General features: G+C 57.0%; 70 protein-coding genes, 2 tRNA genes and 1 other RNA gene (2 of these 73 cut by a window edge). 59 read left to right on the top strand and 14 right to left on the bottom strand.

Annotation, left to right across the window (positions count from 1 at the left end):
* The 13 genes in view from rplC to rplE are tightly spaced (at most 55 nt apart) and all read left to right on the top strand, a layout consistent with a single transcriptional unit that may run on beyond the window.
* Positions 1–256, top strand: the 3' end of a protein-coding gene (gene rplC, locus JNK62_01400) for a 50S ribosomal protein L3 (GenBank protein ID MBL8158173.1). It extends 353 nt beyond the left edge of the window; 256 of the gene's 609 nt are visible here — the last part of the coding sequence; its start codon lies beyond the left edge, outside the window; it ends in the stop codon at positions 254–256.
* Positions 257–263: 7 nt separating this feature from the next.
* Complete coding sequence (gene rplD, locus JNK62_01395) at positions 264–935, top strand: 50S ribosomal protein L4 (GenBank protein MBL8158172.1); 672 nt, start codon at positions 264–266, stop codon at positions 933–935.
* Positions 936–940: 5 nt separating this feature from the next.
* Entirely contained in the window at positions 941–1,318 is a 378-nt protein-coding gene (locus JNK62_01390) for a 50S ribosomal protein L23 (protein MBL8158171.1), read from the top strand.
* A gap of 5 nt (positions 1,319–1,323) precedes the next feature.
* On the top strand, positions 1,324–2,172 hold the full coding sequence (rplB, locus tag JNK62_01385; GenBank protein ID MBL8158170.1) for a 50S ribosomal protein L2: 849 nt from the start codon (positions 1,324–1,326) through the stop codon (positions 2,170–2,172).
* 55 nt (positions 2,173–2,227) lie between these two features.
* Complete coding sequence (rpsS, locus tag JNK62_01380) at positions 2,228–2,569, top strand: 30S ribosomal protein S19 (GenBank protein ID MBL8158169.1); 342 nt, start codon at positions 2,228–2,230, stop codon at positions 2,567–2,569.
* Entirely contained in the window at positions 2,566–3,012 is a 447-nt protein-coding gene (rplV, locus tag JNK62_01375) for a 50S ribosomal protein L22 (GenBank protein MBL8158168.1), read from the top strand. Before rpsS ends, rplV begins: the two co-directional genes overlap by 4 nt.
* 5 nt (positions 3,013–3,017) lie before the next feature.
* Entirely contained in the window at positions 3,018–3,695 is a 678-nt protein-coding gene (gene rpsC / locus JNK62_01370; GenBank protein MBL8158167.1) for a 30S ribosomal protein S3, read from the top strand.
* 10 nt (positions 3,696–3,705) lie between these two features.
* Entirely contained in the window at positions 3,706–4,128 is a 423-nt protein-coding gene (gene rplP / locus JNK62_01365) for a 50S ribosomal protein L16 (GenBank protein ID MBL8158166.1), read from the top strand.
* A 7-nt stretch (positions 4,129–4,135) separates the two neighbouring features.
* The gene (gene rpmC, locus JNK62_01360) at positions 4,136–4,339 is read left to right on the top strand and encodes a 50S ribosomal protein L29 (GenBank protein MBL8158165.1); all 204 of its coding nucleotides are present in this window, start codon (positions 4,136–4,138) and stop codon (positions 4,337–4,339) included.
* A gap of 19 nt (positions 4,340–4,358) precedes the next feature.
* Positions 4,359–4,601, top strand: coding sequence for a 30S ribosomal protein S17 (rpsQ, locus tag JNK62_01355; GenBank protein MBL8158164.1), 243 nt, complete (start codon positions 4,359–4,361; stop codon positions 4,599–4,601).
* A gap of 7 nt (positions 4,602–4,608) precedes the next feature.
* Positions 4,609–4,989: a 50S ribosomal protein L14 gene (rplN, locus tag JNK62_01350; GenBank protein MBL8158163.1), complete on the top strand. Its 381-nt coding sequence runs from the start codon at positions 4,609–4,611 to the stop codon at positions 4,987–4,989.
* 4 nt (positions 4,990–4,993) lie between these two features.
* On the top strand, positions 4,994–5,302 hold the full coding sequence (rplX, locus tag JNK62_01345; protein MBL8158162.1) for a 50S ribosomal protein L24: 309 nt from the start codon (positions 4,994–4,996) through the stop codon (positions 5,300–5,302).
* 4 nt (positions 5,303–5,306) lie between these two features.
* The gene (gene rplE / locus JNK62_01340) at positions 5,307–5,849 is read left to right on the top strand and encodes a 50S ribosomal protein L5 (protein ID MBL8158161.1); all 543 of its coding nucleotides are present in this window, start codon (positions 5,307–5,309) and stop codon (positions 5,847–5,849) included.
* Between the two features lie 40 nt (positions 5,850–5,889).
* Here the strand turns inward: rplE and JNK62_01335 are convergent, their stop codons facing one another.
* A complete protein-coding gene (locus JNK62_01335; GenBank protein ID MBL8158160.1) occupies positions 5,890–6,261 on the bottom strand; it encodes a retropepsin-like domain-containing protein in 372 nt (123 codons plus the stop codon).
* Positions 6,258–6,500 (bottom strand): hypothetical protein, encoded by a 243-nt coding sequence (locus tag JNK62_01330; protein MBL8158159.1) that lies wholly within the window; start codon positions 6,498–6,500, stop codon positions 6,258–6,260. Before JNK62_01330 ends, JNK62_01335 begins: the two co-directional genes overlap by 4 nt.
* A 154-nt stretch (positions 6,501–6,654) precedes the next feature.
* On the opposite strand from JNK62_01330, the gene JNK62_01325 reads away from it, so the two are divergent.
* The 18 genes from JNK62_01325 (at position 6,655) to JNK62_01240 (ending at position 20,342) form a co-directional block, all read left to right on the top strand.
* Positions 6,655–7,047: a hypothetical protein gene (locus JNK62_01325; protein ID MBL8158158.1), complete on the top strand. Its 393-nt coding sequence runs from the start codon at positions 6,655–6,657 to the stop codon at positions 7,045–7,047.
* A 239-nt stretch (positions 7,048–7,286) separates the two neighbouring features.
* Positions 7,287–7,472 (top strand): type Z 30S ribosomal protein S14, encoded by a 186-nt coding sequence (locus JNK62_01320; protein ID MBL8158157.1) that lies wholly within the window; start codon positions 7,287–7,289, stop codon positions 7,470–7,472.
* A gap of 6 nt (positions 7,473–7,478) precedes the next feature.
* Positions 7,479–7,874 carry a 30S ribosomal protein S8 gene (gene rpsH, locus JNK62_01315; protein ID MBL8158156.1) on the top strand — a complete coding sequence of 132 codons (396 nt, stop codon included), beginning with the start codon at positions 7,479–7,481 and terminating at the stop codon, positions 7,872–7,874.
* A gap of 6 nt (positions 7,875–7,880) precedes the next feature.
* The gene (rplF, locus tag JNK62_01310; GenBank protein MBL8158155.1) at positions 7,881–8,423 is read left to right on the top strand and encodes a 50S ribosomal protein L6; all 543 of its coding nucleotides are present in this window, start codon (positions 7,881–7,883) and stop codon (positions 8,421–8,423) included.
* 5 nt (positions 8,424–8,428) lie between these two features.
* Positions 8,429–8,776, top strand: a complete 348-nt coding sequence (locus JNK62_01305; protein MBL8158154.1) for a 50S ribosomal protein L18 — start codon at positions 8,429–8,431, stop codon at positions 8,774–8,776.
* Positions 8,745–9,377 carry a 30S ribosomal protein S5 gene (locus JNK62_01300; GenBank protein MBL8158153.1) on the top strand — a complete coding sequence of 211 codons (633 nt, stop codon included), beginning with the start codon at positions 8,745–8,747 and terminating at the stop codon, positions 9,375–9,377. Before JNK62_01305 ends, JNK62_01300 begins: the two co-directional genes overlap by 32 nt.
* A 1-nt stretch (position 9,378) precedes the next feature.
* Positions 9,379–9,828, top strand: a complete 450-nt coding sequence (locus tag JNK62_01295; protein MBL8158152.1) for an uL15 family ribosomal protein — start codon at positions 9,379–9,381, stop codon at positions 9,826–9,828.
* A 30-nt stretch (positions 9,829–9,858) separates the two neighbouring features.
* Positions 9,859–11,118 carry a preprotein translocase subunit SecY gene (gene secY / locus JNK62_01290; GenBank protein ID MBL8158151.1) on the top strand — a complete coding sequence of 420 codons (1,260 nt, stop codon included), beginning with the start codon at positions 9,859–9,861 and terminating at the stop codon, positions 11,116–11,118.
* Positions 11,119–11,196: 78 nt separating this feature from the next.
* Positions 11,197–11,406 carry a hypothetical protein gene (locus JNK62_01285; protein MBL8158150.1) on the top strand — a complete coding sequence of 70 codons (210 nt, stop codon included), beginning with the start codon at positions 11,197–11,199 and terminating at the stop codon, positions 11,404–11,406.
* An 82-nt stretch (positions 11,407–11,488) separates the two neighbouring features.
* The gene (locus JNK62_01280; GenBank protein MBL8158149.1) at positions 11,489–11,737 is read left to right on the top strand and encodes a hypothetical protein; all 249 of its coding nucleotides are present in this window, start codon (positions 11,489–11,491) and stop codon (positions 11,735–11,737) included.
* A gap of 456 nt (positions 11,738–12,193) precedes the next feature.
* Positions 12,194–12,775, top strand: a complete 582-nt coding sequence (locus JNK62_01275; protein MBL8158148.1) for a hypothetical protein — start codon at positions 12,194–12,196, stop codon at positions 12,773–12,775.
* Entirely contained in the window at positions 12,772–13,392 is a 621-nt protein-coding gene (locus JNK62_01270; GenBank protein MBL8158147.1) for a nucleoside monophosphate kinase, read from the top strand. The genes JNK62_01275 and JNK62_01270 overlap by 4 nt, the downstream gene beginning before the upstream one ends.
* On the top strand, positions 13,389–14,156 hold the full coding sequence (gene map, locus JNK62_01265) for a type I methionyl aminopeptidase (protein ID MBL8158146.1): 768 nt from the start codon (positions 13,389–13,391) through the stop codon (positions 14,154–14,156). Before JNK62_01270 ends, map begins: the two co-directional genes overlap by 4 nt.
* Positions 14,157–14,177: 21 nt before the next feature.
* A complete protein-coding gene (locus tag JNK62_01260) occupies positions 14,178–16,952 on the top strand; it encodes an ATP-binding protein (protein ID MBL8158145.1) in 2,775 nt (924 codons plus the stop codon).
* 66 nt (positions 16,953–17,018) lie between these two features.
* Positions 17,019–17,624 (top strand): nucleoside-diphosphate kinase, encoded by a 606-nt coding sequence (locus JNK62_01255; GenBank protein MBL8158144.1) that lies wholly within the window; start codon positions 17,019–17,021, stop codon positions 17,622–17,624.
* 316 nt (positions 17,625–17,940) lie between these two features.
* Positions 17,941–18,330 (top strand): hypothetical protein, encoded by a 390-nt coding sequence (locus tag JNK62_01250; GenBank protein MBL8158143.1) that lies wholly within the window; start codon positions 17,941–17,943, stop codon positions 18,328–18,330.
* Entirely contained in the window at positions 18,317–19,000 is a 684-nt protein-coding gene (locus JNK62_01245) for a hypothetical protein (protein ID MBL8158142.1), read from the top strand. Before JNK62_01250 ends, JNK62_01245 begins: the two co-directional genes overlap by 14 nt.
* A 142-nt stretch (positions 19,001–19,142) precedes the next feature.
* On the top strand, positions 19,143–20,342 hold the full coding sequence (locus JNK62_01240) for a hypothetical protein (GenBank protein MBL8158141.1): 1,200 nt from the start codon (positions 19,143–19,145) through the stop codon (positions 20,340–20,342).
* A 107-nt stretch (positions 20,343–20,449) separates the two neighbouring features.
* Here JNK62_01240 and rplT read toward each other — a convergent pair whose 3' ends face one another.
* From rplT to JNK62_01215, 5 genes are all read right to left on the bottom strand, one after another.
* On the bottom strand, positions 20,450–20,794 hold the full coding sequence (rplT, locus tag JNK62_01235; GenBank protein ID MBL8158140.1) for a 50S ribosomal protein L20: 345 nt from the start codon (positions 20,792–20,794) through the stop codon (positions 20,450–20,452).
* 6 nt (positions 20,795–20,800) lie between these two features.
* Positions 20,801–20,983 carry a 50S ribosomal protein L35 gene (locus tag JNK62_01230; GenBank protein MBL8158139.1) on the bottom strand — a complete coding sequence of 61 codons (183 nt, stop codon included), beginning with the start codon at positions 20,981–20,983 and terminating at the stop codon, positions 20,801–20,803.
* Positions 20,984–20,988: 5 nt separating this feature from the next.
* On the bottom strand, positions 20,989–21,600 hold the full coding sequence (gene infC, locus JNK62_01225; protein MBL8158138.1) for a translation initiation factor IF-3: 612 nt from the start codon (positions 21,598–21,600) through the stop codon (positions 20,989–20,991).
* 56 nt (positions 21,601–21,656) lie between these two features.
* Entirely contained in the window at positions 21,657–22,940 is a 1,284-nt protein-coding gene (locus tag JNK62_01220; protein MBL8158137.1) for a hypothetical protein, read from the bottom strand.
* Positions 22,941–23,002: 62 nt separating this feature from the next.
* Positions 23,003–23,584, bottom strand: a complete 582-nt coding sequence (locus JNK62_01215; GenBank protein MBL8158136.1) for a GNAT family N-acetyltransferase — start codon at positions 23,582–23,584, stop codon at positions 23,003–23,005.
* A 92-nt stretch (positions 23,585–23,676) separates the two neighbouring features.
* Here JNK62_01215 and JNK62_01210 point away from each other — a divergent pair, with 92 nt between their 5' ends.
* Complete coding sequence (locus tag JNK62_01210; protein MBL8158135.1) at positions 23,677–24,666, top strand: phosphate acetyltransferase; 990 nt, start codon at positions 23,677–23,679, stop codon at positions 24,664–24,666.
* A 28-nt stretch (positions 24,667–24,694) separates the two neighbouring features.
* On the opposite strand, the gene JNK62_01205 is transcribed toward JNK62_01210, so the two are convergent.
* The gene (locus JNK62_01205) at positions 24,695–25,693 is read right to left on the bottom strand and encodes a phosphotransferase (protein MBL8158134.1); all 999 of its coding nucleotides are present in this window, start codon (positions 25,691–25,693) and stop codon (positions 24,695–24,697) included.
* 71 nt (positions 25,694–25,764) lie between these two features.
* On the opposite strand from JNK62_01205, the gene JNK62_01200 reads away from it, so the two are divergent.
* The 5 genes from JNK62_01200 to JNK62_01180 all read left to right on the top strand — a co-directional run bounded on the left by JNK62_01200 (position 25,765) and on the right by JNK62_01180 (position 29,649).
* Entirely contained in the window at positions 25,765–26,649 is an 885-nt protein-coding gene (locus JNK62_01200) for a hypothetical protein (GenBank protein MBL8158133.1), read from the top strand.
* Positions 26,650–26,719: 70 nt separating this feature from the next.
* Positions 26,720–27,013, top strand: coding sequence for a hypothetical protein (locus JNK62_01195; GenBank protein MBL8158132.1), 294 nt, complete (start codon positions 26,720–26,722; stop codon positions 27,011–27,013).
* Positions 27,014–27,092: 79 nt separating this feature from the next.
* Positions 27,093–27,713 carry a LexA family transcriptional regulator gene (locus JNK62_01190; GenBank protein MBL8158131.1) on the top strand — a complete coding sequence of 207 codons (621 nt, stop codon included), beginning with the start codon at positions 27,093–27,095 and terminating at the stop codon, positions 27,711–27,713.
* A gap of 19 nt (positions 27,714–27,732) precedes the next feature.
* On the top strand, positions 27,733–28,218 hold the full coding sequence (locus tag JNK62_01185; protein ID MBL8158130.1) for a type II toxin-antitoxin system PemK/MazF family toxin: 486 nt from the start codon (positions 27,733–27,735) through the stop codon (positions 28,216–28,218).
* A gap of 126 nt (positions 28,219–28,344) precedes the next feature.
* Positions 28,345–29,649: a DNA polymerase IV gene (locus JNK62_01180; GenBank protein MBL8158129.1), complete on the top strand. Its 1,305-nt coding sequence runs from the start codon at positions 28,345–28,347 to the stop codon at positions 29,647–29,649.
* Here the strand turns inward: JNK62_01180 and JNK62_01175 are convergent.
* The 3 genes from JNK62_01175 to smpB all read right to left on the bottom strand — a co-directional run bounded on the left by JNK62_01175 (position 29,603) and on the right by smpB (position 32,118).
* Positions 29,603–30,928 carry a trehalose synthase gene (locus JNK62_01175; protein ID MBL8158128.1) on the bottom strand — a complete coding sequence of 442 codons (1,326 nt, stop codon included), beginning with the start codon at positions 30,926–30,928 and terminating at the stop codon, positions 29,603–29,605. The two genes, JNK62_01180 and JNK62_01175, sit on opposite strands and share 47 nt — an antisense overlap.
* A gap of 239 nt (positions 30,929–31,167) precedes the next feature.
* Positions 31,168–31,554, bottom strand: a transfer-messenger RNA (tmRNA) gene (gene ssrA, locus JNK62_01170).
* 120 nt (positions 31,555–31,674) lie between these two features.
* Positions 31,675–32,118, bottom strand: a complete 444-nt coding sequence (gene smpB / locus JNK62_01165) for an SsrA-binding protein SmpB (protein ID MBL8158127.1) — start codon at positions 32,116–32,118, stop codon at positions 31,675–31,677.
* A gap of 75 nt (positions 32,119–32,193) precedes the next feature.
* Between smpB and ftsH the strand changes: the two genes are divergently transcribed.
* On the top strand, positions 32,194–34,122 hold the full coding sequence (ftsH, locus tag JNK62_01160; GenBank protein ID MBL8158126.1) for an ATP-dependent zinc metalloprotease FtsH: 1,929 nt from the start codon (positions 32,194–32,196) through the stop codon (positions 34,120–34,122).
* A gap of 56 nt (positions 34,123–34,178) precedes the next feature.
* Here ftsH and JNK62_01155 read toward each other — a convergent pair whose 3' ends face one another.
* Positions 34,179–35,405 carry a hypothetical protein gene (locus JNK62_01155; protein ID MBL8158125.1) on the bottom strand — a complete coding sequence of 409 codons (1,227 nt, stop codon included), beginning with the start codon at positions 35,403–35,405 and terminating at the stop codon, positions 34,179–34,181.
* A 95-nt stretch (positions 35,406–35,500) separates the two neighbouring features.
* Here JNK62_01155 and JNK62_01150 point away from each other — a divergent pair, with 95 nt between their 5' ends.
* The 6 genes from JNK62_01150 (at position 35,501) to JNK62_01125 (ending at position 39,711) form a co-directional block, all read left to right on the top strand.
* The gene (locus tag JNK62_01150; protein MBL8158124.1) at positions 35,501–36,640 is read left to right on the top strand and encodes an NADP-dependent malic enzyme; all 1,140 of its coding nucleotides are present in this window, start codon (positions 35,501–35,503) and stop codon (positions 36,638–36,640) included.
* A 35-nt stretch (positions 36,641–36,675) separates the two neighbouring features.
* Positions 36,676–36,752 (top strand) — tRNA-Ile (locus tag JNK62_01145).
* 169 nt (positions 36,753–36,921) lie between these two features.
* The gene (locus JNK62_01140) at positions 36,922–37,275 is read left to right on the top strand and encodes a riboflavin kinase (protein ID MBL8158123.1); all 354 of its coding nucleotides are present in this window, start codon (positions 36,922–36,924) and stop codon (positions 37,273–37,275) included.
* Positions 37,276–37,277: 2 nt separating this feature from the next.
* The gene (locus tag JNK62_01135; protein ID MBL8158122.1) at positions 37,278–37,859 is read left to right on the top strand and encodes a riboflavin synthase; all 582 of its coding nucleotides are present in this window, start codon (positions 37,278–37,280) and stop codon (positions 37,857–37,859) included.
* Positions 37,860–37,871: 12 nt separating this feature from the next.
* Positions 37,872–38,333, top strand: a complete 462-nt coding sequence (locus JNK62_01130; protein ID MBL8158121.1) for a 6,7-dimethyl-8-ribityllumazine synthase — start codon at positions 37,872–37,874, stop codon at positions 38,331–38,333.
* Between the two features lie 37 nt (positions 38,334–38,370).
* Positions 38,371–39,711, top strand: a complete 1,341-nt coding sequence (locus JNK62_01125; protein ID MBL8158120.1) for a PKD domain-containing protein — start codon at positions 38,371–38,373, stop codon at positions 39,709–39,711.
* Here JNK62_01125 and recG read toward each other — a convergent pair whose 3' ends face one another.
* Positions 39,712–41,871 carry an ATP-dependent DNA helicase RecG gene (gene recG, locus JNK62_01120; protein ID MBL8158119.1) on the bottom strand — a complete coding sequence of 720 codons (2,160 nt, stop codon included), beginning with the start codon at positions 41,869–41,871 and terminating at the stop codon, positions 39,712–39,714.
* Positions 41,872–42,225: 354 nt separating this feature from the next.
* Here recG and JNK62_01115 point away from each other — a divergent pair, with 354 nt between their 5' ends.
* The 3 genes from JNK62_01115 to JNK62_01105 all read left to right on the top strand — a co-directional run bounded on the left by JNK62_01115 (position 42,226) and on the right by JNK62_01105 (position 43,315).
* Positions 42,226–42,561, top strand: coding sequence for a phage holin family protein (locus JNK62_01115; GenBank protein ID MBL8158118.1), 336 nt, complete (start codon positions 42,226–42,228; stop codon positions 42,559–42,561).
* A 1-nt stretch (position 42,562) separates the two neighbouring features.
* Positions 42,563–43,192 carry a 2,3-bisphosphoglycerate-dependent phosphoglycerate mutase gene (locus JNK62_01110; GenBank protein MBL8158117.1) on the top strand — a complete coding sequence of 210 codons (630 nt, stop codon included), beginning with the start codon at positions 42,563–42,565 and terminating at the stop codon, positions 43,190–43,192.
* 34 nt (positions 43,193–43,226) lie between these two features.
* Positions 43,227–43,315, top strand: a tRNA-Ser gene (locus tag JNK62_01105).
* Positions 43,316–43,488: 173 nt separating this feature from the next.
* Here the strand turns inward: JNK62_01105 and JNK62_01100 are convergent.
* The gene (locus JNK62_01100; GenBank protein MBL8158116.1) at positions 43,489–44,154 is read right to left on the bottom strand and encodes a ComF family protein; all 666 of its coding nucleotides are present in this window, start codon (positions 44,152–44,154) and stop codon (positions 43,489–43,491) included.
* Positions 44,155–44,221: 67 nt separating this feature from the next.
* Between JNK62_01100 and JNK62_01095 the strand changes: the two genes are divergently transcribed.
* The 12 genes from JNK62_01095 to JNK62_01040 form a co-directional block, all read left to right on the top strand.
* Positions 44,222–44,593 (top strand): 4a-hydroxytetrahydrobiopterin dehydratase, encoded by a 372-nt coding sequence (locus tag JNK62_01095; GenBank protein ID MBL8158115.1) that lies wholly within the window; start codon positions 44,222–44,224, stop codon positions 44,591–44,593.
* A 22-nt stretch (positions 44,594–44,615) separates the two neighbouring features.
* The gene (gene pilM / locus JNK62_01090) at positions 44,616–45,767 is read left to right on the top strand and encodes a type IV pilus assembly protein PilM (GenBank protein ID MBL8158114.1); all 1,152 of its coding nucleotides are present in this window, start codon (positions 44,616–44,618) and stop codon (positions 45,765–45,767) included.
* A gap of 3 nt (positions 45,768–45,770) precedes the next feature.
* Entirely contained in the window at positions 45,771–46,505 is a 735-nt protein-coding gene (locus JNK62_01085) for a hypothetical protein (protein MBL8158113.1), read from the top strand.
* Positions 46,502–47,083, top strand: coding sequence for a type 4a pilus biogenesis protein PilO (gene pilO, locus JNK62_01080; GenBank protein MBL8158112.1), 582 nt, complete (start codon positions 46,502–46,504; stop codon positions 47,081–47,083). Before JNK62_01085 ends, pilO begins: the two co-directional genes overlap by 4 nt.
* A 3-nt stretch (positions 47,084–47,086) precedes the next feature.
* Positions 47,087–47,455 carry a hypothetical protein gene (locus JNK62_01075; GenBank protein ID MBL8158111.1) on the top strand — a complete coding sequence of 123 codons (369 nt, stop codon included), beginning with the start codon at positions 47,087–47,089 and terminating at the stop codon, positions 47,453–47,455.
* 3 nt (positions 47,456–47,458) lie between these two features.
* Positions 47,459–49,186: a type II/IV secretion system protein gene (locus JNK62_01070; GenBank protein ID MBL8158110.1), complete on the top strand. Its 1,728-nt coding sequence runs from the start codon at positions 47,459–47,461 to the stop codon at positions 49,184–49,186.
* Between the two features lie 8 nt (positions 49,187–49,194).
* Positions 49,195–49,581 (top strand): response regulator, encoded by a 387-nt coding sequence (locus JNK62_01065; GenBank protein MBL8158109.1) that lies wholly within the window; start codon positions 49,195–49,197, stop codon positions 49,579–49,581.
* A 61-nt stretch (positions 49,582–49,642) separates the two neighbouring features.
* On the top strand, positions 49,643–50,710 hold the full coding sequence (locus JNK62_01060) for a PilT/PilU family type 4a pilus ATPase (protein MBL8158108.1): 1,068 nt from the start codon (positions 49,643–49,645) through the stop codon (positions 50,708–50,710).
* 6 nt (positions 50,711–50,716) lie between these two features.
* A complete protein-coding gene (locus JNK62_01055) occupies positions 50,717–51,922 on the top strand; it encodes a type II secretion system F family protein (GenBank protein MBL8158107.1) in 1,206 nt (401 codons plus the stop codon).
* Positions 51,923–52,028: 106 nt separating this feature from the next.
* Positions 52,029–52,475 (top strand): type II secretion system protein, encoded by a 447-nt coding sequence (locus JNK62_01050; GenBank protein ID MBL8158106.1) that lies wholly within the window; start codon positions 52,029–52,031, stop codon positions 52,473–52,475.
* A 37-nt stretch (positions 52,476–52,512) separates the two neighbouring features.
* Positions 52,513–53,004, top strand: a complete 492-nt coding sequence (locus tag JNK62_01045) for a prepilin-type N-terminal cleavage/methylation domain-containing protein (protein MBL8158105.1) — start codon at positions 52,513–52,515, stop codon at positions 53,002–53,004.
* A gap of 61 nt (positions 53,005–53,065) precedes the next feature.
* Positions 53,066–53,294 carry the 5' portion of a prepilin peptidase gene (locus JNK62_01040; GenBank protein MBL8158104.1) on the top strand. Its footprint extends 623 nt past the window's final position, so only the first 229 of its 852 coding nucleotides appear in the window; its start codon is at positions 53,066–53,068; the stop codon falls past the right edge of the window.

Here is a 53,294-nt window from a genome sequence, read left to right as displayed (position 1 = left end):
TAAGCGCCATGGTTTCAAGGGAGGTCCTCGCTCGCACGGTCAGAAGAACAAGGAGCGCGCACCGGGCAGCATCGGTGGCGGTGGTCGTGCAGGTGGTCGCGTCGTGAAGGGTATGCGCATGGCGGGACGCATGGGCGGCGATCGCATCACGGTCAAGAACCTCAAGGTCCTCAAGATCGATGCCGCAAACAATACGCTTATGATCTCCGGTGCTATCCCAGGTCGCCCGGGTACGCTTGTCGAAATCCGTGGCTAAACATTTTATGAAAACCGACATCTACAACGCACAGGGTAAGAAGGCAGGTTCCGTCGAACTTCCGGAGAACATCTTCGGTGTCGAATGGAATGACTCGCTCATGCACCAGGTCGTCACCTCGATGCAGGACAACGCACGCACCAACGTGGCGCACACGAAGGGTCGCGGCGACGTCCGCGGTGGCGGTCGCAAGCCGTGGAAGCAGAAGGGTACCGGCCGCGCTCGTCACGGTTCGTCCCGTTCTCCGATCTGGAAGGGCGGCGGTGTGACCCACGGTCCTCGCAACGAGAAGATCTTTGCGCGTACCATCCCAGCGAAGATGCGCGCAAAGGCACTCTTCATGGCGCTCTCCAAGAAGCTCGCCGCAGGTGAGATCGTCTTCGTCGATTCCTTCGGAATCGAGAAGCCGTCCACTGCATCTGCAAAGAAGACCCTCGTCGCACTCTCGAAGGATTTCACCAAGCTCTCCGCAAAGAAGAAGAACGCCGCTCTCGTCGCATTCTCGGATGCGAAGGAGGCATCCTCGAAGAGCTTCCGTAACATCGGCAACGTCGTTTCGAGCTCCGTGAAGGATCTCAATCCGGTCGCGGTCCTCAAGCACACCTACATCGTCATCGAAAATCCGGATGCTGCTGTCGCGATCCTCGCGCACCGCGCTCCGAAGAAGGCATCTAACTAACGCATATGGCACTCTTTTCTCGTAACACCAAAGCAACCAAGAAGGCAGCTGCGCCGAAGGAAACCAAGGCGGTAGCAGCGGCTTCTGTCCCGGCAATGAAGAACACGTACGCACACGTGCTCATGAATCCGCGCATCACCGAGAAGGCGACCTTCGCATCCGCGAACAGCGTCTACGTCTTCGACGTCGCTACCTCGGCGAACAAGAAGCAGATCGCATCCGCGATCGAAGCTACCTACAAGGTGAAGCCTCGTCAGGTCCGCATCGTCACCATCCACCCGAAGACGGTCCGCAATATGCGCACCGGTAAGTACGGCACGAAGCAGGGTGGCAAGAAGGCGTACGTCTACCTCGCGAAGGGCACGACTATCACAATCTCGTAACGCGTATGTCTATCAAAACCTATCGTCCGATCACCAAGAGCTCCCGTGCAATGACGCGCATCAACTACCGCGCGGCACTCTCCGGCCACAAGCCGCACAAGGCACTCAAGGGCGGCGGCAAGCGCGGCTTCGGTCGCAACAACCAGGGCCGCATCACCATGCGCCATCGCGGCGGCGGTCACAAGCAGCTCTGGCGCGATGTCGATTTCAATTTCGACAAGAAGAACATCCCAGCGAAGATCACTACGATCGAGTACGATCCGAACCGCTCTGCGTTCATCGGTCTCGCAGTCTACGCAGATGGCGCGAAGCGCTACATCATCGTCCCGAAGAACGCGCAGGTAGGGGATAGCTTCCTCGTTTCCGAGACCGCGCCGGTCACCCGCGGTAACCGCCTCCCGCTCAAGAACATGCCGGTCGGTACCTTCGTCTACAACATCGAAGTGAAGCCGGGCAACGGCGGCAAGATCGCCCGCTCTGCAGGTAATTACGCAGAAGTCATCGCACAGGATGGTGGCTACACCCACCTCAAGATGCCGTCGACGGAAGTCCGCCGCATCATCGGTGGTGCATGGGCAACCGTCGGTGAAGCCTCGAACGATGAGCATCACCTCGTGAACATCGGTAAGGCAGGACGTAGCCGCTGGATGGGCAAGCGCCCGACGGTCCGCGGTACGGCTATGAACCCGGTTGATCACCCACACGGTGGAGGTGAAGGTAAGCAGGGTCGCGGTTTGCGCCGCGCAAAGACCCTCTGGGGTCGCCCGTCTGGCAAGGGTCAGAAGACTCGTCGCCCGAAGAAGTACTCGAACGTCTTCATCGTCAGCCGCCGCCGCGTCGGCAAGAGGAAATAATGCGAAAATATTTTGACTTATAGCCAAATTCCAGCTACAGTAGCCCCGCACAACTATGACACGCTCACTTAAGAAAGGTCCGTACATCGACGAGAAGTTGATGAAGAAGGTCTCGGCACGCAAGCCGGGCGCTGGCGGCATTAAGACGTGGGCGCGCTCATCTCAGATCGCTCCGGAATTCGTGGGCTTCACCTTCCTCGTGCACACCGGCAAGAACTTCGACGAAGTCTTCGTCACCGAAGACATGGTGGGTCACCGCCTCGGCGAATTCGCACCGACGACCAAGTTCGGCCGTCACGGCGGTAAGATGCAGAAGGAGATCGAACAGAAGGCAAAGGAGAGCGAGATCGCTGCTGCACAGGCTGCAAAGGGCGCCGCTGATGCCAAGAAGAAATAACTATGAAAGCACTTCTTACCAACTTCAAGCAGTCTCCGCGTAAGGTCCGCCTCGTCGCAGACATGATCCGTGGCAAGCGCGTCCTCATCGCGCGCGATCTTCTCGCGTTCACGCCCAAGAAATCTGCTCCTGAACTCGAGAAGCTTCTCGCGTCTGCTATCGCGAATGCGCGTCAGCAGGGGATGAACCCGGAAGACCTCGTCGTGAAGTCGATCTCCGTCGACAAGGGAGCAGTCCTCAAGCGCTTCATGCCGAAGGCTCGTGGCCGCGCAGGCCGCATCCTCCGCGTCATGTCGATCGTAAAGATCGAGCTCGGCGCTGCAGGTGCAGTTTCGAAGAAGGCTGCAAAGAAGGAGACAAAGGCTGAAGCTCCGGTTGCCGAAGCTGTTGAAAAGAAGCCGGCTGCTAAGAAAGCCGCTAAGAAGAAGGCCAAGGCCGAATAATTTATATGACACACACAGTACATCCATACGCACATCGCCTCGGCGTCATCCGCGACTGGAAGTCGCGCTGGTTCGCTGCAACGCCGCTCCAGTACCGCCAGAACGTGATGATCGACACGCGCATCCGCAGCTTCCTCAAGAAGCGCCTCCGCGGCATGTATGTCACTTCGGTCGAGATCGAGCGCACCCGTCAGGCTATCCGCATCCTCATCAAGACCTCCCGCCCGGGTATGGTCATCGGTCGCGGCGGCGAAGGCTCCCAGACGCTCACTAAGGAGATCACCAAGGTCGCACAGTCCGTGAAGGGTGCACCGAAGCTTCCGGTCAAACTCGACATCGAAGAAGTCCGCTCTCCTGAATCGCAGGCTCCGGTCGTCGCGTACATGATCGCGGAAGGCCTCGAAAAGCGCCAGACGTTCCGTCGCGTCCTCAAGCAGACCGTCGAGAAGGTCATGGCAAACCGTGACGTCCAGGGTGTGCGCATCGCGCTCTCCGGCCGCCTCGGCGGCGCTGAGATGTCCCGCCAGGAAGAGATCAAGCGTGGCCGCGTCCCGCTTCAGACCATCCGCGCCGACATCGACTTCTGCCGTGAGAATGCATATCTCCCGTATGGTGTCATCGGTATCAAGGTCTGGATCTACCGCGGCGATATCTTCGACGACAAGAAAGGCGCACGCGCATAATTGAAACCGTATGTTGACTCCTAAGAAAACCAAGCATCGTAAGTGGCAGACCGGTCGCCGCCGCAACGCGCGACTCGTAAAGCCTGAGACCCGCGGTATCACCGTGGCATTCGGTTCATTCGGCATCAAGGCGACGAGTCAGGCTCGCGTCACGTCGAACCAGATCGAAGCTGCTCGCCGCGCGCTCTCGCGCGCTGCAGGCAAGACCGCGAAGATCTGGATCCGCGTCTTCCCCGACCGTCCTTTTACTCAGAAGGCTGCAGAAGTCGGCATGGGTTCGGGGAAGGGTGATGTGCAGGGCTACGTCTTCGACGTCCGTCCGGGCCGCGTCATCTTCGAAGTCGACGGCGCACCTGAGGCGATGGCTCGCGAAGCACTCCGCAAGGCAGGCACCAAGCTCCCGTTGAAGACCCGCGTCATCGCACGTCAGTAATACGCATATGGCAGACATCACTAAGAAATCAGCAGAAGATTTGCAGAAGGAGATCGCGGAGAAGCGCGAGGCGCTTCGTGTGTTCCGCTTCGGCGGCGCAGGTTCCCGCACCCGCAATGTCCGCGAGGGCCGCAACCTCCGCCACGAGATCGCCCGCATGCTCACCGAACTCAAAGCCCGCACGATTGCTAATTCGAAGAAAAACGGCTAAGATGCGCCGACTTTAAGATATGGAAACCAAAACCAACAACGGAAAGATCCTCCACGGCGTCGTCGTGAAGTCGGCTATGAAGGACACCGCAACGGTGGCTGTTTCCCGCTACGAGAAGCATCCGAAGTACCAGAAGTTCATGCTCAAGACCAAGAAGTTCCTCGTCCACGACGCAGGCAATGAGGTTGCGGTCGGCACCAAGGTCGCTATCCGCGAGATCAAGCCGATGTCCAAGCGCAAGCACTTCGAGATCGTGAAGTAATACCTATATGATTCAGGACCGCACACTCGTAAAGATCGCAGACAACTCCGGAGGACAAATCGGACGCATCTTCAAGGTGCTCGGCGGTTCCAAGAAGCGCTACGCACAGGTCGGCGACCAGGTCGTCATCTCCATCCAGACCGCACAGCCGCGCAAGGCCGTGAAGAAGAAGGAAGTGCACAAGGCAGTCGTCGTCCGCCAGACCAAGGCTATGCGCCGCAAGGATGGCAGCTACATCCGCTTCGATGACAACGCCGTCGTCCTCATCACCGGTTCCGGTAAGGACCCGAAGGAGCCGAAGGCATCCCGTGTGTTCGGTCCGATCCCGCGCGAAGTCGTCGAGCGTGGCTATCAGCGCATCGGTACCTTGGCACCGGAAATCGTCTAACTATATGAAGATCAAGAAAGGAGACAAGGTGATCGTCATCGCCGGAAAGAACAAGGGAAACACGGGCACGGTCGTGCGCGTCCTTCCTAAGCACGACGCGGTCGTCATCGACGGCGTCAACATGGTGAAGAAGCACCGCAAGGCTACTCGCACGAGCGGTAAGGGTCAGATCATCGACAAGGTGATGCCGATCCACATTTCCAACGTCGCTGTCATGGATCCGAAGGATGGCAAGCCGTCCCGCATCAAGATCACCCGCGGCAAGGATGGCTCGCGCCAGCGCGTCGCAGTAAAGAGCGGTTCGAACCTCTAATTTTATGGCAACAACTCACACCGTTAAGGAAAAGGCACAGGGCGCATTCGCCGCGATGAAGGGAGATTTCTCCTACACCAGCGCGATGCAGGCTCCACGCATCCAGAAGGTCGTCGTCTCCACCGGCGTCGGCTCCGTCCACGACAAGAAGAAGCGCGAGCTCATCCTCGATCGCCTCACCAAGATCGTCGGTCAGCAGCCGGCTCCTCGTTCGACGACCAAGTCCATCGCGACCTTCAAGACCCGCCGCGGCGATCTCGCTGGCTACATGGTTACGCTCCGTGGTGCTCGCATGTACTCCTTCCTCGATAAGCTCAACAACATCGTCTTTCCGCGCGTCCGTGACTTCCGCGGCCTCAACGCGAAGGCTATCGACGAGATGGGGAACATCACCATCGGCCTCAAGGAGCACACCGTCTTCCCGGAAACGGCAGACGAAGAAGCGAAAGATCTCTTCGGCCTCGCAGTCACCATCACGACGACCGCGAAGACCAAGAAGGAAGCAGAAGCCTTCCTCCGACACATCGGCCTCCCGCTCAAAGCGTAAGAAAGAAAAGACCACTCGCGAGAGTGGTCTTTTGATTTTTCTAATCGATATACTGCAGATCAGTGAAGGCATCTTTGAAATCAAGGATTACGCGGAAGTTATGTAATACTCGCGTGCCGAGCAGGGCGTATTCTACGTGAGCGCCTTCAAACACATCGATCGGCAGGTTTTCGAATAGTACGGGATCGATCAAGATGCGAGCATATCCTTGCTGGAATTCAGCGTCGGCGCCGCTTGCGGTTTTTGCGAAGTAAACAGGTTCTTCAGTCAGAATCCCATACCGGTCGGCGATACTCTTTCCCATCCACAAAGTGCCAGCGTAGCCCGTATCCAAGATGCAGCGAAGCGGCCGCTTATTGCATTCGATGATGATAAGCGGCCGCGAGAATATCGGATCGAATGCATGTCTCATGCGCCGACCCGTTGCGTATAAGGATCGGGGCCGATTTTCCGCCCATATCCTTTAGTCTTGTTGCCGAAGAGGTGCTTGAACGCAGGGCCGGCCTCATAGATATCATCTCCCAGAACGTATAAGCCTGTAGTGACGTCGATGATGATGACCTTGCCGTTGAGCTTCGGTTCCAGCTTCGGCTTGAGGCGTCGATAGATACGCTCGCCCTTTTGCCGGATCTCTTCACCTTTCTGGCTCATGTGAACCTCCTTAATGACCAGTCTCTATACACCATACGCGCACGCAATCGATTGGGCAATGCATATTCACACGAGGGAATAGTGCGTCGCTCAGTCCCGCTTATACTGACCGCACCTCTCGATCCCGAGGGGATTGTTCTTTGGAGGATGTTCGATGAAAAGTCTTCTGTTGGGCGCGGCTCTCGCGGCGTGTCTTTCGACGAGCGCGTTCGCGCAGAGCGTCTGCGGCTTCACCATGCGTGCGGCGAACGATGGTTCGGATTCGTTCGCGATCTCCGGCCCTGTCTGCAACAGCATGGAAGCGGCGATCGCGGTCGCGTACTATCAAGCGACCGAGGGCTTCAGTCCGCGCGAGTCGGTCAATTACGTCAATGGCCGTCGGCACGACCAATCGTGCTTCATGGCTTCCGGCGGCACCGCGCGGAAGATCTCCACCGAGGTGAAGCACGACCAGGACAACGACGCTCTTGTCGTCCAGATCTGGGAGTTCAAGAGTCCGACCCTCGTACGGACCCTCATCTCGGCCCACTACCGCGACTGGTGCTAATTCGCACCCTACACTGGCTCGCCGCGTGCCTTAACGCGGCTTTTTCTTTTATTTGACTTAGGCCCCCTCAGGGGGTAGTATGCACGGGCCTCGTAGGGGGCCTGAGTTTGAGTAAGTCCGAGGGGGAACCTGAGGAAACTGCCAGAATCTAGGCCACGAATCGGGAGTCCATAACCCACGGCGGAAGCCCGGGTGCAGGCCTCGAAACACTCCTCAGGCTTACAACCAATCTTTTATCTATGGCCAAGAAATCGATGATCGTGAAAGCTAACCGTACGCCGAAGTTCTCTTCGCGTACCGTACGCCGCTGCTTCAAGTGCGGCCGTCCGCGTGGCTTCATGCGCGATTTCAACCTCTGCCGCATCTGCTTCCGCGAGGAGGCGCTTGAGGGCAACATCCCGGGCGTTAAGAAGTCCTCTTGGTAATTCCGTATGATTACTGACCCTGTCGGAGATCTCATCAACCGCCTGCAGAATGCCGGCGCTGTGAAGCAGACCACCGTGTCTGTCCCGTTTTCCATGTACAAGCTCGCGATCGTCGAGAAGCTCAAGGCCATCGGCCTCGTCGGTGGTATCGAGAAGAAAGGTAAGAAGGTCAAGAAGACCCTCGACATCACGCTTAAGTACGACGCAGCAGGCAAGCCGGTCATCAACGGTGCGAAGCGCGTCTCGAAGCCGGGCCGCCGCCTCTACCGCTCGGTGAGCGAAATCGTCCCTGTCCGCTACGGTCACGGTCACCTCATCCTCTCGACGCCGAAGGGTATCAAGACCGGTCTTGAAGCACGCAAGGAGAAGGTCGGCGGTGAAGCCCTCTTCGAAATCTGGTAAATCTATATGTCACGAATCGGAAAACTCGCAATCGCAATCCCAGCAGGTACCGACATGTCGGTCTCTTCTGAGAGCATCACGGTAAAGGGGAAGGGCGGCACGCTCGTGCGTCCGATGCACCCGGCAGTGAAGGTTACCGTCGAAAACGGCAACGCTTCTGTCGAACCGGCAAACAACACCCGTCTCGCAAAGGCGCTCTGGGGTACCTACGCTGCGCACGTCCGCAACATGATCGCCGGCGTCAACACGCCGTTCCAGAAGAAGCTCCAGATCGAAGGTATCGGTTTCAAGGCTGAGCTTCAGGGCAAGAACCTCAAGATGGCACTCGGTTTCTCGCATCCGGTCATCGTCGCGGTTCCGGAAGGTCTCACGGCAGTCGTCGAGAAGAACATCATCACCATCTCGGGCGCAGACAAGGATGCGGTCGGTCAGTTCGCTGCATCGGTCCGCGAGATCAAGAAGCCGGAGCCATACAAGGGCAAGGGCATCCGTTACGAAGGCGAAGTCGTACGCCAGAAGCAGGGTAAGAAGGCCGCAGCATCCTCATAACGCATATGCAGACTCTTTCTAAAACACAGCAGCGAGAACGACGTCACCGACGCGTCCGTGCGAAGGTGATGGGCAGCGCAGAGCGCCCACGCCTTTCGATCTTCAAGTCGAACACGCGCGTCGTCGCACAGATCATCGACGACAACGCAGGAAAGACGCTTGCGGCGGTTTCTTCTTCCGAAGCAAAGGGCAAGACCCCGCGCGAGAAGGCAGAAGCAGCAGCAGAGACCCTCGCGGCAGCAGCACAGAAGGCAGGCGTGAAGAAGGTCGTCTTCGATCGCGGCGGCTTCCAGTATCAGGGCACTATCAAGGCGTTTGCTGATGCAGCGCGTAAGGCAGGACTCGACTTCTAATGTTATGACTAACGAAACGACACAGGTGGCAGATACGCAGACTCCGGCAGACGCTCCGCGCCAGGATTTCCGCGGCCGTGGTCCGCGCCCAGGTGGGGATCGTCGTGGTGGCCCCGGCGGCCGTGGCCCTCGTGGTCCGCGCCGTGATCGAGGGGACGCTCCGCGCTCCGAGTTCGCTCAGAAGATGCTCGGCATCCGCCGCGTCGCCCGCGTCATGGCAGGTGGTCGCCGCTTCAATTTCTCCGTCTGTATGGTCATCGGCGACAAGAAGGGTCGTGTCGGTGTCGGTCTCGGCAAGGCAATGGACACCCAGCTCGCGATCGAAAAGGCGACCCGCCACGCGAAGAAGAACATGATCACGCTGGACCTCACCAAGACGAACTCCATCAAGCACAACATCGAGGCGAAGTACGCAGCCAGCGTCGTCGAGATCCGCCCATCTCCGGGTCGTGGTCTCGTCGCCGGTTCCGCTGTCCGTGCGGTCCTCGAGCTCGCAGGGGTCACCGACGTTACCGCAAAGATCCTCTCCCGCAGCCACAATTCCATCAACAACGCACGCGCTGCTATCGAAGCGCTCAAGACTATCGAAAAGAAACACTAATATGACCGGCCTTCACACACTCAAGCGAATGACGAAGCGTCCGTACCGCCGTGTCGGTCGTGGCCAGTCTTCTACCCGCGGCAAGACCTCCGGGAAGGGCGGCAAGGGCCAGACTGCGCGCGCAGGTGCGAAGATCCGCCCGGCTCTCCGCGACATCATCAAGAAGATCCCGAAGCGCCGTGGGTACGGCAAGAATCGTGGTCGCACCGTCTGGGAGGCAAAGCCTCGTCCTGTTACCGTCTCACTCGCGACGCTCGAAGCACGCTTCGACGGTTCGGAGGTCACTCCGAAGGCGCTTGTCGAGAGCGGTATCGTCCGCGCAGGGAAGACCGGCGCACCAAAGGTGAAGATCGTCGGCTCTGAATCGAAGAAGAAGTTCAAGTTCTCTGGTGTCATCGTTTCCGCAGGTGCGAAGGCGGCCATCGAGAAGGCAGGGGGCAGCATTTCCTAACCTAAACAAAATCCTATGTTCGACGCATTCATGCGAAAGCTCAGGATCGTCGTAGAAGATACGACGCTCCGCAACCGAATCCTCTTCGCGCTCGGCGCGCTTGCGGTCTTCCGCTTGCTTGCGGCGATCCCGATCCCGTCGGTGGACTCGTTCGCGCTCCAGCAGTTCCTCTCGAACAACCAATTTCTAGGCCTCCTCAACATCTTCTCCGGCGGCGGCTTTTCCAATCTTTCCATCGTCATGCTCGGCGTGGGTCCGTACATCACGGCATCCATCGTCATGCAGCTCCTCACGGTCCTCGTGCCGAAGCTGAAGGAGATGTATCAGGAAGAAGGTGATGCCGGTCGCGCTCGCTTCATGCAGTACTCGCGCTTCCTCACGGTCCCGCTCGCGCTCATCCAGGGTTTCGCGTTCCTCCTCATCCTCCAGCAGCAGGGGATCATCGCACCGATGACGCTTGAGAGCGCGATCACCAACACGCTCATCGTGGCAGCCGGTTCGATCCTTCTCATGTGGATCGGAGAGCTCATCACCGAGTTCGGCATCGGCAATGGCGTCTCGCTCATCATCTTCGCAGGTATCGTGGCGATCATCCCGTCGACGCTCGCACAGCTCATCTTCAGCTTCGACATCGCACAGCTTCCGACCTACATCGCGATGGCAGCAGTCGGTGTGGCGATCACGGCAGGCGTCGTCTACATCTCTGAGGCAGAGCGTCCGATTCCGGTTACCTACGCACGTCGCGTCCGCGGTTCGAAGGTCATGGGCGGTGTTTCCACCTACCTCCCGCTTCGCGTGAATCAGGCAGGTGTCATGCCGATCATCTTCGCGCTTTCGTTCCTCTTGTTCCCGCAGATGATCGCGACCTTCCTCGCTAACTCCTCGATCCCGTGGCTCTCGTCGGGTGCGAACAGCGTCCTCGCCGGCCTCAACAACCAGGCGCTCTACGGCACGATGTACTTCGTCCTCGTCTTCGTATTCACGTACTTCTACACCGCTATCACATTCGAGCCGAACCAGATCGCGAAGAACCTCCAGAAGAACGGCGCATTCATCCCGGGCGTCCGCCCAGGGAATACGACCGCTGAGTACCTCGGCAACATCATCACGCGCATCACGCTCGTGGGAGCCCTCTTCCTCGGTCTCATCGCGGTCATGCCGATCATCCTCCAGGGTCTGACCGGTATCACGGCGCTCACGATCGGTGGTACGGCGCTTCTCATCGCCGTTTCCGTCGTCCTCGACGTCGTGAAGAAAGTCGACGCACAGACATCCATCCGCGAGTACTAGAAGAGGTAGTTTGACAAAGGCCACTGAGATGATATAATATATCTCAGTGGTTTTTTGTTAGGGAAGAAGGAGAGAGAAGTGAAAGCGATTCTTCTTGTGGCCATGCTGATGGCGAGCGGCACAAAGGAGCAAGAGTGCCAGATCCTCTACAAGGATTCGGTGACGGGTGAGCAAGGGGGTGTCGGCTGGATGCCGTATACCGAAGCGCACCAGACCGCCGCTATCTGGCGGAAAATGTCTCCGACGACCAGGTACACCGTCGTCTGTCGCGGCGAATTCCGCACCTAGCCGATCATAAGGACTGCCAACAATGGCAGTCCTTTCTTTTTTGCGGCATAATCCTAACAGGTAATGTACTTCAGGAGGCACCATGTCTACTGCAGAGAAGTGGAAAAATCGCGGTGAAATCCGAAAGCAAGCTCGAATCAAAGGTGAAGAGATCTTCGGTAAGATTCAGGAAAAATTGAAAGGCTTAAAACCTGAGATGCTTGTTGTCATTAACACGACCAATGGTGAATACTTGGTCGGTGAGAATGAGAAGGATCTGATGATTGAATTTCAAAGACGATTCGGACAGAGCGATATAGGTTGGATGCGCGAGATTGGGGGTGGCAAATGACCACCCCTTCCTTTATCAGAGGCCGCATCGATACGAAAAAGCGCCCTTTGGCAATGCTGGAGTGGCGAAATGGTGTTCGTGCGTTAGCGATTATCGACACGGCTTTCGACGGGTATCTATTTCTTGGCGATACACTTGCCGGGGAACTGAATTTCGAACCAACCACAATTTTTCGTCCTGTCTCCTACGCAAGCGGGAACGGAGAAATAGAACTATCGCATGGCGAAGTATTCTGGAAAGGACAGTGGATACGTATAAGTGCACATGTCGTAGATGACTCAGAGCGAACACATGCTACGACAGAGCCTGCGGTCTTAATTGGTACAAGATTGCTCTTTCCAGATGTTCTAACAGTCGACTTTCTTGAAGAGTGGTGGAAAGTCGAGTCGAAATGATTTCGGGAGCTCGCTTATGTCGCGAGCTCCTGATTTTCTTTTTTATGCTAGGATGCCGTTCATGTTACGTAACGCCGTCGTGATAGCGGGGCCCGCAGGTAGCGGCAAGGACTCCATCATCAAAGGGGTCTTGGCACGTTGTCCGAACACTGTCTTCGCCGTGAACGCGACGACGCGCGCGCCGCGCCCTGGGGAAAAGCATGAGAAGAACTACTACTTCCTCTCCAAGGACGAATTCCTCGCCGGACTCGCTGACGGGAGTATCCCCGAGCATTACCACCGACCGGATACTGATACTTACTACGGCCTCTACAAGCCCGGCCTCGATAAGAATGTTTCAGCAGGGAAGGTAACGCTTTTCCAGATACAAATTGTTGGCGCGAAATACTTGAAAGAAAACTACGATGCGACGACATTTTTCATCATGCCGCCGTCGCTCGATGCATTCGAGAAGCGCATCCGCGCCCGAGCGCCGATGAGCGATGTGGAGTGGGAGGAGCGCCGGAAGTTCACCGAACGGGAGATCAAAGAAGAGGCTCCATTCTACGATTACCGCATTACGAACGAGGACGGGAAGCTCGATCAGGCGATCGACGAGGTGATAGAAATCCTGCGCAAAGAAGGGTATACTCTCGGTGCATGACAGACACGCCCAACCCTGCCAATCCGCGGCCGTTATCGGTCCTTTTTTTCGGTTCCCAGGGGGCCGGTAAGGGGACGCAGGTAAAGATGCTCATGGAGCACCTCACAAAGACCCAGCCGGAGCGCGGCATCATCCACATCGATATGGGTGCGGAACTGCGCGCACTACGTGACACCGGTTCCTACACAGGGAAACTGACCGGCAGCGTCATCGACCAAGGGAACCGCATGCCGGATTTCATGGCTATCTATCTCCAGACCAAGAAGATCGCGGAGAATCTCATCGCCGGAGACGAGCACATCATCGCGGATGGCCTCGCGCGCGGACCAGAACAGACGGCCGCATTCGACGACGCGATGAAGTTCTTCGGTCGCGATGATTTCACCATCGTCTCGATCGAGCTCACCGAAGCATCCGTGATGCAGCGACTCCTTGCACGCGGCCGCAACGACGACACCGAAGAGGCTATCAAGAAGCGTCTTGCCTGGTACCATTCCGATGTCATTCCGCAGCTCGAACTCCTGAAATCCCGCGGCCGCAAGGTCATCTCCGTCGACGGCGAGCCAGACGTCGAGACCATCCATGCCAACATCCTCCGTGAGTTAGGACTTTCATGATCGCGAAGACGAAACAAGACTACGAATTGCTGCGCGAGAGCGGCCGACGCCTCGGTTCCCACTTGAAAGAGCTCTCGAAGATGGTGAAGCCCGGGGTTTCTCCGAAAGAGATCGATCTTAGGGCGCGTGAGCTTTTGAAGGCTGATGGCGATACCGCGGCATTCCTGGGCTACGGCTCTGGTCGCAACGGTGAGAAGTTCCCGTCAGTCATCTGCATTTCGGTGAACGACGTCATCGTCCACGCGCCGGGCAGTATCATCACGAAGCCGTTTGGAGAAGGTGATGTGGTCACACTCGATTTCGGTGTGAAGCACAAAGGCTATTTCACGGACCATGCGGTCACGCTCATCGCCGGAACGGGCGATCCGAAGGACGAAGAGATGGTGAAGGCCGCGTATGAGGCGCTCGCGGCAGGCATAGCGCAGGCACGCGTGGGCAATACGACGGGCGACATCGGTGAAGCAGTAGAAACCGTCGCGAAAAAATATGGATTAGGCTTCCCGAAAAACCTCTCCGGACACGGCGTCGGCAAGAAGGTTCACGAGGAGCCGCACGTCCCGAACTACCGCGACCCGCGTTTCGATGTCCCGCTCGAAGAAGGACTCGTCATCGCCATAGAACCGATGTTCACGCGCGGTTCCGGGTCGCTTTTCGTCGACGAGGACGGTTTTTCATACCGCACGAAAGATGGTTCTCGCTCCGCACATACCGAACACACGATTATCGTCACGAAAAAAGGGCCGGAGATCATCACTGCGGTGTAGCGCGATGCTATACTTTTCCCCATGCAACCGCGCACAGGGGAGCGCTTCAGGCCTGCGACGGCATTCAAATCTCCCGAAGAGGAGCTCGCATTCCTGCGCGAGCGTGTCGCCGAGAAAGAGCGTGAGCTCGAAGTAGAGGGAAACGCGTTCGAGAAAGAGCGTATCGCGAAGCGTGAAGTGGCCGAATACGGCGTCGCTCCGGCGAAGGCGGTCCTCCACGAAGCGACGGTGCTTCCCGAACACGAGACGCTCCGCATCGCGCTTGATCTCCAGCCGGAAGCACATGATGCACAGATGGACGGGCTTCTCAAGGTCGTCGCCGAGCACGGTATCCGCAATGCGCTCTCTGTCGCGGCCCGTCTCAAGAACCCCCACATCGAAGACGATCTCCATCGTATGTTGGTGCGCTATATCGCCGAGGGCTTGCCGCAGAAAGGGATGAAGCCGCCGGAGAGGATCGCGCGCGCCCTCCACCTCGTCCTCTTCGAGATACATCCGCAATCCCACGGGGAAAGCGAAGATAAAAGCCAGCACAAGCTTGAACAGTTCTTAGCGTCATCTGAGCAACTTTACTCGGGATTTCTCTCGCTCATCGGCGCTGATGAGGGTTTTTCTATTGAAATAGCAGTCCCGGAGGGTACTGAGGAGGCATCGATTTTCGTGGCCGTACCGCGTGAGAAGCAGGCATTGGCGGAGCGCCTCATCTCCTCGGTCTTCCCGAATGCCCGCATCAGCGAGTTACGTGGCGATTATAACCTCTTCAATTACGACGGCCACCATGCCGCAGCGTACGCGACGCTCCATGAGCATCCGGCATACCCCCTGAAGACCTACGAATCCTTCGAGCATGATCCGATGAATGTGCTTCTCGCGGCGTTCGCGAAGCTCGCCAAGCATGGAGAAGGTGCGGGACTCCAGATTGTCGTCTCGAACGAAGGAGAGCGGTACAACAACCACTACAAGAAGATCTTGCGCGCACTCGAACACGGAAAGCCGCTGGAGAAAGCATTGAAGACCGCTGAGACCGTCTTCGGTGATTTCGTGCACGACGTCGTCGACGAACTGTTCTCCTCCAAGGAGGCGAAAGCGAAGGCGGAGGGGCAGCAGATGCGTCGTCAGGGGGATCAGGTGGCGACCGAGGCCATCGGCCGCAAGATCAAGAGCCGTATCGTACCGACGGTCATCCGTCTCGTCACTTCAGCACCGGATGAGGCGCGAGCGGAACAGCTCTTGAAGAACCTCATTGCGCCGTTCAACCAGTTCGATGATCCGAAGGGGAACCGCATCCACTTCAAGCATGTCGGTAGCTGGGGCATGACAGCTTTCCTGCGCGAATTCACCTACCGCACGTTCGATCATTCGACCGCCATTCCGCTCAATCTCGCGGAGCTTTCCACGATGGTCCATCTCACTGCCGAGCGTGTCACTACGTCGCGCGAATTGAAGAAAGCGCACGCGAAACAGGCGCCAGCACCGGTCGAGATGCCGGCGGATGGTATCCAGCTTGGTCTTAACCGCTACGGTGCTGATGAGCGGGAAGTCCGCTTCGGTGCGCAGGATAGGTTGCGTCACTGCTACGTCATCGGACAGACGGGTACCGGTAAGACCGGTCTCATCAAGAACATGATCATCCAGGACATGCGCAACGGGGAAGGTGTGGCCTTCATCGATCCGCATGGCAATGACATCGAGGATGTACTTGCGGCGGTCCCGCCCGAGCGTATCGAGGATGTGATCTACTTCGACCCGGCGCATTCCGACCGCCCCATGGGACTCAATATGCTCGAGTACGATCTCTCGCGACCGGAGATGAAGACGTTCGTCATCGACGAGGTGTACCAGATCTTCCGCAAGCTCTATGCGGATGTCCCTGAGGCGTTCGGTCCGATGTTCGAGCAGTACTACCGCAATGCAGTGCAGCTCGTCGTCGAAGATCCGGACACCGGTTCCACCTTTCTGGAGATTCCGCGTGTGTTCGCGGATAAGTCATTCCGCGATCTCAAGCTTTCGCGCTGCAATAATCCGGTTATCGTCCAGTTCTGGAAGAAGATCGCCGAAGGTCCGCAGGGTGATGCGGCGCTGCCGGAGATCGCGCCGTACATCACCTCGAAATTCGATGTCTTCCTCGCGAACGACATCATGCGCCCGATCGTGGCGCAGCAGCAATCGGCATTCGATTTCCGCGACATCATGGACAACAAGAAGATCTTCCTTGCGAACTTATCAAAGGGCCGTCTGGGGGAGCGTAATGCCTCACTCTTGGGACTCGTGCTGGTCTCGAAGTTCCTGCAGGCGGCATTCTCCCGCGTAGACACCCGTAGCGAGCTGCCGACCTTCTATCTCTATATCGACGAATTCCAGAACTTCGCGACGCCATCCATTTCCACCATCCTCTCCGAGGCGCGTAAGTACAAGCTCTCGCTCACCGTCGCCCACCAGTTCATCGCGCAGCTTCCTGAAGAGATCCGCGATGCGGTCATCGGCAATGTGGGGACCAAGATCGCGTTCCGCATCGGCACCACCGACGCGGAATTCCTGGAGAAGCAGTTCCATCCGGTCTTCACCCGCAATGACCTTGAGAATCAGGAGAATCGTCATGCATCGGTGGCGCTTCTCGTGAACGGCACGCCGGCGCGACCGTTTACGCTCCGCACCTCGGATCTTCCGCGCTTCAATCATGGTCATGTTGACGCACTCAAGGAACTTTCGTATCGTACGTTCGGTCGCGACCGGGAGGGGATCGAAGCCGAGATACGTGCTCGCTTCGGTCAGTCTCCCGACGCATCCACCTATTAGATAATCGTTCGGCAGGCGTATCCCCGGGATACCTCCTTGGTAGACGCCTGCCATAACCACACTCATATGCCTGCACATCCGAAAAAGGAGCGCACATTCGTCATTATCAAGCCGGACGGCGTCCAGCGTTCGCTCATCGGCGAGATCACCAAGCGCTACGAACGCACCGGCCTCAAGCTCGTGGGCATCAAGTTCGGTATCGCCGACGAGAAGAAGCTCTGGGAGCACTACAACAAGGACGATGCGTGGTTCCTCAAGAAGGGGACCAAGATCACCGAAGACAAGAAGGCGGCCGGTCTTCCGGTCAACAAGGAGCCGATCGAGTACGGCAAAGACATCATCCGCCAGCTCGTAAAGTTCATGACGTCGGGTCCCGTCGTCATGATGGTCTGGGAAGGAAATCAGGCAGCAGTCGTGGCACGCAAGGTGACCGGCGATACCGAGCCTGCTACCTCTGACGTCGGTACCATCCGCGGCGACCTTACGCTCGATTCGTACGGCATCTCCGCAGTCGATGATCGTGCAGTCCGCAACCTCATCCATTGCTCCGAGAACGTCGAAGACGCGAACCGCGAGATCGCGATCTGGTTTACGGAGGGAGAATTGCTCAACTACCGCTTGGTAAGCGAGGCGATCCTCTACGACGTTAATCTTGACGGCATTCTTGAATAAGCTCGCTAAAATCCTCCGCTACGTCGTTGCGGGTCCCGTACGCATTTGTCGCCGTATCACAGTACGACTCCAAATGCGTACATCCCGCGCCTAGTATCGGAAGGATTTTCCCCGAGCTTCTTCAGAAAACTGAAAGTGATATACTGACTCCAGCGGCTGGTACTAAAACCTGCTGGTACAAAATAGGGAAGCCTCATATCGTCCATGACCGTGGTTGTGGTTCTGCGGGCTCCCACCTGGACTATAAAGCCAGGATTGCCGTACCTGCCGCCTCAAAGACACTCCGCAGCGCGGAGTTTCTTTGTACCGGATTTTCATGCGTCATATCTTTTTCATACAAGCATTCCTGATCGCACTCATCGGTGCGATACACATCATTGCGCTCAAGCTCTATCTCTACTGGCTCTTCCCGTGGCTGGATGTCTTCATGCATTTCGGCGGTGCGATGTGGGTCGCTCTCGCGGCGATGTGGCTGTTCTCATCGGTGCATCGGAAGCTCACATTCATGCGGGTCCTCCTTATCATCATCGCGGTCAGTGTCGGCTGGGAACTCTTCGAGCTTTGGGGCGGCATCCCGCGTGAAGCGAATTTCGCGTTCGATACCTCGCTCGACCTTCTCATGGACGTCCTTGGCGGTATCACCGGCTATGCTGTGGGTAAGTATCTCCTGTCGCGTGATAAAATAATTCCTCATGGCACGGCTTAAAGTGATCCATCCGAATCACGTCACGCCGCCGAAGAACTTCTGCCGACTTCCGAATGGATACGGCGTCGTGAAAATCGGCGTTTCCGGTACCGCTGATGCGGGTCCGTTCGGTCTGCAGGCGCTTGAGAAAGCCCGTGAGATCGGCAGGCAGATCGCAAAGCAGGGAGGCATCATCACGACGGGGGCCACGACCGGATTCCCGCTCTATGCGGCAATGGGCGCAAAGGATGAATGCGGTTTTTCCATCGGGCTTTCTCCTGCATCCACCGAGAAGGAACACATCGAGGTCTATCAGCTCCCGACGGACTTCATGGATGTCGTCATCTACACTGGCTTCGGCTATGCGGGACGCGACCTCCTCTTCGTGCGCTCATCCGACGCGATGATCATCGGCCCGGGCCGCGTGGGTACGCTCAACGAATTCTCGGTCTCATTCGAAGACCGCCGTCCTATCGGCGTCCTCGAAGGCGATTGGCGTACCGACGATTTCATCCGTGAGGTCATCACGGCGGCGCATCGCCCGAATGAATTCATTGCCTTCGATTCCGACCCGAAAGCGCTTGTGGAGCGTCTTATCGAGATGGTAGGGAAGGTGAAGGAGAAGAACATGGTCCACAACAACCACGATGGATGGGGCGCTACAGGTAAAGGTGCCGAGATGATCCTCTAAAGACTGTCCCCAGGGTACAAATGGCGGTTTTCGAGCGTGGTACCATTGCCGTATAGTCGATAAGCATTGCCTGATATGAAATTTGGCGGCCATCACTAAGAAGATTCCCCTCGCAAGAGGGGATTTCTTTTATACTAGGGAGATGGAGGAGATCATGCCGCGGGAAGGGGTCAGTACCTGTCCGGCGTGCAGTGATTTTCCGACGGCGCACGTTCCCACCTTCATTTCGAGTACGCTCGATGGCTGGATGAACGACGCATTGGCGCAAATGCCTCGCTTCAGGCGAGCGATGGATCGCGTGCATCGCTTTGCTGATTCGCTCGAGCCGATTCTCCTCAGGCTCGCATATGTTGCATGTGGTAAGCGTACATTGAGCGATCCCAAAGGCGCGCGCACTAATCGCACCTTGGTTCTATGGCAAGAAGCGGAGCGTCGGGGTATTCCCATGGAACAGATTGCGGTTTTCGGCACGCCGAGCGACTACTATCGTGCGCGAATCAATAACGAATGGTTGTATTTTGAAGGACTACCCATTCCACGCGTGGGACACGCGCCGTACTCATGGGCAGACGATAAGAAACATTTTAAGTTGTTCCTGCAGGCGAACAGTATTCCCTGTGCAGATGCGTTCATATCATCCAGCCTCACGAAAGCTCGTGCTGCATTTGAAAGGGCTGAGAAACCGGTTGTAGTAAAGCCGCGTCTCGGATCGCGCGCGCGGCACACTACTACGTACGTACAGACCGCGGAAGAATTCGAGCGCGCGTTTCGTTCCGCTCAACAGCTTTGCCGTCAGGTGCTTTTCGAAACGCATCTGAAGGGTGATTTATGCCGCGCCACAGTTGTTGATGGTCGCATTGTGGGATTCTTGCGCAAGGTGCAGCCGCGCGTCACCGGTGATGGGGTTAAGTCTGTTCGTAAACTTGTCGAAGCGAAAAATTCCGCAAAGCTTGAACGCGTATCTGATATACGTATGGATGCGGAGAACGAAGAATATATCCGTCGACAGGGCTATGGCTGGGATTCGGTGCTTGAGAATGGGAAAGTATTGGAGATCTCACGTCATTCCGGACGCATGGTCGGGGGTGCAACGTGGGAGATGCCCGAAGATATCCATCCGAAGCTTCGGGAGATCATCGAGCGGCTCGTGCGCCTTCTCGATGCTCCTGTCGCAGGATTCGACCTCATCATTCCTGATCCGGAAACCGACCCTGATACCCAGAAGTGGGGGATACTGGAAGCCAATACGCTCCCGTTCATCGACCTGCACTACAATCCGCTCTACGGGAAGACGTCCAACGTGGCGAGTGCCATTTGGGATCTGTGGCAAAAGAAGGGATAAAGAAAAACCCGGCCTAGGCCGGGTTTTTCTTTATCACGTCGAGCGAGGGGCGGAATGAAAGCTTGCTTACATTCCCGCCGAGCGATGGCGTGAAAAGCGTACAGCGCTTACGCGAGTTCTTTGACGAGCTTCTCGAAGACCTCTGGGTGGTCCTTCGCGAGCGTCGAGAGGGACTTGCGGTCGAGGGTGACGTTCTTCTTCTTGAGAGCGCCGATGAGCTTCGAGTAGGAGAAGCCGAGCGGGCGAGCAGCTGCATTGATGCGGAGCGAGAAGAGGTTGCGCATGTCGCGCTTCTTCGCGCGGCGGTGCTTGAAGGCATAGGAGCCGGCGTGCTTGATAGCCTCCTTTGCTACGCGCTCCTTCGACTTGCGGTCGAAGCGGTAGCCCTTCGTCTGCGCCAAGATATTCTTGCGGCGCTTATTCTTCATCGTACCTCGTTTGACGCGTGCCATATATGTTTAGAGGAAGCGGCTCTTATCAGTTGCGGTCATCGTCGCGTGGAAGCCGACCTTGCGGGACTTCTGCTGGCGCTTCGAACCAGACGCCTTTGCGTTGAAATGGTTATGGCCCGGGACGCGGGCGACGATTTTGCCTTTCTTCGTGACACGAAGACGCTTCTTGTATGACTTGTTGGACTTCATAGAAATTATGCTTCCTCTGCAGGGGCCTCCACCGTCTTCGGAGCCATTTGTGGCTTAGAAGCAGGCTTTTTCGAGGCATCCCTCTCGAGGGTGACCGAGAGGCCTTTGGGGCTCTTCTTGATCTCGTCCGCAATCTTAAACGATTCCGGGATAATAGCAAGGAAGCGCTCCAGACGCTCCTTGAGGAAGTTGAACTCCATGTACTTGTAGCGGCCCCAGAGGAAAAGGTCGACTTTGACCCGATGACCCTCCTTGAGCCAGGCTCCGGCCTTGGCGGCCTTGATGCCCATATCGTGGTCGGAGGTGCCGATTTTGACCTGGACCTCCTTGGTCTCGGAGGCACGAGGGGTCTTCGCCTTGATCTCCTTGTCCTTTTTGTTCTGCTCGTAGGTGAACTTGCCGTAGTCGGTGATCTTGCAGACCGGCGGCTGGGCGTTCGGAGAGACCTCGATGAGGTCGAGGCCTGCCTCGCGGGCCTTCTGGAGGGCTTCGTCGATAGGGAGGACGCCGTAGTTCTCGGCGTTCGGACCGATGACGCGCACCTCAGGGACCCGGATGCCTTCGTTCATCCGGATGCGGGTCTTTTCTGCTTGCGTCGTGTATTTGGTGAATCCCATTTTGAAAATGCCGCACTCGGGTGCGGAGAGAGCGCATCATACCACAAAACCTCGATTTATTCGACTATCTGGACGGTCTCGTGACCCTCTGCAGACGTAGCGTTCCGGGTGCCGAACGGTACGAGGTACTGCCCGATGCGGTTGAGTGCGGCGCGGATCGTAATGATGATCGCTTGAACTCCACTGACCGGATTGCTCGATACGGTCTCATCTTGCCAGGCAAGATCGCCTGAGGTGAAGGTCGTCTGAGAGGGGGAGATCATCCCTTGTGTGGTGACGGATGTCGTCGAGGCCTGTTGGGTTCCGGTAAGAACCGCTGCATCCGAGCCGGAGACGACGAGCGGGACCGAGGTCGCGGTGGCGGTCGATGTTGTCGATTGCCCTCCGAACGCAAGCTCCTCCAATCGATCAGCTGCCGCGTTCGAGGTGGTCGCGGTCGTCGTCGGTACGGTGACCGGCGTGCTTGGTATGGGGTTGAATGAATCGAGTGGATTCTGGGAAGTCGACACTGGCTGTGATGGTAGTGCTGGCTGCGAAGGGGCTGCTGTCACTTGCTGTTGCGGCGAGAGCCAATTGCGTACTGTCTGCGCGAACGTTGCCGTAGGAGAGCTCGCTGGCGTCAGATCGGTCTGGGGGCGGAAATTCGGATCCGCACAATTCACCTGCGCTGCAGCCGGCGGGCAGGTGATGCGGTCTCTCTTTCCGACGCGGTTAGATGCAGGTACGAAATGATACTCATCGTTCATTCCCATGTAGAAGACGAGTCCGTATGCGCACGCCGCCGCATGCAGGCGTGCGTAATTCTGCTGTGACGAAGTGTTGATATCGATCGCGATGCCGCTCGGGTGCTCGCACCGGGCCCCTTGTTTGCAGGCGATGACCCCGCGGTTCGCATACTCATTCTGTTTCTGGACCGTGCGCGCCCCTTCTTTCAAGCAGATTGGATTACTGCCGCCTGAGCGCAGCGGCATTGCGCCCTGTAATTGGGAGCTATAATCGCGGATGAATTTTGCGGCGCATTTTGCGAAATCAGGATTCAGGTTGTCGACGGTGCCATCCGGTCCATAGCCGCCGTAGTTATCTCCATCGGGACGACAGAGGACGTTCTTAAGGTACGTCTTCGCTTCGCCGACCTCCTGGCCCACGTATGGCTGACCGGGAATCCAGTGCGTACAGAAGTCCGGAATTCCGGCGCTGCGTGCGGTTGCTCGTGTCGCATCGGTTATCTCGACGGAGCCCGGTCGTTCACATGCAGCCTCAGTGACGAAAGGTGCAGAAAGTGTTGCGGAACAAACCGCGATGAAAATGAGAAAGAGAGCGTTATTTCTGCGCACCCGCATGTCCAAAAGTATACATGACCCCATTTCGGAACCTTATGGAGTATGAAGACGTACTGGGGAGACTAGCTGGAAACCATCGCTGTCCAGTTCCCATCCGAGACGGACTCTTCTGTATGCAATCCGATTTTCTCAGAAAGCGCGATGCTCGCCGCGTTCTTCGCATTGATGCCTGCCCAGATGCGCGCTGAGGGGAAATACTTCGTATAGATCTCAATCGCCTGAAGTGCGAAGTTTTTCATGAGTCCTTGGCCGCGATAGGGGTTGTACGCACGGAACGCGATCGTGTGCCAATCGCCGAGAGGAGCATCCTTCTTTGTAGTGTCACCGTACTTTATTGATTTTGTTCCGAGTGGTTCCGGTCCGAGCCAGATGAGCGCCGCAAGAATGCCTGTTGCTTTGTGGATGAGTGCAAACGGAGTGCGGCCTTTCGCATACCACTCTTCATACGAACCTTCGCCGAAGCGCGCATAATCCGAGGTGTTTTCTTGAAGGTCAGTATCGCTCATATCGAGCGAATATTTCTTGAGTTGGGAGACGCGCTCTTCGTCGAGTCCGATGACAACGTCGAAGATCTCCCCGGTCTTTCCGGTCATCTCGCCGACGGTAATGGCGGTGAAAATCGGCGGCGGAATGCGTTCAGGCATATGGACCTATCATACCGATGTTCGTCTGAATGCGAAGAGAAGAGGGTCGTGATACCATCCCCCAGGAAATAGTTCATAGTAGGATGGAAAATATGACAACATTCTTGGAACAATTGGAAGCGCGCGTACGCAATCTCTCGGGACAGGTACGGGTCCTGTTCCCGGAATCGGGCGATCGGCGGGTCATGGATGCTGCGCAGAGACTCAAAAGAGAAGGTCTTGGCGACCCCATCATGGTCAATGCGGAAGGCGAAGCGGCCGAAGGGCTGACGCATGTCGCTATCGATGGCGCGAAGGCAGACGAGCTCGCAAAGCTGCTCGTCGAACTGCGCGGACACAAAGGCATGACCGAGGATGAGGCGAAACGTCTCTCTCGCGATCCTTTGATCTATGGGATGTATCTGCTTCGCATTGGTGAAGCAGATGCACTTGTGGCGGGTGCGGTACGCACTACGTCCGATGTGCTCCGCGCAGGTCTCTGGCTTGTCGAGAAGGAAGAGGGGATCAAGACGATCTCAAGTTCCTTCTACATGCTTGTGCCACCGTTTCGTGGCGGTTTCGAAGAAGTCATCACGTTCGCTGATTGTGGCGTCGTGGAGACACCAACCTCGGAGCAGCTTGCGGATATCGCGATTGCCGCCGCCGATGCGCGAACGTTCATCGTCGGCGACGAGCCGCGTCTCGCATTTCTCTCGTTCAGCACGAAGGGTTCAGGGGGAACGAGCGAATCGGTTGCGCGCGTGCGCGACGCGATCGGTCTCGTTCAGAAACGACGTCCTGATATCTTGCTTGCCGAACACGAATTGCAAGGAGATGCGGCACTCGTTGCCTCGGTCGCTGAACGTAAGGTGCCAGGAAGCGCGGTTGCCGGAACAGCGAACGTGCTTATCTTCCCATCGCTTGATGCTGCGAACATCGCGTACAAGCTCGTCGAGCGTCTCGTGCCTGGTGCGCAGGCGCTCGGACCTATCGTTCACGGGTTCAAGAGTCCGGTGCACGACCTCTCGCGTGGCGCATCGAGCGACGACATCTTTCGCAGTGCCCTGATCGCTGTGATTCGTGCAAAAAAGAATCAGACCTGACAAGCGCCCATGATCGGGCGCTTGTTTTTTAATCGTGCAGTTGACGCAGTTCGGGCAGCTTCGTGGTGAAATCATCAAGAAGCGCGAGGCATCGCTCGGTGCTCGCGACATTCTGTTCGAACAGAGAAGGGTACTCTGGGTTGTGCTTGAACCATGTTTCTTCATACGCATCTGCGCAGTAGCGCGCAGCGAGCGAAAGCGTTATCTCGAAGAATCCGTCGGGGATGAGTCTCCATTCGTCATCGTGCATGAATGCGGCATGTTCGCGATATGTCTTCATAAGAGTCTTCCATGTTTCCGTGTCGATTCCTGTTCCGCGCTTACACCAGCTCCGAAGCATGTCTCCGAGCTCGAGCGGCAGAGGATAGCTGCCGAGCGTATCCAGATCGAGGAGCGCGATCGCTTCCACGCCTTCCGTGTCGAATCGGAGGTTGTTGAGCTTGAGGTCACCATGAAGTGTATGCAGAGGGAGTGCGGACATTGCGGGAGAGAGGAGGGTTCGCCGATGCTCGATCTCCTCGGCAAGCGGGTGGCATTTCTCATATTTGGATGATCCCGTATTTCTGCGGTCGAGTTCGTGCAGATGTCCAAGAGCATAGCCAGTGTCGCGATAGTGCGGGATGCGGTAAGCGAAGGGCTGGGTATAGTCGGCGAGTGCGGTATGGAACTGTGCGATGAATGCTGCACCGTTCGCCGCCTGTGCGGGCGTCGGTTCTGTCTCGATCGTCATACCAGGGATGAATGTCATGAGGCGCCATGCACTATCACCGTCCTGTCGGGACAGTGCGCCGTCCTCCGTCCGGACCACTCGGCTCGTCAGGAGCCCTTTTGCGGCGATGTGTGCGGTGACGGCTTCGATGTCAGGCAGTGCTGGAACGAAGAGAACTCCAATCTTCTGAAGGACGTATTCTCCCATATCGCTCCGTACGAGATAGGTCGCGTGTATGCGTCCATTGCCGAGAGGTTCGATTGAACGGATAGTGCCGATGGGGAATGCGGCGGCAATCACGCTGAGGTCTGGCTGCATGCGGCACACTATACCTCATTACGAACCGCCCGCTTCTTGAGAGTGAGCATCTCGCATAGTACGCTTCGGCAATGGAACGCATCCGGCGACGTGAAGGGCGTGAGACGCCTCAGGCATGGCGGATCGCCGAGCGAGTGAATATCGCACGAGATGAAGCGCGTCGTCCGTCTGAAGATGGCACGCTGACCGATCCTGAATGCATCGCGGCCCTCGACGGCGTCTCATCCGGAGATTCGACAGAGAAGATCGAAGGCCTCACGCCGGGACAATTCGCCGTGCAAGTAGGTATGGAAGCTCTGAAGGATGCGGCGAAGCTCTCTGATCCAAAGGAAGTAGTTCCGTTCGTTTCGCGTCGTCTACGCGAAGCGTTGGGGCCGTACACACTCACTACGACGCCAAGCTTCGTCTTCGCGGCGTTCTTCCCGAATTTTGGGGAGAACGGGATGATCATCCGCGTTGCGGATTGTTCGTACCTCATTGATGGTGTGGGGGATAATCCTGGTCTTGCGATCGATCGTCTGAAATCAAAAGATCGTGCACGTCGCCTGCGTGAAGAGATCGAACAGGGAGCTGATGTGGATGCGTTACTTGCCAATGATCCTACGCGTCCTCGCATGCGCGCGCTTACGAAAGATATCCAACCACGTCTCGCGAACGCGCCGCTCTCCGGCAACGATACGATTTTCGATACATACCGATATCCCGTCATGAACGGTCATGATGTGCCTGAAGATCTCGTCGAGTATATCGAAGTGCCCAAAGGGGCATCATCGATCATCCTTGCTACAGATGGTTATCCGCCGCAATCCCTGAAACCGAGTCTCGCAGAGACTGAAGCGGCCTTGAAAGAGATCAGGGATCGCGACAAGCTCGCAATCGGCGACATGCTCTCGACCCGTGGCGTCATGCCTGAGAACATCGACGACCGTTCGTACATACGTATCGTACGCGCGTGAGATTCACCCTCGCTTCACGCCCCCTCGCTATTCTGCTAGGTATTAGCAAGCGAATATAACTGCAATATCTATGGCAGACACCGTCATCACCCCGAGTGCATATGAGCGTAACGATTCCAGCGCGGCCGGTTGGGCTGTCGCGGTCATCGTACTTCTCGGCGTCGTTCTCTTCGGCCTCTTCGTGTGGCCGGGCATGACCCGTACTTCTACTGGCAACGCATCGACACCAGGAGCTATCGATGTGAACGTCCAGCTTCCGGAAGGCGTCCAGCAAGGAATCCAGGGCGCCGGAGCAGGCGCGGGCGCCCAGCAGGGAACGCAGCCATCGGGGGGCACTACGAACACTCCGACACCGACGCAGTAACCCAGCATTCCTCTCGGAAAAAGGCGGCCGCAAGCCGCCTTTTTCGTTTATCCACAGCAAAATATTTGACTGGTGAACCATGGTTCACTACACTGAACTCCATAAGGAATTACTAGGGAAAACATGTATGACGTATGAGCACTATAAACAGAAGTTGGTCGCGTTTTATGAGAAGCATGGGCGTTTCCCGGGCTACAAGGAGATCATGGTCTTCACGGGTTTTAGATCCAAGAACGCTGTGTTCAAGCTCATCGAAAAACTTGTCGACGAGGGTGTGGTCGTCAAAGACCGACAGGGCCGTCTTTCTCCCGGAAATTTCGGAGGAGGTGTCCCTCTCCTTGGCTTAGTCGAAGCGGGCTTTCCGTCGGCAGCGGAGGAGGAGCTGCTCGATACGATGGATTTCGACGAGTTCCTGACGCCGAATAAGGAATCGAGTTACATCTTGAAAGTAAAAGGCGAATCCATGATCGATGCGGGGATCCGTCCGGGAGACATGGTAGTCGTCGAGCGTCGCAACACGTACAAGGTCGGGCAGATCGTGATCGCGATGGTCGACGGCGAGTACACCATGAAATACCTGAGACAGGACAAGAAGGGGAATCATTATCTGGAGCCGGCGAATGAGAAGTTCAGCAACATTTATCCGACAGAATCGTTCAAAGTCGAAGCAGTAGTCACGGGCGTCGTACGGAAGTATTAGTAGCGGAACCAACCAGCATATGTTTAAACAGCTTTCCCACATTTTTTCGAAGAAGACAGCGCGCGTACGAGAAGTGAAATATCGTGCGCAGGATATCTGGTGGTGTTCGGTGCCTTCGGCAACCGACGCTGCAGCTGAGAGGCCGGTCTTGGTGTTCCGTACGCTCGGTACCGATACGTTCTGGGGATTGCCGCTTACGTCGCGTGCGAGCGGTAAGGAAACCCCGTTTTATTTTCTTACGTCACTCAAGGGTGCGAACCGCACCGGAACCCTTTCGCAGATGCGCATGCTGCGGAAGGACCAGCTTATCCGTCGTCTCGGTCGCATCAGTGATCGGCAATTCGCTACGGTGAATCTCGCGGTCATGGAATTTCTTGCCGAGACGAATCCGGTAAAGCCTGCGAAACAGATCCGGCCATCACGCATGCGGACGCCGCTACCACGCACTTCGCGGTACGCACCACTTCCTGCATTCAAGCCAGCCTACACGCTTAAGTTCAGGTAGCTATGGTCTGGGGTGAGAAGCGAATACATGGAGCTTCGCAAGGCCGGAGACACTTTAGGTGTCGAGGCGGGGTTGCGGAAATTTTCAGCAGAAAATTATCCGTGACAGTCCGGACGTACATGGCCTATGTGGGGTAAGTCATACTCGTATCCCAGAGCCATCCTGCACGTGGATGGTGACTCTTTCTTTGCTGCAGTCGAAGTGGCAAAGAATCCAAAGCTGCGCGGTAAGCCGGTCATCACCGGCAAAGAGCGCGGCATCGTCTCTGCGTGCACCTACGAGGCGAAGCGTCGCGGCGTGAAGCGCGGGGTCAAATTAAGCGAAGCTCTTGAAGCGTGCCCAGATGCGATCGTGCTGCCGTCGGATTACGAGACCTACAGTCTATATTCAGAGCGTATGTACGAGATCGTGCGTCGCTACACGCCTGCCGTCGAGGAGTATTCCATTGATGAATGCTTCGCGGACCTCACCGGTATGCGCCGCGTGAATCGGATGAACTACCACGACATGGCGCATTCCATTAAGCAGGAGCTGCAGGTGAAGCTCGGCATCACGTTCAGTGTGGGTCTCTCGGCGACGAAAGTCCTGGCGAAGGTCGGTTCGAAATGGAAGAAGCCTGATGGTCTCACCTCGATACCGCTCAGCGACGCATCAAAATTTCTCGGAAAGCTGCCGGTAGGGAATGTATGGGGGATCGGGCCAAACACTGCGGCGTATCTCAATAAGTTCGGTATTCAGAGCGCGCTCGATTTTGCGCGCAAGAACGAACCATGGGTGCGTGCGAAAGTTTCGAAGCCGGTGCAGGAGATCTGGCGGGAGCTCAATGGCGAAGCCATCTATCCACTCACGACGGAAAAGAAGACCAGCTACCAGAGCATCCAGAAGACCAAGACCTTCACGCCACCATTGCGCGATGCGAAGTTTATCTTCAGTCAGCTCTCCAAAAATGTCGAGAATGCGTGCATCAAGGCGCGCCGATGGAATCTCGCGAGTGATCGCGTGTTCTTCTTTCTCAAGACACAGGATTTCAGATACCACGGTATCGAAGTGAAGCTCCCGCACCCCACGAATGTCCCGCAGGATGTCCTGCGCGAGGTCGCTAAATTCTTCCCGCAGGTTTTCGAGAACGGGAAGCTGTATCGTGCGAGCGGCGTGACCCTCGCGCAGCTGCGCCCCGCGGACAGTCTTCAGCTCGATCTTTTCGGCAAAGTGGAAGAATCCCAAGGATTGAAGATGGTGTTCGAGAGCGTGGATGCGATATCGGAACGATACGGTAAACACGCAGTCTTCCTCGGTTCGAGTTTCCAGGCGATGAAATTCGGCGCGCATCTTGGCGAGCGAGGAGACATGCCGGAGCGGACGCGGCAACTCTTCAAAGGTGAGACTACTCGTCGTCGCTTGGCGATCCCTCTTCTGGGGGAGGTGAATTGAAATCCCGCTTATATGGCCAGAGTGATTTACGGATGACACCCTTCGTGAAGTTGTAGAGGGAATCAGGATCACTGCGCTGCAGCCCGGCCTCAAGCCAATCGAATTCACCGCGGACGTACACGCGGCTGTCGATCACGCCTTCCGTACGTGGAAGATTCTGCATGCCGATCTCGTCGCCGTAGTACATGATAGGCGCCCCCGGAAGCGAGTAGAGGAGAGAAATCGCTTCGCGCAGCTTCGCTTCGTCGAACATGCTGCCCAACCTCTTGGCGGTCGCTGCGCCGCCATTGAAAAGATATTCGCTCTTCGGATCAAGATAGGTGATGAGCTCGGTGCGTACTTCAGGGGCGAGTGTCGCGAGCGAGAGTTCGTCGTGATTGCGCAGAAAGATCGCCCACTGGCAGTTCTCCGGGATGTCGCGTGATTCCTCAAGCATCGCATCGAGTTCGGTGCGATCATTGCGCATAAGAGCGAGGAAGAGCTGCTCGGTGAGTGAGAAATGGTACACGAGATGGCATTCGTCGCCGTCCCCGAAATACGTCTTCATCTCTTTGACGTGCTGATGCGCTTCAGCAAGAAGGACGATCTCGCCGCCGAATTTCGTGTCCAAGTGTTTGCGGATGCGTTTGATGAGCTGGTGCGTTTCCGGCAATCCTTTCGAGAGCGTGCCGTCTCGTTTGATGAGCGTCACCGCTGCGTCCAAGCGGAAGCCGTCCACGCCGCGGCCGGCCCAGAAATCCATGTTCTGCATCATGCTTGCGAAGACTTCCGGATTGTCCCAATTCAGATCCGGCTGCTGCGGATAGAAGGTCGCATAGTAGTAGTCCTGCGTCTCTTCGTTGAATATCCAATTGCCAGGCTTGATGTCGGGGAAGGCATTCCAACCGAGGGCGAGTTCGTGTCCGCTCTCGCTCCATAAAAAGTAATCGCGCTTGTTGTTGTCTTTCGATGATCGCGCCTCCAAGAACCAAGGATGATGTTCTGAGACGTGATTGAGGACGAAGTCGATGATGACTTTGATATCGCGGCGGTGCGCTTCTTTGAGGAAGGTATCGAAATCCTCGATCGTGCCGAGTTCCGGCCGGACGTTGAGATATTCCATCACGTCATAGCCGCCATCGGCCATGGGCGACGGGTAGTGGGGGAGGATGTGGAGTGCGTTGATGCCAAGACGCTCCAGGTAATCCAATTGTGCCGTCAGGTTCTGGAAATTCCCCGCGAAGCGATCGACGTAGAGCTCGTATATCTTCGCATCCTTCCACCAGTATCGCTTCGGCATATCTCAGTGGACGTATCAAAACACATAAGGTTGCATGAAGGAATATCGGCGGCGGAATCGGTCACAGATAATTCAAACGCCGTCGCCTTTGAATTTCCGCGACCCCGGCTCGCGGTTCCGCCTGCTGTCGGAACAGCGCTCCGCCTTTCGAGACCCCCGCAGAAAGCGCGCAGGCGCTTTCTTCATCTCCACCGTCGCAATGCAAATGCAAAAGCCGCCTGGAAGGCGGCTTGCATTGGCTGTGGAGATGCGCGGAATCGAACCGCGGTGCAAAGAGAAACGCATACACACATCTACAAGGCGTAGGGCGTTCAAAGGTTTTGAACGCGGAGAGTATGGAACGCACAAGATCGCTTCGCGTCGGACACTCTTTCTTTAGACTAACCTACGGTGTGATAGGGAAGCCGTATCCAATGATATGACGCTCGCATCAGAGTATTGGAGACCTCTGAACGAACGGTTGCCTTGGCTTACGCGAAAGCAAAGCCGAGGTCCTTCACCTGAATAGGCGAGAGAACCCCCCGTGCAGTTTTGTTTGCACTTAGAGTTTGGGTGTTTTTGGGAAGATACCCACTTCCGCCATGCATGTATATGCATCGATCTCCCTGTCGAAGCCAATCATCCCCCGTGAGATATCGAATTACTGTTCTGCTACCGAGTTCTTTCGTGTCAGGAATTTTCTGTAACTGTCGTACTCTGCAAAATGACCAATATCTCATGGGGAAGGACTGAAAGGGAATCAGTCGCTATTTAGTTTTCAATGTCCTCTCGATCTGCCGTTTCGTGTCGCGTTCCTTGATAGTCTGACGTTTGTCAGCCTTCTTCTTACCGCGGGCGATGGCGATACCGAGCTTCAATCTCCTTCCTTTATTATACACCGCAAGAGGCACTACTGTCAAGCCATCCTGTCCTTCGGCGCTTGAAATATGGGCAATTTGTTTCTTTGAGAGGAGGAGTTTGCGGGTCCGCAGGGCGTCGTAGGTCTTCGGAGCGTTGAGCACCTGCCAAGCGGGGATCGTTGCTCCTACCAAGTATGCCTCACCGCCGCGGGCGACGACGCGTGCTCCTTTAAGAGAACCTTGTCCGGCACGCAGGGATTTCACCTCAAGGCCGAGTAATTCCAAACCTGCCTCGATCTCCTCAAGGATGGTGTAATCGAATCCGACTTTGTCGTTCCGGATGAGAGACATGGGGAGACTATAGCATTCATGGTGCCGCTGGCTTCATCTTCCGTTCAGTGCCCATATATGTATAATGCGCCAATCATGGCCGAAGAGAACTCCGAGAAGCCGAAGAAAGGCAAGAAGCCAGTCGTCCTGCCGCAGGGTCCGAACATCTGGACCCAGCTCGCGATCGCGTTTGCGATCTTCCTCGTGCTCTCCGCTGGTTACAGTGCGGTGCGCGAATATTTCATGACGGAGACCGAAGAGGTCCCGCTCTCGCAGATCGCTGCGGATGTCCGCTCGGGCATCGTTGCCGAACTCACGGTAGCAGGGGACACCATCACCGCGACCTACAACGACAAATCCGAAAAGGAATCCCGCAAGGAAACCGAAGCGTCGTTTACGGAGACCCTCGCGAACTACGGCCTCACGCCGGATGAGATCGCGAGCGTGAAGGTGACGGTGGAAGATCAGGGTGGTGTCCGCTTCTGGGCGCTCACGCTCGCCCCGCTTCTCATCCCGGTCCTCCTCTTGCTCGGCATCATGTGGTACCTCTCGCGTCAGGTGCGCGGCGCAGGCATGCAGGCATTCACCTTCGGTCGCTCGATGGCGCGCCTCGTCTCGCCGGAAGATGATGGCCAGAAAGTCACGTTCAAGGACGTCGCCGGTGCACGCGAAGCGAAAGTCGAACTCACCGAGATCGTCGATTTCTTGAAGAATCCGAAGAAGTTCATCCAGATCGGTGCGCGTATCCCGAAGGGTGTGCTTCTCATGGGTGCTCCGGGAACCGGTAAGACGCTTCTCGCTCGTGCAGTTGCCGGCGAGGCGGGTGTCCCGTTCTTCTCGATCTCCGGTTCAGAATTCGTCGAGATGTTCGTGGGTGTCGGCGCATCGCGTGTACGTGATCTCTTCCAACAGGCAAAGCGTGCAGCTCCCGCGATCGTATTCATGGATGAAATCGATGCCGTCGGCCGCATCCGCGGTACGGGCGTCGGTGGCGGTAACGATGAGCGCGAACAGACCCTCAACCAGATCCTCGTCGAGATGGATGGCTTCGAGCCGAACGAGAAAGTCATCGTGATGGCTGCCTCCAACCGACCGGATGTCCTCGACCCTGCGCTTCTTCGCCCGGGTCGCTTCGACCGCCGTGTCACCATCGATCTGCCGGACCGTCGTGATCGCGAGGAGATCCTCAATGTCCATGCACGCCAGAAGCCGATGGGTCCGGATGTGAACCTCGGTGTCATCTCCGAGCGAACTCCTGGTTTCTCAGGCGCTGATCTCGCGAATCTCATGAACGAAGGTGCCATCCTCGCGGCGCGCGAAGATCGCACGGAAATCACGCAGTACGACCTCATCCGTTCGATCGAGAAGGTCATGCTCGGACCTGAGCGCCGCTCGCATGTCCTCAACAAGAAGGAGAAGGAGATCACGGCGTATCACGAGGCGGGTCATGCGATCATCGCATCCATCCTCAAGTACGCAGATCCGGTCCACAAGGTCTCGATCATCTCCCGCGGTCGCGCAGCAGGGTACACGTTGAAGCTTCCGCTCGAAGATCGCCGCATGCAGTCCAAGCTCGAGTTCCTCGATGACATCGCAGTCTCCCTTGGCGGTTACATCGCCGAGAAGGAGGTGTATGGCGACATCACGACCGGTGCATCGAACGACTTGCAGGTCTTGACCGCGCTTGCGCGCGATATGGTCACGAAGTACGGCATGTCCGAAAAGATGGGACCGATGGCGCTTGAAATGGCGCCGGGCCGCACGCTCTTCGGTGCCGGTATCGAACCGGGCGAGCTCTCGCAGGATGTCTCCGCGAAGATCGACGATGAAGTGAAGGAGATCGTGATGGGTGCGTATAAGCGCGCGGAAGACGTCATCAAGAAGCATCGCAAGGCACTCGATGCGATTGCCGCAGCGCTCGTCGAAGTAGAAAACCTTGAGCGCGATGAATTCGAGAAGATTCTCATCGCCAACGGCATCGTGCCGAAGAAGAAGGAGGACATCGAGCACGCGCCGCTCGTCTAACAAAAAAAGCCAATAAAGAATAGCCGCGGCGCATGTGCGCCGCGGCTTTTTTGCGACTATTCGACGGCTGGTTTCCAGCCGGGAGGCCCGACGTTGCTGTTGGCCTTGCGTTCCTCGTGGAGGATCCGTCCGACGCCGTTGATATCGACATTGTTCGGCGCTTTGCCGCTCGCGAGCTTCGCCCAGATCGATGGAGGATTGAGCCGAAGGCCCACGCCGCCTATCTTGATCTCGGTAAGCATGTCGCCGTCGCCTTGCGGGACGAAGACATCTGCGATGTTGTCGGTACCAAGTCGGATCGGGACCCTGCGCTTCACCAGCTCCAGAACGCGTGCGATCGAGTTGTGCGTCGGGGCTTCGATAGAACGAAGCTGACGCATCGAGAGCGCGGCACTGGGGCAGACGATGACGCCCACATGGAATTCCAAGAGGCGGTCAATGAGGCGTGCGAACCGCAGTTCGTCGTATGCCGACGGCGAGATCATGTGAATGATCCAGACCGTCGGTGCCGGCAATTTCTGGCCGGAGACGAACGGCATGTCCAGTACTTCGAGGACATCGAGCAATCGCTCGGTGCCGCATTCGCCGGGAACATTCATCTGGTCGAGGTGGAACTGCACCTCCTTGCCGAGCTTGCAGGCAAGCTCCATTCCCATGCGAATGTGTCGCTTGAAACCGACTTTCCCGTCAGGATTGCTTCCTTTGGGGTAGTCGTCCTTTTCCGGCAGCAACGAGAGGTAATCGCACTTCTCGGCTGCCTTCGCGAAGACCTCCCATCGGCTCAGTCGATCGTTTTCATCGTGCTTGAACCCGAAGATGGGTGTCGGCGCGATGCGAAGATCGAATCCTTGCGCTGCGTACTTCTTCTTCAGCTCAAGGGCGACGTTGATAGCGAGCAGGCCATCATCCGGAAGATCAGGCGTTGCGTCGATATTGGTATCGAGCCGCGTAACGCCATACGCGATCTGAAGGTCGATCGCGTAACTCATCCGTTTGGTGAGATTCTCTCTCGTATAGGCGGGTCCTTTGTGGAGGTCACCGACGAGATTCTGCTTCACCGAGAGGGGGAGGCTGCTTGCTTCAAGCGGCGTGGTGCCGATGTGTCGCAAGTACGTATCTTCAAGCGTATGCGCACGGTCAAGATGTGCGTGTGCGTTGAAGATTCCGCCGAACTCTGCGCACATGCGCAGCACTTCCTGGTCGTACCACGGCAGAAGCTCGTGGTTACGCCTCAGTTTCGGCTTCGTGCGAGCCGCAGGTGCGGTCGCTCTACGAGGTGCCATTAATTCCTCCTTTGTAAGAGCACACTAAAAGCCCAGTATCCACTTCTGGGAGGGAATAGCAAGCGCTGGAGACCGGGTGCTATACTCCCGCTGATATGGCAAAAGACGTCTCCAAGAAAGCCCTCGCGCTCCACAAGAAATTAGGCGGCAAGCTTCGTATTGTGCCGGCAAAACCCATCAAGAACCGCATCGATCTCTCGCTCGTCTATACGCCGGGAGTGGGAGCGGTCTCTACCTTCGTTGCGAAGAATAAAGAGAAGGCCCGCGAGTACACCATGAAAGGCCGGACGGTCGCTGTTATCTCGGATGGCTCCGCGGTTCTCGGTTTGGGTAATATCGGCGCACTTGGCGCGTTGCCGGTCATGGAAGGGAAAGCTGCTCTTTTCAAGACCTTCGCCGATCTCGATGCGGTGCCGATCGTTCTGGACACACAGGAGCCGGATGAGATCGTAGAAACAGTGGTGCGCATCGCGCCGGCGTTCGGCGGCATAAACTTGGAAGACATCGCCGCGCCGAAGTGTTTCGATATCGAACGACGTATCATCGAGCGATTGAATGTACCGGTCATGCACGATGATCAGCACGGGACCGCGATCGTCGTCCTTGCGGGGCTCATCAATGCACTGAAAGTCGTGAAGAAGAAGATGTCAGATGTACGCATCGTGGTGAGCGGGGCAGGGGCCGCAGGTGCGGCGGTCACGTATCTCTTGCGTGCTGCGGGTGCAAAACACATCCTCATCCTCGATAGCAAGGGTCTCATCGGCGTGCATCGCGAAGATCTTTCTCGCCAGAAGATGGAGCTTGCGGGGTTTACGAATCCGGAGAATCTTGCCGGAAACTTGCAGGATGCGCTCATCGGTGCGGATGTACTCATCGGTGTTTCCGGTCCTGGGCTCGCAACAGCAAAAGATATCAAACTCATGAAGAAGGGCGCGATCGTCTTCGCGCTCGCGAATCCGATTCCTGAAATCATGCCGGACGAAGCGAAGAAGGGTGGAGCGGCAGTTATTGCAACCGGACGCAGTGATTTCCCGAATCAGCTCAACAATTCGCTCGTCTTTCCGGGAATCTTCCGCGGTGCGATCGACCATAAGGTGACGCGCATCACCGAAGAAATGAAACTGAAAGCCGCGAAGGCGATTGCGGCGCTCACGCCGAAGCCGACTGCAGGGAAGATATTGCCGGATATGTTCGACAAACGAGTCGCGAAGGCGGTCGCGAAAGTCATACGCTAGCGTCCACAGGGAAGCGCGCCTATAATCGCTTGCATCCGCCCTTAGCTCAGTTGGTTAGAGCACAAAGCTTATACCTTTGCGGTCCTTGGTTCGAATCCAAGAGGGCGGACCAGAATCAAAAACAGCGCATTGAGCGCTGTTTTTGTTTACTGGTCCGAGGCGGAGCGATGTCGCGCGAGTACGCGCGACCGCGAGCCAGGCCCGGGGAAATTTTGGAGCGACGGCGACAAAATTATCCCTGGGGACTCGATATTGACACTCATTGAATTATCCGTGACGACATGAGACAGTGCGTGCACATGATCTTCAAAGGCATCATCCAGCACGGCAATGGGACCGGAAAGACGCTCGGTTTCCCGACGCTGAATATCCCGCTCGAGGACGAGACGGTTTCCGGAATCTATGCTGCCATCGTGACGATCAAAGGTTCTCCGTATCACGCGGCTGCGTATGCAGACACGCGCCGCAAGCTCCTTGAAGCGCATCTCCTGCATTTTGAAGATGACCTCTATGGCCTCGAGGCGACGATTGAATTGAAGAAGAAGATTCGCGAGGACCAGCGATTTGAAGACGAGGCGGAACTCAAGAAGGCGATCGCGGCCGACATCGATGCGATCATGGCGTATTTCGCATAACTATGTTTACGGGCATCATTGAGGCGAAGGCGCGCATCCGTGCAGTGGAGAAAGCGAAAAGCCTCCAGGTCCGCATCGAGAAGCCGCATGGATGGAAGCTGATACCCGGACAGAGCATCTCAGTTGATGGAATCTGTACGACCGTCGAAGGGATTGGGAAGGGCTCGTTCAGCGCGACGTATATGCCCGAGACACTTCGCGTATCGACCGCGGCAGATTTTACGCAGGGTAGCATCGTAAACCTGGAGCGATCACTCAAAATAGGGGACCGGCTCGACGGGCACTTCGTGCAAGGTCACGTCGATTGTCTCGGTGTTGTGAAAGAAATCAAGGTGCGCGGGACTTCGCGAGAGATACGCATCGGCATCCCGCGCATCCATATGAAATATCTGGCGCCGAAGGGTTCGATTACCGTGAACGGGGTCAGCCTGACCGTGGCCGCGCGTACCGCGGACTCATTCACGGTCGCCCTCATTCCACATACGCTCCTGCACACGACACTCGGCGCGCTCAAAAAAGGCAGCCGTGTGAATATCGAAACAGATCTGATCGCTCGTCATCTAGCGACCCTGAAGGGAAGGTGATACGGTGTCCCGATGCAACGTTCCCACTATGCGAAGGCGCAGGCAGTCGGTGACGCGTCCCGCCTCAAAGTTGGTATAGCCATATCCGAATTCAACGATGATATAACCGGCTCGATGTTCGAGGCGGCACTCGCAACGCTCAAAGAGTGGAGGGTTCCTGAAAAGGCCATTACGGTCATGCGTGCCCCTGGTAGTTTCGAATTGCCGCTCGCCAGCGCGAAACTGATCAAGAAGAAGGTGGACGTCGTCATCACACTTGGGTGCATCATCAAGGGCGAGACCAAGCACGATGAATACATCGCCAACGCCGTCGCGCACGGCCTCACCCAGCTTATGCTCACTACCGGCGTACCCATCGGATTTGGCGTCATCACTCCGAATAATCTCGCACAGGCGAAGGCGCGATCGCGCGGCAAAGCGAATAAAGGCATCGAGGCGACCATTGCTGCTCTGAGGATGGCGCTTGTGAATTGACGGTTGCGGCGAGGGTAGGGTGTGGGACAATTGTCCCATGTCACGAATCATCCAGACCCTGATTATCAGCGCGATCCTCGTCCCGGTCGCTGTCAGTGCCGCAACGCAGGAAGAGCTTGCCGCCCAGATCAGCAGCCTCTTGCAGCGCATCCAACAGCTACAGCAGCAGATAGGCAGCACGCCGACGACTCCTACCACTTCGACGCCGACGTCGCCCGCACCAGCGGGTTCATGTCCGCGCGTCAGTCGCGTCCTTAAACTTGGAGATAGTGGTGCGGATGTCACGCGTCTCCAGCAATTCCTCGCGCAGGATTCATCCGTCTATCCTGAGCGCTCAGTCACCGGTTATTACGGCGCACTTACCGAGGCTGCGGTGAAGCGCTTCCAGTGCAAGAACAAGCTCGTCTGCGATGGAACGCCGGCGACGACCGGATATGGCGTCACGGGTCCGCGTACTGCGGCGTTGCTTGCGCTGCAGTGTCCTGATGGCGGCGCAACGACCTCGACTGGCGGTACGGCAGGGCAGGTAAGCGGATTCATCCGCGTCACCCCGACGACCGGCGTCTCACCGCTCAATGTCATGGTCGAAGCGACCGTGAATACGGCGCGCAACTGCGGTTCCATGAATTACGTCATCGATTACGGAGACGGCACGCCTAGCTCTTCGGTCTCCGTGCCGCAAAACGGATGCAATGAGATCCAGCAGACCTTCCCGCATACGTATCAGCGCGGAGGCACGTATCAGGTGTTGTTGCGTGCAGGAACGCACCAGGTCTCGGCAACGGTCACGGTCACGCAGGGTAATGAAGTGGTAAATCCATCCTCTGATACGGTAACCGGCTCGCCGACTTCAGGTGCAACGCCGCTCACGGTCAATTTCACGGGTCTCGTGAATTCGGGTGCGCAGTGTAATTCCGGTCCGTATCGAATCGATTTCGGTGACGGCTCCAGTGCGAATATCGCGGTCGCAGGCTGCAGTGCGACGAACTTCTCGGTGCCGCACACCTATACTTCCAGCGGCACGTATGTCGCGCGTCTTTATCGTGGTACTCCGGCAGTGAATGTCGGCTCGGTCTCGGTCAATGCGGGCGGCTCTGTGTCCTCATCGGGTGGTCAGTTCTCGGTCTCCGGCGGCATCAACGGCAATCCGCTGCAGGCGCGTGCACTCTTCGATATCAATTCTTCGTGCTCGCGCTACGATCTCGATTGGGGTGATGGCACGGCGCATGCCGTACAGGCGGAAGGCTCGTGCTCTTCAGGGGTCATCGGCAAGGATCTCACGCACACGTATTCGGGTCCTGGTTCATACACTATTACGCTCAAGCGCGGTGCTTCGCTGCAGAATACCGATACCGCAGCGATCACGATCGTACAGTAATCATTCGCGATGATGTGCCGCCTGTGCCTTCTCGACTTTCGCGAGAAGGGCAGGGTGTCGCGAGAGCGAAGGGTCTTTCGCGACAAGGTCATGTGCTTCAGAGCGTGCGGCTTGGATGAGTTTCGCATTCTGGAGCGCTTCCATACCCAGATCCGACATGCCCCATTGACGGCTGCCGTAGAGATCTCCTGCGCCGCGGGTCTCAAGATCCGCTTCGGCCAATTTGAATCCATCACTCGATTTCTCGAGTGCTTTCAAGCGCTTCATTGCCGCTTCGCCCTTGGTCTCCGGCAAGAGAAAACAGAACGGGGGATGTGACGAGCGCTGGACACGACCGCGCAGCTGATGGAGCTGGGCCAAGCCGAAGCGTTCGGCGCCCTCGATGAGGATGCAGGTCGCGTTCGGCACGTTGATACCGACCTCGACGACGGAGGTTGCGACGAGGATGTGCGTCTCGCCATTTTCGAATCGCGTCATCGCCCTGTCTTTTTCCGCAGGCTTCATACCGCCATGAAGGAGTCCCACTTCATAATCTGGGAACACGTCTTTCTGTAATCGCTCGGCCTCTGCTTTTGCGCTCTTCGCCTGGATGGCATTCATTTTCTGAGGATCGGGTTCGTTGATGCGCGGACAAATGACATACGCCTGACGACCTTTCTCCAATTCCTCGCGGATTCTTGCGTAGGCCTTCGCGCGATCCTTCGGCATCACGATTTCCGTCGTGATCTTTGCGCGGCCCGGTGGAAGTTCATCGAGAATCGAAAGATCGAGATCACCGTAGATGGTGAGGGCGAGCGTACGTGGGATCGGCGTCGCGGTCATGGAAAGGAAGTGCGGTGCGGCGTCACCCTTGTGCGCGAGTTCGCGGCGCTGCCGCGTACCGAATCGGTGCTGTTCATCGACGATCGCATATGCGAGATGTTGGAAGCCTACTTTCTTCTGGATGAGTGCATGCGTCCCGACGAGCATCGCGATCTCACCGTTCTTGATCCACTTCAGGAGCTGGGTGCGCGAGATGTCGGTTGCGCCGCCGCGTGCCGTCTTCGAGGGGAATTTCTTGGCACCGGAGCCGGTGACAAGTGCGATGTTGATAGGGAGGTCTTTGAAATACTCGATGAATGATTCGAAATGCTGCGTCGCGAGGATTTCCGTCGGGGCCATATACGCGACCTGCAGCGTGCCGGAGAGGCGTCCCGGTGGACGGGAATGGACGGCGGCATATGCCGTTGCCGCGGCGACGAGCGTCTTGCCGGCGCCGACATCACCCTCGAGGAGGCGTGCCATCGGATGCGGCTTCTCGAAATCCGTGATGATCTCCTCGATCGCGCGTTTCTGTGCGTTCGTCGGCGGAAACGGGATGTCTTTCAGGAATCGTGCGGCGTGCTCGCGGGCGTCGGTGATACGGAACGAAGGCAGTGACGCGTTCTCTGCCTTATCCTTCGCACGCGCGACCTGGAGCGTGAATATCTCCTCGAACGCGAAACGCTTCCGCGCGGCGACGGCATGTTTTTCTTCTTCAGGAAGGTGAATCCAGAGAAGGGCGGTGGAGAGGTCAGGGAGATGATAGCGTTCGCGTAATTCTGCCGGAATCGGATCCTGTATGGTTTCGTGCACTTTTGCTTCAAAGACCCGCTTCAGGGCGTGGTAAAACCATTTCGATGATATGCCGCGGCTCTCAGGATAGATCGGAAATATTTCCAGCTTTGCTTCAGATTCGTTTTCCGGTTTGAAAAGACCGGCGGCGAGCTCCTCGGTAGTTACCGCGACAACTTCTGGATTCGTGATGTAAGGGCGCTCGGCAGAGCCGCCGACAGAACCGGTGAGACGCACCGGTACTTCCTGCGGCGCCATCTTCGCCATGTACGGCTGGTTGAACCACATGACTTTCACGCGGCCGTGCGCATCGGTAAACCATCCTTCTGTTGCGGGACGACGGCTTTTCCAGAGCCGCTTGGCTTCGAGCTTGCTGAGTTGGCCGATGAGCGTCACCTTCGTCCCGGGAATGAGCTGCGTCGTCGACGCGCTGGCTCCTGCGCGCTCATGACGGGAGGGGAAGTGATACAGGAGATCGCGTACGCTTACGATTCCAAGGCGGCGCAGTGCGCTCACCTGTGGCGCTGCAAGGCGAAGGGATTTTGTCAGTGCGTCGTCTGGATGCATAGCCGCATTGTAGCGAGGATGCGCTTGCATGCGAGGGGAGGATGAGTTATACACATGCGCGCCGATCATCCCGGCTTGCACGAATGCGTGTCCCGGGTACGATAGCGGAGTTTGTAATTTAGAAGTGATAAATGCAGCGGCGTTATGATGATGAGTGACGACGAGAAAGATGATGTGCTTGATCCTGCAGCGATTGACGAGCTTGCCGAGGAAGTAGATGATGATGAAGTCGAAGAAGGTGAAGACGAAGAGGAGACAAGCGAGTAGAATAGGGAGGATCAGGAAAAGGCCCCGAGTTGCGCGGGGTTTTTTCTTTTGTCTTGCATAGAGCACCGAGTCTCGGTAGCATACGGCATGCATTTCCTTCTTAAATTCGTCGCCGTCGCCGTCGCGGTCTATCTCACGGTCAATATCGTCCCGGGTATTTCGGTTGCCGGAGGGTGGACGACGCTTCTTCTGGTGAGTCTCGTGTGGTCGGTGATCATCACGGTGATCCGACCGGTACTGCAGCTTCTCGCGCTTCCGATTACGATCGTGACGCTCGGTCTTTTCTCATTCATCCTCAATGCGCTCCTGTTCTGGGCGATGACACTGATCGTGCCCGGATTCACTATTGCGGGTTTCGTGCCGGCGCTCTTGGGTTCGATAGTGCTTTCGATTATCTCGTGGTTCATCCAGAAGGCCTTGTAACATGGCGCAGCTTGTTCTCGTGCGCCACGCCCGATCGGAGTGGAACGCTAAAGGTATGTGGACCGGCTGGCGTGATGTCGGGCTCTCCGCGCACGCCGATGAGGAGGTAGCGATCCTTGCCGAACGGCTTCCTGAGATCGAGTATCACGCGGCGTTCACTTCTACGCTCCGCCGCGCGTCGGAGACGCTCCGTAAGCTGAAAGAGAAGCTCGGTATCACGAACCTCCCGACGATCGCGCACGAAGCGCTCAATGAACGCAATTACGGCACCTACACGGGAAAGAACAAGTGGGAAGTCCGCGATGAGATCGGCGAGGAAGCCTTCCAGAGACTGCGTCGCGGCTGGGATGTGCCGATTCCGGAAGGGGAATCGCTGAAGGATGTCTATGATCGCGTGGTGCCGTACTACGTGAATTCCATACTTCCTGTCATCGAAGAGGGAAAGAATGTGCTCATCGTCGCGCATGGCAATTCGCTTCGAGCACTCATGCGTCATCTCGAGGATCTGGATGACCGCGAGGTCGCGCAGGTGGAAATCGGTGTTGCCGAGGCGCGCATCTATGAGATTGATGCCGAGGGATGCATCCTCTCACTAGAGATGCATGCGCGTGAGGGGGCGAAAGCGGTATAAAACGGCGCGGTTTTATGGTAGGGTAGCGAACGAAGGAGAGGTGGCCGAGTGGTCGAAGGCGGCACGGTGCTAACGTGTTAGGCGGGTCAAACTGTCTCGAGGGTTCGAATCCCTCCCTCTCCGCAAAAAAAACGAGACCCGCAAGTTTTTTGCGGAGAGCGCCGCCCGAAAGGGTGGCGGTTTCGCATAGCGAAACGGAGGGATTCGAAAGTCGCAGGAGCGTAGGCGACGAGGCGGGGTCGCGGAAATTTTCAGCAGAAAATTATCCGTGACCGAATCCCTCCCTCTCCGCAATTCTAGGCTTTTGCTAACGCGAGCGGACTCACCGGTATATTGAGTCCCTGTAACGGACGCACAGCTTCGGCGAGGGTGGCCCCCGTTGTCGTCACGTCATCGATGACGAAGGCGTGACAATCAAGGGCTGCCGCGATGTCGCGCACCGCGAAAGCGTCTTTTACATTGACGAGCCGCTCGGCGCGTGTGAGACGCGTCTGCGGTCTCGTCTCACGGATGCGCATGAGTGCGTCATGTTCGATCCGCGCGAGTGATCCGTCCCGGAATTCCTCCGGGAGCTGTTCCATGATGAATGCGATCTGATTGAATCCGCGCTCTTGTGCGCGTCGTACATGGAGAGGCAGCGGGATGAGGATGATCGATCGCGTCGAGAAGGCGTGCAGGGAAGCGATTTCCTCCCGAAGGTATTCGGCAAGCACCTCGGCAAGCAGTCCAGCGGCATGTCGGGATCCGTCATATTTGACCGCACGTATCAGGTCTTCGACCACCGTATCGCGATAGGAGAGCAGTGTGGTGATCGCGATGCGGGACGCTTCGTGAACCTGCGGATTGACCGCAATATCCTCAAGAGTGTACGCGTCGGCGCGGATCACGCGCTCGTTACGCGGCAGGACGATGTCGAGCAGCGTCTGGATGGATGCGGCAGCCCTGGAGAAGAGGCCGAGCATGCTAGCATTGTGGCATGGACCCCGTCAGAAGCCATCTCTCTGTCGGAACAGTAACGTATCGAACGATATGAACCAGTCGGACGATGCAGATCGGGGCAAAGCTTCTAACGGGGTGGATCTTGCGGCTAAGAAGTGTGTGCCGTGCGAAGGGGGCGCGTTTCCGCTCACACGAGACGAGGCGGAGAAACTGCTCAAAGATACTCCCGCATGGATGCTCTGGCCGGATGCATCGACCATATCGCGCTCGCTTAAATTCAAGAATTTCAAAGATGCATTCGCGTGCGCGACGAAGATCGCTGCGCTGGCTGAAGAAGAAGGACATCATCCCGATCTTCTTATCTCGTGGGGAAGGGTGGAGATCGAGCTCTCGACGCACGCGATCGGCGGCCTCTCGGAAAATGACTTCATCCTGGCCGCAAAGATAGACAAGATCACCTAATATCAGTGATATAATTCCGCCCATGGCGTTGTCGCTGGGATCTTTGACGCAGAAATTGACCGGTGCACTCACGGGAAAAGGTGATACGAGCGTGATCGGAGTGGATATCGGCGCATCTTCTGCGAAAGTCGTGCAGTTGCGTGGCGCGCATGGCGCTGCCGTTCTTGAAACGTATGGTGAGATCGCGCTTGGCCCCTACGCAAAAGAACCCGTCGGTAAGGTGGTGAAGCTCTCTCCCGAGCAGACCACCCAGGTGCTCCTGGATCTCATGAAGGAGGCGAACGTGACCGCAAAGGCAGCGGGCATCTCTATTCCATTCTCCTCGAGTCTCGTCTCCATCCTGGATCTTCCGAAGACCGATCCTGAACAGCTGAAGCAGATGATTCCGATCGAGGCGCGCAAATATATCCCGATGCAGGTCTCCGAAGTCATGCTCGATTGGTTCATCATCCCGCCGGATGAGGGCTCGAATGAAGCGTTCGATCGCATCCAAGGGAAAGCGCCGCTGCAGGCGAAAGGGCAGGAGGTGCTGCTCGTCGCCATCCATAACGATACGGTCCGCAACTACCAGGTCATCTCAACGGGTGCCGGTCTTTCCACGCATTTCTACGAGATCGAGATCTTCAGCGCGATCCGTTCCTCGTTGGGGCACGGCGTTGCGCCCGTCCTCGTCATCGACTTGGGTGCGTCGACTACGAAGATGTACATCGTCGAACGCGGTGTCGTGCGCATGACCCACCTCGCGAACATGGGAGGACAGCAGATGACCGAGCAGCTCGCGCGATCGCTCTCGTGGGAATTCGAGAAGGCCGAGCGCGTGAAGCGTGAGCGCGGCCTCACGGAATCCGCTGCGTATTCGACGGACGAGAACGATCGCATCAAGTCGTCGCTCATATCCACACTGGAAAGGATCTTCGGTGAAGCGGATAAGGTACTATTGAGCTACGGGAAACGATACAATAAAGACGTATCGCACGTCCTCCTGACCGGGGGCGGGGCATCGCTTCCCGGTCTTCTTGGTTTCGCGAATCAGGCCCTGCATGCGCAGGTCGAAATCGCGAATCCGTTCAGTCGTACGGAATCACCGGCATTCCTCGATCAGGTCCTTCAGGCGATCGGTCCTGGTTTCGCGGTAGCCGTCGGTCTGGCCTTAAGGGAACTTCGACAAGGCTAAGATATGGAATCAAACATACGCTCATCGTTCATACCGCAATCGCCTGTAGCTGCACCGACTCCCGGATCGAAAGGACCCGGAGGCGGCGGTTTCGACATGTTCATGCTGCTGGGGCTCATTCTCTTCATCGCGTCGGCGGTGCTGGCTGTCGGTGTCTTCCTGTATGTGCAGTTCCTGAACACCACCGCGACGAGCAAGCTCGATCAGCTCAATCGTGCCAAGGCGGCATTCGAACCGGCGCTCATCGCGGAGCTCACGCGTCTTGATGATCGTATGCGCGCTGCGGATGAAGTCCTTTCGATCCACGTGGCACCGTCCGCGCTTTTCAATGTGCTCCAGCAGCTGACGCTTCAGACCGTCGCGTTCTCGACCCTTGATTTCTCGGCGCAGAACTCCAGCGACATGACGCTTGCCATGCAGGGTGTCGCGCAGAGTGTGAATTCCATCGCGCTTGAAGCGGACCTCCTGTCCAAGAGCGGCGTCATCACGAGTCCGATCTTCTCGAATATGAATCGTACGCCGCAGGGCGTCCGTTTCGATTTTACGTCCGGTATCAATCCTGAAGGCCTGCGATACCGCTCGGTGCGTGCAGGGGGCGCAAGCATGCAGCAGCAGGCGGCGCCCGAAGAGCCAGCTACGCCGTTCGGTCTCCCGCAGGACATGACCGGCGCCCAGCCGCAGGGATCACAACAACAGACGCCGCCCGCACAAGACGCACAACCTGAACCCCAGCTATGACACGCACACTTTTCTCGCTCCTTTTCCTAGCAGCAGCCGGCGGACTGTTCTTCTTCTACACCCGTCCTGCTTACGATGGTGTCCGAAGCGTGCAGGCCCAGATCGCCCAATATGATCAGGCGCTCAATAAAGCAGCCGAATTGCAGCGTCTCAAGCAACAGTTGCTGTCTCGCTATAACGCGTTCAATCCTACGGATGTCGATCGACTCCACAAACTGCTTCCGGATCACGTCGATAACGTCCGACTGGTCTTGGATCTCGATACGCTTGCGAGCCAGTACGGATTCGCGCTGCAGAACGTCGTCATCAATGCTCCGGGTACCGGCACCGCGGGTGCGAACGGTGCGGAACAGCAGGTCTCGATCGGGCCAAGTCGTCAGACCTACGACTCGCTTACTCTCAAATTCGCAACCAGCGGTACGTATCCGAAATTCGTCGAGTTCATTACCGCCCTTGAGGGAAGTCTCCGTTTGGTCGATGTCGTAAACCTTACGCTCGATGCTGATGCGGCTTCTGCAGCAGGGGGTGAGCCGATCTACCGATTCGACATTACGCTCCGTACCTACTGGCTCAAATAATGTATGGCGATACTCCAGAATAAATTCGTGATACTGATCCTGGGTAGCGTGGTCGCTGCCACCGCGGCGTGGTACCTCTTCTTGCGTGACACGACGCCACAGGCGCTTCTTACGACCGAGGATCTGACGACGTCCAGCGGAGCGGACAAGGATGTCGTCGAGACGTTGTTGCAACTGCGCGCCATCACGCTCTCGGGCACGATTTTCTCTGATCCCGCATTCGTCGCGCTCAAGGATAACGGTACGCAGATTGTTCCTGAGCCGGTGGGTCGTGAGAATCCGTTCCTCCCGCTTCCTGGAATGACCCAGACGCCGACCCAGACCGCGACGACGACACGAGCTGCAACTTCCACCTCGCAAGGTTCACGCTAACGTATGCCTCCTGAGGTCCAGGCAGGCGCAGGGCAGGGAAATGCCGCGAACGCGATCCCGACGCGTACTCTTGGCGAGCAGAAGATCCCGTACGATGTCCTCAAATTCATCCCGCAGGAATCCGCGGAACACTATAAGCTCGCGCCGCTCGGTGTCGTCGAGGATGTCTTGGAGGTCGGCATGGTGGATCCCGATAACATCGCTGCTATCGATGCATTGAACTTCATCGCCCGCAAGACGGGAATGCCGTTCAAGATCTTCCGCATGAGCGAACAGGATCTGCAGAAGATCCTCTCGATGTATAAGGGTTTGGGTGGGGAGGTCGATAAGGCGCTCTCTGACCTCGAATCGGAAGAGCGTACCAGTGGTCGCAAGAAAGAAGAGACCGACGATGAAGGGATGCTGCAGCTCGGCAATCTTGCGGGAGCTACCGAAGGAGGAGGTTCAATCACCGAGGACGCGCCAGCGATCAAGATCGTCTCGACGATCCTGCGCTATGCGATCGACGGAAAAGCATCCGATATCCACGTCGAACCGACCTCCGCCGGGCTTCGCGTCCGTTATCGTGTCGACGGCGATCTGCATACCAGCGTCGTCTTGCCGCTTGAGACGCATCGCGCAGTTGTCGCCCGTATCAAGGTCCTCTCCTCGATCCGACTCGACGAGCGACGTAAGCCGCAGGACGGACGCTTTTCGGCGTCATTCGACAATCGCCAGATCGACTTCCGTGTCTCCACATTCCCGTCGTATGCCGGTGAGAAGGTGGTGATGCGTATCCTCGATCGTGATCAGGGATTCATCCCACTTGATCAGATCGGTCTTTCGGAACGCAATCTCCGTCTCATGCGCGACGCGATCCAACGACCGCACGGACTCATCCTCATCTCGGGTCCGACCGGTTCCGGTAAATCCACGACGCTCTACTCGATGCTTGCGGAGCTCGATCGCGAGCATAAGAACGTGCTCTCACTCGAGGATCCGATCGAATATCACGTCGACGGTATCATCCAGTCACAAGTGCGTCCTGAGATCGGGTATACGTTCGCGAACGGTCTGCGCACGACGCTCCGTCAGGACCCGGATGTCATCATGGTCGGCGAAATCCGCGACGGTGAGACGGCGAAGCTCGCGATGCAGGCGGCGCTCACCGGTCACTTGGTGCTCTCAACGATCCACACCAACGATGCGGTCGGCACCATCCCTCGCCTTATCGATATGGGAGTGGAGCCGTACCTCATTCCACCGGTGCTTATCCTTTCGATGGCGCAGCGTCTCGTGCGTACGCTTTGTCCTGGTACCGGCAAGGCAGTACCGCTCTCCGCCAGCGATCGAAAGTCGATGGAAATGGATATGGCGAGCCTTCCGAAGGAATACCGATTCCCGATACAAGACACCGTGTATGAGCCAGAGCGTACCGCCGCATGTCCGACGGGTATGCGTGGACGTGCCGCGGTCTTCGAGGTGATGGAAATGACGACCGCAATCGAGAAGATCGTCCTTACCAACCCGGTGGATTCGAAGATCTGGGCGTCGGCACGCGAGCAGGGAATGCTCACGATGCGCGAGGATGCTACAATGAAAGCGTTCGCGAAGCAGGTCCCGTTCTCTGAAGTGAATACGCTCTCATCGCTCCTCTTGGATACGGAGGAAGAGCCGGAAGAGAAAAAGCCTGCCGCTACCGAAGAGACGCCCGCTGATACTGAAGAACCAGAAGATACGAAAACGAATTAATTTTCACTATGGCAGAAAACGGAAAGACAGTGATGTTGGTGGACGATGATAAGTTCCTCCTCGACATGTACAGCCTTAAATTCACGCAGGAAGGATTCACGGTGATCTCGTGTTTCTCAGTGCATGAGGCAATAGAAGCGCTGCGCGGCGGTGCGAAAGCTGATGTCATCCTGTTCGATATCACCATGCCGGGACAGGATGGTTTCGAATTCCTGAAAGGCGTCCGCGACGAGAAGCTCGGCGGCACCGCGCGTCTCATCGCGCTCACGAACCAGAGCAACGATGCCGATCGCAAGCACGCGGAAGAGCTCGGTGCGCAGAAATACGTCGTGAAGGCGAGTATGATCCCGTCGGAAGTCGTCTCAATGGTGAAGGAAGAGATCGGAATGAAGTGATACGCGTCATCGGCGTGTGGATAGGGAGGGGGACCTATAAAAGTACGTTACAATATATTTCATGGCGCTCGATTACGATGCACAGCTGAAGAAGTACATCACGGTCCTGACGCATGAAGGCGGATCCGACCTTCATTTTTCTACCGGTGCACACCCGACGATCCGTGTCGCGGGGAATCTCACCCCGATGCTCAAGGAGCCGGTTCTTACTGCAGAGGACACGATGGGGTACGCGAAGGTGCTTCTCAACCAGGACCAGCAGAGCCGGTTTTTCTCGACGCTCGAGCTGGATTTCGCGTATCAAACCGCAGATGGAAACCGCTTCCGCGGCAATGCTTTCTTCCAGCGCGGTGCAGTAGGTATAGCTTTGCGTCTTATTCCGAAGCAGATCAAGACGCTGCAGGAGCTCAACCTGCCGGATATCCTCACGACGTTCGCTCGCAAGAACCAAGGCTTCTTCCTGGTAGTCGGTCCGGTCGGGCAGGGCAAATCGACTACGCTCTCCGCGATGATCGAGATGATCAACATGGAACGCATGGAGCACATCGTCACCATCGAGGACCCGATCGAATACATCTACGAACCGAAGCGCTCCATCATCGATCAGCGTGAAGTGCTTCTTGATACGAAGGATTTCGCGACCGCGCTGGTGAGCGCATTCCGTCAGGACGTGGACGTGATATTGGTGGGGGAGATGCGTGGACCGGAAACCATGGCCGCGGCGGTCACGGCGGCAGAAACGGGTCACCTCGTCTTCTCGACGCTCCACACGAACAACGCAGCACAGACCATCGACCGCATCATCGATACCTTCCCGGCGTCGCAGCAGGATCAGATCCGCCTGCAGCTCGGCTCATCGCTCGCGGGGATCTTCTCGCAGCGTCTCGTGCCGCGCATTTCCGGTGGTCTCATCCCGGCGTACGAGCTTCTCATCAACAATAAAGCCGTCGCGAATCTTATCCGCGAGAAACGCACGCACGAGATCAATACGGTCATCGAGACCTCTTCCGCGGAAGGCATGATCGATATGAATCGCTCGCTTTCGGAACTCGTCTCGCGCGGAGAGATCACCGTCGAGACCGCCTACCAGTATTCGCTCAATCCGAACGTGCTCCAGAAATTGCTCTAAGCCAGTATGTTGTTTTCCTACAAGGCAGTCGACGATAAGGGAGCGGATCGTAGCGGTACGGTCGATGCGGTGAACATCGATGTCGCGATCGCGGCTCTGCAGCGCCGCGGCCTCATCATCGCATCCATCGATCCGGCGGATCAGAAAGTCGGCCTTCAGAGGAGCATCCAGATATTCAGCGGTATCAAGGGGAGCGATATCGTGATGCTCTCGCGTCAGATGACGACGCTGTTCGAGGCGCAGGTTTCCGCGCTTCGCGGATTCCAGCTCCTTGCGGCGGAGGCACGCACGCCGCAGCTTGCTGCAAAACTCTCCGCGATCGCATCGGATATCCAAGCGGGTAGCGCGATTTCAGCGGCGCTTTCCCGGCATCCGGAAGTCTTCTCCGGTTTCTATGTGAACATGATCCGTGCCGGCGAGGAATCCGGCAAGCTCGATGAGACGTTTGCCTATCTCGCGGATTACCTCGATCGTAACTACGAAATCACGGCGAAAGCGAAGAACGCACTCATCTATCCGGCGTTCATCGTGGGAACGTTCGTCATCGTCATGGTGCTCATGATGACGCTGGTGATCCCGAAGCTCGCGGGCATGCTCACGGAAGTGGGGCAGTCGGTGCCGGTCTATACTCGCGTCGTCATCGGCATGAGTAATCTCTTCGCCAATTACGCACTGCTCTGGGGTATCCTCGTCGTCCTTGCGGGTTTTTTCCTCTATCGCTACATCAAGACACAAACCGGTCAGGTGGTCTTCTCGCGTGCACGATTACAGGTCCCGGTCCTCGGCGGTATCTATCAGAACCTCTATCTCTCGCGTCTCGCTGACAACCTCTCAACCATGCTCCGATCGGGTATTCAGATGCTGCGCGGACTCGAGATCACCGGCACCGTCGTCGAAGACCCGACGTACGAGCGCGTCCTGCGCGAAGCAGCGGTCGACGTGAAGGCCGGTATGCCGGTTTCCGAAGCGTTCCGTAAGCATCCGGAGATCCCGGGCATCATGGTGGCGATGATCAAGATCGGCGAAGAGACCGGCAATATGGGTTCGATCCTTGATTCCATTGCGAAGTTCTACCGCCGCGAAGTGAATAACGCAGTGGACACGCTCGTCTCACTCATCGAGCCGTTCATGATCGTCATGCTCGCCGTCGGCGTCGCCATCCTTCTCGCGTCGGTCCTCGTGCCTATCTACAACATCGCGTCAGGTATCTAGCGGTTATACACACCCACTCGACAAGGGGAGTGTGATGTGCCGTATGATGATTGCATCGCGCGTAGCGTGCATAGCGATCAAATTTTAACCGTTTATTCACAATTCTATGTTTTCACGAAATGAACGCGGCTTCACCCTCATCGAGCTCCTCGTGGTGATCGCCATCATCGGTATCCTCTCGTCGGTCGTCCTGGCGTCACTCAACAGCGCCCGTAAGAAGGGTCGCGATGCACGCCGTATCTCCGACATCAAGCAGCTTCAGTTGGCGCTCGAGCTCTTTTATGACAATAACTCGAGCGAGTATCCGGATGCTCTCTCGCAGCTTGCGCCGACATACATCTCAGTCGTGCCGACAGATCCTCAATCGGGCTCGTACTCGTTCGATAACCTTACGAGCGCGGGTGCAGCATGTACGCAAAGCGGCGGTGTCTGTGCGAGCTACATCCTCGGCGCAACGCTTGAGGATACGGCGAACGCAGCGCTCAGTCAGGACATCGACGGTACGGTGGGTAGCGTAACCTGCACCGATCCGATGTACTGTCAGCAACCGTAAGTTTGTTATTCATTAGCGGATTAACGCAATCATAACTATGTTTAATCGATCTCAGCGCGGCTTCACCCTCATCGAGCTCCTCGTGGTGATCGCCATCATCGGTATCCTCTCGTCGGTCGTCCTGGCGTCACTCAACAGCGCCCGTAAGAAGGGTCGCGATGCACGCCGTATCTCCGACATCAAGCAGCTTCAGTTGGCGCTTGAGCTTTACTACGATGCAAACCAGCGTTTCCCGACGGCTACCGAAGCGTTTGCCTCAGCAACCACGTCGGTGCTCGTCACCAGCAAGTACATCTCGGCGCTTCCGCTTGATCCGACGACGCTCGCGCCGTACAGCTATGCAGCGCTCGCGGCAGACGGTACGACTGCATGTACGACAACGTCTCCAGCGTGCCCAGGCTATGTCATTGGTGCTGATATCGAAGGTGGATCTTCGGCCGTTCCTGCGGGCGATGTTGATACCAATCCGATCGGCGGCATCGACTGCTCTGACAGTGGTGCGACCGCGCGCTTCTGCGTAACGCCGTAGTTTCTCTCTGTTCTGAAGGAAAAGCACACCGAGAGGTGTGCTTTTCTGTTAGAATCTCCGCATGCTCTACGAGGCCGTCGTCTGGCTCGGATTCGGCCTCATCTTCGGCAGCTTCACGAATGTGCTCATCCTTCGCCACGGCACGCGCGCGCTTGATGGACGAAGTTCGTGTCCGAAATGCGGCAGGGTGCTTGCATGGCACGAGCTTCTTCCCGTCCTTTCGTGGCTCATGCTGCGCGGGAAGTGCTCCTCGTGCCGTGCCTCGATCTCCGTCCAGTATCCCGTAGTCG

It is taken from the genome of bacterium (genome assembly GCA_016789445.1).
Classification (GTDB): Bacteria; Patescibacteriota; Minisyncoccia; order Phycocordibacterales; family UBA2100; genus UBA10103.
The sequence above is the reverse complement of the archived record's forward strand: the minus strand, read 5'-3'. Positions and strand labels throughout refer to the sequence as shown.

Bases quoted from the DNA above. Each gene is read 5' to 3' on its own strand.
- JNK62_01250 (MBL8158143.1), top strand. From the start codon at position 17,941: ATGCGTCATATCTTTTTCATACAAGCATTCCTGATCGCACTCATCGGT.
- JNK62_01135 (MBL8158122.1), top strand. From the start codon at position 37,278: ATGTTTACGGGCATCATTGAGGCGAAGGCGCGCATCCGTGCAGTGGAG.
- rpsS (MBL8158169.1), top strand. From the start codon at position 2,228: ATGACACGCTCACTTAAGAAAGGTCCGTACATCGACGAGAAGTTGATG.
- JNK62_01230 (MBL8158139.1), bottom strand. From the start codon at position 20,983: ATGAAGTCCAACAAGTCATACAAGAAGCGTCTTCGTGTCACGAAGAAA.
- JNK62_01295 (MBL8158152.1), top strand. From the start codon at position 9,379: ATGACCGGCCTTCACACACTCAAGCGAATGACGAAGCGTCCGTACCGC.
- JNK62_01125 (MBL8158120.1), top strand. From the start codon at position 38,371: ATGTCACGAATCATCCAGACCCTGATTATCAGCGCGATCCTCGTCCCG.
- rpsC (MBL8158167.1), top strand. From the start codon at position 3,018: ATGACACACACAGTACATCCATACGCACATCGCCTCGGCGTCATCCGC.
- rpmC (MBL8158165.1), top strand. From the start codon at position 4,136: ATGGCAGACATCACTAAGAAATCAGCAGAAGATTTGCAGAAGGAGATC.
- JNK62_01220 (MBL8158137.1), bottom strand. From the start codon at position 22,940: ATGCGGGTGCGCAGAAATAACGCTCTCTTTCTCATTTTCATCGCGGTT.
- JNK62_01155 (MBL8158125.1), bottom strand. From the start codon at position 35,405: ATGGCACCTCGTAGAGCGACCGCACCTGCGGCTCGCACGAAGCCGAAA.
- JNK62_01320 (MBL8158157.1), top strand. From the start codon at position 7,287: ATGGCCAAGAAATCGATGATCGTGAAAGCTAACCGTACGCCGAAGTTC.
- rplT (MBL8158140.1), bottom strand. From the start codon at position 20,794: ATGGCACGCGTCAAACGAGGTACGATGAAGAATAAGCGCCGCAAGAAT.
- smpB (MBL8158127.1), bottom strand. From the start codon at position 32,118: ATGTCTCTCATCCGGAACGACAAAGTCGGATTCGATTACACCATCCTT.
- JNK62_01140 (MBL8158123.1), top strand. From the start codon at position 36,922: ATGAGACAGTGCGTGCACATGATCTTCAAAGGCATCATCCAGCACGGC.
- JNK62_01275 (MBL8158148.1), top strand. From the start codon at position 12,194: ATGTTACGTAACGCCGTCGTGATAGCGGGGCCCGCAGGTAGCGGCAAG.
- rplB (MBL8158170.1), top strand. From the start codon at position 1,324: ATGTCTATCAAAACCTATCGTCCGATCACCAAGAGCTCCCGTGCAATG.
- JNK62_01260 (MBL8158145.1), top strand. From the start codon at position 14,178: ATGCAACCGCGCACAGGGGAGCGCTTCAGGCCTGCGACGGCATTCAAA.
- JNK62_01270 (MBL8158147.1), top strand. From the start codon at position 12,772: ATGACAGACACGCCCAACCCTGCCAATCCGCGGCCGTTATCGGTCCTT.
- JNK62_01210 (MBL8158135.1), top strand. From the start codon at position 23,677: ATGACAACATTCTTGGAACAATTGGAAGCGCGCGTACGCAATCTCTCG.
- secY (MBL8158151.1), top strand. From the start codon at position 9,859: ATGCGAAAGCTCAGGATCGTCGTAGAAGATACGACGCTCCGCAACCGA.
- JNK62_01300 (MBL8158153.1), top strand. From the start codon at position 8,745: ATGCAGCGCGTAAGGCAGGACTCGACTTCTAATGTTATGACTAACGAA.
- JNK62_01175 (MBL8158128.1), bottom strand. From the start codon at position 30,928: ATGCCGAAGCGATACTGGTGGAAGGATGCGAAGATATACGAGCTCTAC.
- JNK62_01075 (MBL8158111.1), top strand. From the start codon at position 47,087: ATGGCGATACTCCAGAATAAATTCGTGATACTGATCCTGGGTAGCGTG.
- rplX (MBL8158162.1), top strand. From the start codon at position 4,994: ATGAAGATCAAGAAAGGAGACAAGGTGATCGTCATCGCCGGAAAGAAC.
- ftsH (MBL8158126.1), top strand. From the start codon at position 32,194: ATGGCCGAAGAGAACTCCGAGAAGCCGAAGAAAGGCAAGAAGCCAGTC.
- JNK62_01055 (MBL8158107.1), top strand. From the start codon at position 50,717: ATGTTGTTTTCCTACAAGGCAGTCGACGATAAGGGAGCGGATCGTAGC.
- rplD (MBL8158172.1), top strand. From the start codon at position 264: ATGAAAACCGACATCTACAACGCACAGGGTAAGAAGGCAGGTTCCGTC.
- JNK62_01070 (MBL8158110.1), top strand. From the start codon at position 47,459: ATGCCTCCTGAGGTCCAGGCAGGCGCAGGGCAGGGAAATGCCGCGAAC.
- JNK62_01085 (MBL8158113.1), top strand. From the start codon at position 45,771: ATGGAATCAAACATACGCTCATCGTTCATACCGCAATCGCCTGTAGCT.
- rplP (MBL8158166.1), top strand. From the start codon at position 3,706: ATGTTGACTCCTAAGAAAACCAAGCATCGTAAGTGGCAGACCGGTCGC.
- pilO (MBL8158112.1), top strand. From the start codon at position 46,502: ATGACACGCACACTTTTCTCGCTCCTTTTCCTAGCAGCAGCCGGCGGA.
- JNK62_01245 (MBL8158142.1), top strand. From the start codon at position 18,317: ATGGCACGGCTTAAAGTGATCCATCCGAATCACGTCACGCCGCCGAAG.
- JNK62_01130 (MBL8158121.1), top strand. From the start codon at position 37,872: ATGCAACGTTCCCACTATGCGAAGGCGCAGGCAGTCGGTGACGCGTCC.
- JNK62_01065 (MBL8158109.1), top strand. From the start codon at position 49,195: ATGGCAGAAAACGGAAAGACAGTGATGTTGGTGGACGATGATAAGTTC.
- JNK62_01205 (MBL8158134.1), bottom strand. From the start codon at position 25,693: ATGCAGCCAGACCTCAGCGTGATTGCCGCCGCATTCCCCATCGGCACT.
- pilM (MBL8158114.1), top strand. From the start codon at position 44,616: ATGGCGTTGTCGCTGGGATCTTTGACGCAGAAATTGACCGGTGCACTC.
- JNK62_01240 (MBL8158141.1), top strand. From the start codon at position 19,143: ATGGAGGAGATCATGCCGCGGGAAGGGGTCAGTACCTGTCCGGCGTGC.
- JNK62_01305 (MBL8158154.1), top strand. From the start codon at position 8,429: ATGCAGACTCTTTCTAAAACACAGCAGCGAGAACGACGTCACCGACGC.
- rpsQ (MBL8158164.1), top strand. From the start codon at position 4,359: ATGGAAACCAAAACCAACAACGGAAAGATCCTCCACGGCGTCGTCGTG.
- JNK62_01185 (MBL8158130.1), top strand. From the start codon at position 27,733: ATGTTTAAACAGCTTTCCCACATTTTTTCGAAGAAGACAGCGCGCGTA.
- JNK62_01200 (MBL8158133.1), top strand. From the start codon at position 25,765: ATGGAACGCATCCGGCGACGTGAAGGGCGTGAGACGCCTCAGGCATGG.
- JNK62_01095 (MBL8158115.1), top strand. From the start codon at position 44,222: ATGAACCAGTCGGACGATGCAGATCGGGGCAAAGCTTCTAACGGGGTG.
- JNK62_01330 (MBL8158159.1), bottom strand. From the start codon at position 6,500: ATGAGCCAGAAAGGTGAAGAGATCCGGCAAAAGGGCGAGCGTATCTAT.
- JNK62_01255 (MBL8158144.1), top strand. From the start codon at position 17,019: ATGCCTGCACATCCGAAAAAGGAGCGCACATTCGTCATTATCAAGCCG.
- rplN (MBL8158163.1), top strand. From the start codon at position 4,609: ATGATTCAGGACCGCACACTCGTAAAGATCGCAGACAACTCCGGAGGA.
- infC (MBL8158138.1), bottom strand. From the start codon at position 21,600: ATGGGATTCACCAAATACACGACGCAAGCAGAAAAGACCCGCATCCGG.
- JNK62_01110 (MBL8158117.1), top strand. From the start codon at position 42,563: ATGGCGCAGCTTGTTCTCGTGCGCCACGCCCGATCGGAGTGGAACGCT.
- map (MBL8158146.1), top strand. From the start codon at position 13,389: ATGATCGCGAAGACGAAACAAGACTACGAATTGCTGCGCGAGAGCGGC.
- JNK62_01335 (MBL8158160.1), bottom strand. From the start codon at position 6,261: ATGAGACATGCATTCGATCCGATATTCTCGCGGCCGCTTATCATCATC.
- JNK62_01190 (MBL8158131.1), top strand. From the start codon at position 27,093: ATGGTTCACTACACTGAACTCCATAAGGAATTACTAGGGAAAACATGT.
- JNK62_01060 (MBL8158108.1), top strand. From the start codon at position 49,643: ATGGCGCTCGATTACGATGCACAGCTGAAGAAGTACATCACGGTCCTG.
- JNK62_01195 (MBL8158132.1), top strand. From the start codon at position 26,720: ATGGCAGACACCGTCATCACCCCGAGTGCATATGAGCGTAACGATTCC.
- rplF (MBL8158155.1), top strand. From the start codon at position 7,881: ATGTCACGAATCGGAAAACTCGCAATCGCAATCCCAGCAGGTACCGAC.
- JNK62_01100 (MBL8158116.1), bottom strand. From the start codon at position 44,154: ATGCTCGGCCTCTTCTCCAGGGCTGCCGCATCCATCCAGACGCTGCTC.
- rpsH (MBL8158156.1), top strand. From the start codon at position 7,479: ATGATTACTGACCCTGTCGGAGATCTCATCAACCGCCTGCAGAATGCC.
- JNK62_01150 (MBL8158124.1), top strand. From the start codon at position 35,501: ATGGCAAAAGACGTCTCCAAGAAAGCCCTCGCGCTCCACAAGAAATTA.
- JNK62_01050 (MBL8158106.1), top strand. From the start codon at position 52,029: ATGTTTTCACGAAATGAACGCGGCTTCACCCTCATCGAGCTCCTCGTG.
- JNK62_01280 (MBL8158149.1), top strand. From the start codon at position 11,489: ATGTCTACTGCAGAGAAGTGGAAAAATCGCGGTGAAATCCGAAAGCAA.
- recG (MBL8158119.1), bottom strand. From the start codon at position 41,871: ATGCATCCAGACGACGCACTGACAAAATCCCTTCGCCTTGCAGCGCCA.
- rplE (MBL8158161.1), top strand. From the start codon at position 5,307: ATGGCAACAACTCACACCGTTAAGGAAAAGGCACAGGGCGCATTCGCC.
- JNK62_01390 (MBL8158171.1), top strand. From the start codon at position 941: ATGGCACTCTTTTCTCGTAACACCAAAGCAACCAAGAAGGCAGCTGCG.
- JNK62_01180 (MBL8158129.1), top strand. From the start codon at position 28,345: ATGTGGGGTAAGTCATACTCGTATCCCAGAGCCATCCTGCACGTGGAT.
- JNK62_01325 (MBL8158158.1), top strand. From the start codon at position 6,655: ATGAAAAGTCTTCTGTTGGGCGCGGCTCTCGCGGCGTGTCTTTCGACG.
- JNK62_01115 (MBL8158118.1), top strand. From the start codon at position 42,226: ATGCATTTCCTTCTTAAATTCGTCGCCGTCGCCGTCGCGGTCTATCTC.
- JNK62_01045 (MBL8158105.1), top strand. From the start codon at position 52,513: ATGTTTAATCGATCTCAGCGCGGCTTCACCCTCATCGAGCTCCTCGTG.
- JNK62_01215 (MBL8158136.1), bottom strand. From the start codon at position 23,584: ATGCCTGAACGCATTCCGCCGCCGATTTTCACCGCCATTACCGTCGGC.